Source organism: Ruegeria sp. BG3 (assembly GCF_056538485.1).
Window position 1 is genome coordinate 172,721 of record NZ_JBQFTE010000008.1, and the last position, 57,671, is coordinate 230,391.

The window sequence follows — 57,671 nt, forward strand, 5'->3', positions numbered from 1 at the left end:
TGCCTGCCGGTATTGCGAGGGCTACTGCTCAGTCTTTCCATCCCTGCATGCGGAACGCGCGTTTTCCGACGGAGACATAACGCAACTCGCCAACCTCTGCCACAACTGCCGAGGCTGCTACTATGCCTGTCAGTACACAGCTCCGCACGAGTTTGACCTGAACCTGCCGAAAGCTCTGGCCGAAGTGCGGCGGGACAGCTGGGAAAGCTTCGCCTGGCCGCAGCCTCTGGCGCGCCGGTTTCACACTCACGGCGGGGCTATTGCCTTGGCACTGGTAATTGGATTTGCCCTGTTGTTCTGGGCAATTCGCGCCATTGGATCAAGCGGAGGAGAGGGGTTCTATGCTGTCCTGTCCCACAATGCGATGGTCGCAATCTTTGCGCCGGCATTCTTGTTACCACTCTTTAGCGTGGCTATCAGCCTAAGGCGCTATTGGGCGGAAGTCGGGGGCAAACCCCTCCAATTGTCTGATTTGCAGGCCGCCTTCAAACGCGCTGGCAAGATGCAGGATCTGGCTGCCGGGCATGGTGAGGGATGTAACTTTGAAGATGAAGATCGGTTCAGCCAAGGGCGCCGTCACATTCACCACGCTATCATGTACGGCTTCCTGCTGTGTTTCGCGTCGACCTCGGTGGCGACGGTTATGCACTACGGGTTCGGGTTGCACGCGCCCTACGGGTTCTGGTCCCTGCCAAAACTCTTCGGCGTATCCGGAGGTATCCTGCTGACAGTGGGATGCGGAGCTATGGTTCTGCTCAAGCAAAAATCTGATCGAGAGCTTGGCGATCCGTCTGCTTGGGGTGGTGACATCGGTTTCATCCTGCTGCTCGGTTTTGTCGGCCTGAGCGGACTAGTCCTTTACGCCCTTGGTTCAACGTCTCTGATGCCTGCGCTGCTTGCCATCCACCTTGGATCGGTTCTGACTTTCTTCCTGCTAATGCCCTACACCAAGATGGCTCATGGCTTCTACCGGCTCGCGGCTTTGATCAGAGACGCGCAGCGGAAGAGAGAATTGTCATTTGTTTGCAAGTAAATAACCAGCGCCAAGTGAGCAGAAGAAATCGATCTTGAAGCGTACCTGATGTCAACTAGGCGCGTTTCTTCAATTGACAACATCGGCACAAATGGCAGCTTTGTCCGCGTTTCGATCATCCAGCAAAAATCAGATTGCGCAGGCGCAGCGAATGGCAGGTTCGACGGGCTGCGACGTAGCATCGCTTTTGGCGGCTGGATGTTCCCTTTGGGACGATTGCTTAGTCGTTATGCAATAACAATTCGGTTTTTCAAAACTTCTCTCGGACTGATGCCAAGCGTTTGTCGGAACATGTAGCTGAACGCGCTCGTCGACTCGTATCCCATGTCAAACGCCACGGAAATTACACTTGCACCCGATGCAAGCAGTGATACGGCATGAAGGACCCTTACGTGCCGCAACCATTTTGACGGTGGCATGCCCGTTTCTGCAATGAAAAGTCGTTCAATGGTCTTTCGACTTGCAGGCACATCCGACAACCAAGCCACCACCGAACGAACGCTGCCAGGGTCATCAAGGGCAGTTTGAGCAATTCCCTGTAGTCGCGCGTCTTTGGGCAAAGCCAGAGTGAGCGGTACGTCCTTTGCAGCGAGCAGCTCGTGTCTGAGAAGGGTGTGCAGCGCTGCGTTATGAGCGGTCGTGCGTGTATTTGTAGCTTCAGGCATCGCGGCAACAAACAGCGCATCAAGAACCGGCGTCATCGCGACGACCCGGCAGGCGGAACCAAGCCGCACCGCCTCATCACAATTGACATCCACGTAGTGCATGACGTTGTTCGAACCGTAGCGCATCCAGTGCTGTTGGTCGGGGGGGATCCAAATCGCCATGGCCGGGCTTAGGAGCAGAACTCGGTCAGGTGTGCCCACATACATCGAGCCCGAAGCTGCGGAGATGAGTTGGCCAAAATCGTGACTATGCCAGTCGTAGCTTTCGCCTGACACTGGCTTGATTGTCTCCCCGACATATCTGGGGCGATCAGCTTGTTTTGTTAAGCCTTCAGACAATGACGATTCCTCGATGGTAGTAGCCTAGTTTTCGACAGACAGGCATATCACCGCTAGCTAGGTATTACTAATTCTTTGGGCATTGGGTCCGATGTGCCGCTCTGAAAGAAAAAGCTACCATGACAAACCGAACCCTGTTGGCCTGGTTCGTCGTGGGCCACTTCGCGAACGACTGGCCAATCGCAGCCCTGTGGCTGATTGTGCCCGCTGCTGGCCTCTCAATGCACCTTTCGCCTGCCGAGGTCGGCTTGCTTTTCACGCTGTTCACCATTGGCGGTGCTCTGGCCTATGTGCCAGCAGGTCTAGTGGCGGACCATGTCTCCGACCGAGGTTGCCTTCTCGTCAGCACCTTCTTTTGGGTCGCTATCGGCTACGCGATTGCGTCACTGGCTTCGGGGTTTTGGAGCCTGGCCGTACTTTTGGCGATTGCTGGGATGGGAAATGCGGCCTGGCATCCGATTGCAACTGGTGTGTTGACGAGCACCAACAGGAATACTCGCGCCCGTGCCTTGGGTATACATGCGGTTGGCGGTTCGCTCGCTGAAGTCTTGGCTCCACTCTCCGCCGGTTTGGTTCTATCGACGGTCGATTGGCGTGGTGCTCTGGTCGTTTCGGTACTGCCGACTGTTTTCGTCGGTCTTTGTTTTCTTAGGGTGGCTGAAGCAGTCCCTGCCGTCAAAAATCCGCGTGTGAACCGACAAGACATTTCGGAGCTGATGCAGGCATGGCGGAGCCGAAGCGGGTTACGCCTCGTCGCGACAGTTTCACTCTACAACATGTTACTGATCGGATTGTTGAGCATGATACCGTTCTATCTGGCGACAGCTCACGGTTTTGCACCAGGAACCATCGGGATCGCCTTCGCGGCTATTGTCTTTAGTGGTGCACTGGCTCAGCCCTGGGTTGGATCAATTTCCGACAGGATTGGCCGCTTGCCAGTACTTGCAACCGGAAATGGGCTTGCGGCCTTGGCAATTGGCACACTGATTTTCGATCCTCCGTTCTGGATCATGATCGCCATGATGACGCTCGGGGTAGCGTCGTTGGACGCAGTTCGGCCGGTGATCCTTGCGGCGGCTGTTGATCATTCGGATCGAAGTGAAGGCACCACGCTGGGTTTTGCATTCGCGATATTGGATGGCGTAGGCGCGTTTGGAGCGGCGCTAGCTGGAGTAGCGGCAGGTTTTTCATGGGGTGTCATGTTTGGCCTCTGCGCCGCACTTGCAGTTGCTGTAACATTACTAAGCGTTGGGGGCCTGCGTAAGTCAAAGCGATTTAACGTATCCACTTCGGTGGCCCCGAGAGGTGGAAAACGTATGACGATCGAAGAAGCCAAAGCTGAGCATACGCGCCGATACTGGTTCCTCTAGGCAAAAGTTTGGTATCGCTAAGGGTATTTAGACAGATTTCGGTTAGCAAAATGACAACCTTTTAAGGAACCTAGACAATGATCGCATACATTACTGTTGGTGCCGACGACTTGCGGCTTGCGGAACGGTTTTATTCCGCATTCCTGCCGGATCTTGGTTATCAGCTGGAGTACTATCACGGTGATCTGAGCTACGCGCTACCTGCGAAACCAGGACAAACACCAAACCTACCTGAGTTCTATGTCAAATCCCCTTTCGATGGGTCTCAGGCTTCGGCTGGAAACGGGACAATGATTGCCTTTGAGGCACGCAGTCAACAACAGGTTCGCGACCTTCATTTCGCCGCTGTTGAGGCCGGTGGGTCCGACGAGGGCGCGCCGGGCTTCCGAGAGTATTACGGACCAAACTTCTTCGTCGGATACCTGCGCGACCCTCAGGGCAACAAGATCGCATTGTTCTCAAGCGATCCGAGCGAACCGGGGCGGGATGGATGACAGCAAAGGTAATGACGCAATGGCCATCAGAATGCAGCCTTGGCCAAAGTCGCAAAGATTGTTATGCCTCGTTCACGGTCGGCAGACACCGAGGCGTCGCTGCTCCTTTTGGAGAGCTAAACCTGCCAAAAAGAACAAACGGCATAGCACCCATTCACTCAAGATGAGAGCGCCGTTTCGTCAAGCCAGCGACCGACGACCCAGCACTGGCGCTCGAATTGGATGACCCATGCCTAAACTTCCTTTGCCGTTGTACACCGACGACCTGACTGGCTTTGTACGCTCCCTGTCCAAACAGTTGGGCGACGCAAGCCCGTCGCATTTGGTACTCATGAACATGGCTGCGCGTGCCGTGGGCTTTCAAAACCTACAACATATGCGATCGGTTCATGCGGCTGGGCAAAGACTTGTCCGCTCGACTAACGAGCCGCCTTTTGATGCCCGAGCCGTAGAGCGAGCCGTACATCAATTCGATGCTGTTGGTCGCCTCATTCAATGGCCGTCCAAGCGCAAAGTGCAGACGCTTGCGCTTTGGGCGCTTTGGGCGAGACTTCCTGCTACAAAGCCTATGCAAGAACGTGAGGTAAATGAACGCCTTGCCCTGGACCACCTCTTCGAAGATCCCGCAACACTTCGCCGAACAATGGTTTCCTGCGGTCTTCTCACCCGCCGCAACGATGGAACAGACTACCGACGCATCGAACAGGAACCGCCAGCGGAGGCAAAAGCTCTGATCAAAGCTCTAAGCCTGCGACGTCGGACAAACTCACAAACAGCGAAGGAGGTGGGCCATGCATGAGGGTTCATGTCTCTGCGGCGCCGTGCGGATCGAAGTGGACGGTCACCTAACGCGGCCAACTGCTTGCCACTGCCAGCAATGCCGTAAGCATTCTGGTCACTACGAAGCCTCAATCGACATTCCCCGGACGGCGCTTCGGGTAGAAGGAGAAGACGCAGAGCGATGGTACCATTCATCCGAGAAGGTCCGGCGGGGTTTCTGCGGCGCGTGAGGGTCAACATTGTTCTGGGATCCGATCCACCATGACTGGACGGCTGTTGTCATGGGCACATTCGACGGACCAACGAACACCTCGCTCTCGCTGCATGTCTTTGTGTCAGAGAAAGGCGACTACTACTAAATCGATGATGGACTGCCACAGAACGAACGGTAACGCTGTCTATCGTTTCATTTGGAGGACAGGAGCAGAAACGGTTCCCGTTTAAGTTTCCTCATTCGATCGGCCCCAAAATTCAGGGCCGTGTCAGCGCCCAGAACCGCAAGGGTAGGGCGACGGCTGCTACCACCAAACCCAGAGTATAGCCAATCCAGACACCAACCGCTCCGAGATCGAAAAGGAACCCCAGTGTATAGCTAGCCGGCAAGGCAAGTGGCCAATAGGCAGTCAGAGTGATGATCGTCGGCAGGTTCATGTCCGACATTCCCCTTAGCGCACCCAACGCGGTTCCCTGAACGCCATCCGCAACCTGCAGCAGTGCCACGATAAAAAACAACGTGACCGCGAGGTCAATGACGGCCGGGTCGTCCGACATGCTTTCCGCCATCAACCGCCCCGCAGCAATGAAGACGATGGCGGCAATCGCCTGCCAGAGCGTGACCATCGCAAAGGACGCCTTCAGGATCGGTCTGAGCCTTTCCTGACTACCTGCGCCGACTGCAAGACCCACACGGATCGAGGCCGCGCCCGCCATGCCCAGCGGGATCATATAGGCCAGCCCCGCAAGCGCGTTGACGATTTGGTGGGCGGCTAGCGCCTCGGCCCCCAACCAGCCCATCATCAGGCCCACTACGGCGTAGGCTCCGCCTTCACCCGCATAGCCAAGACAGAGCGGCAGGGCGTCTTTGGCCTGTGACCAGACGTCCGCCCATGCAACGGTCACCCGCTGACGAAAGGCGGCCAGCCCAGGCGCGCGTATCAACACATAGATCCCGGCAACCAGCGACGTACATTGCGAGAGTATGCTGGCCAGACCAGCGCCCAGAATTCCAAGATCAAGGATGTGAATGAAGGCATAGTTAGCGGGTACGTTGAAGAGGACGCCCAAATAAGACAGCGCCACGGCCGTCCAGGGCCGTCCAACGGCGTCGAACAGAGCCTTCAGGCCAAAGAACAGAGTGAAAGGCACGATCCAAATCGCCATCGACATCCAGTACGGGAACAAGATCGCCAGAACCTCCTTCGGTTGACCCAAAGGCCCCAGCAACGGATAGAGCGCGATCATCACCAATGCCGCGCCGCCGCCGCCCAGAAGGCACAGCAACAGCCCGCTGCGCAACGCCAGCGCAACCCGCGCGGCATCGCGTGCGCCCTCGGCTTGGCTGATCTGTACGGAAATAGCGGTGATCACGCCCCAAAGAGTGGAAATCAAGATAATCAGAACGGCCGTGGTCACGCCAGCCGCCGCTAGCGGAACCGTCCCGAGCGGAGAAATCATCGCCGTATCTACGACTCCGATCAATAGCGCTGCGGCCAGCCCGACCATCAGTGGGACGGCCAATCGGATCAGCGGTGTAAATTCGGCGCGGGTGGGCGCCTGCGAAATCAGGATTTGGTCTGTCATGGGTCACCTACCGGAGAAGATCCGGCGAAAACGTCGCGGTAAGGAGCTTTAGGCTCAGAATGAAAAAGGGCTGCTCAGCCCTGCGACGGGAACACCATGAAATTGGTCCTTTTAGGGACAAGTTAACAGGAAAGGTTCTAGGGGAAGAATTGTTCGGCGTCCAGATCGCTTTTGCAGGTTGTTTGTCGAACTCTGCCAAGGTCAGGAATGAGCAAGGTTCACTGGGACGTGGTGGGGCTCTGGTAAAACCATGATTTAATTGGCAGCCTCTTGGGCAAGGTCACGCAGAAATTTGGCACTTTGGTCGTCGGCCGGAAAAAACAGCTCAATCTTCAAATCGTCCAGCGTGACGTCCGCGACTGTGCTGAATTGCGCAATGGTTCCAAACATGGAAAGCCTCTGACCACCAAAGCGGTATATCGTAGAAATTGTCGGCCCGATCGCCGCATCACTGCGGGCGTGCCCTTGTTGTGACAGAGCGCGCGCCGCGGTGTCCAGTGCGGGTATGCCGCCTGCGTTGGCGCTTTCTGCGCGCAGCCGCAACATCGTGTGATGCGCGACCTCGGGCCAGTTTTCGACAAGCTCAGGCATCACCGGACTGGTCAGCAGGTCCAGCAGGCTTTGCCCCTCGCCGATCCCCAGCGGCTTGAAAAGCCTTTGTGCTCCGCTGTTGAGCATCACAACATTCCAGAGTCGGTCCAGAACCATTCCTGGGTAAGGGGCATGCCGCCGAAGTGTCCATTTGACTGCATCTCGGATGGGTGACATCGCCGCGCCATCAATCGGCGTTGTCGCAAAACGCGGCGCGAAACCTTCGGCGCGCATCATCTGATTTCGGGTTTCGACCGGAAGGTTCATGACCTCTGACAGGTGAAGGATCATGTCTAGGCTGGGCCGGGACCGCCCTGTTTCAAGAAAGGAGATATGGCGCGCGCTGACCTCAGCTTCGATCGCAAGGTCCAACTGGCTCATTCTGCGTCGTTTTCGCCACTCTTTCAGCATGCCGGGATAGGGTGTCATGACCTGATTTTAGCAAGGGTCCGAACAGAATTCACTTACCTCTGAGGTAATTGATTTGGACCCGCCGCAAGTCTCATGAAGAGCAAATACTGAAAGGAGAAAATCATGACCCAACAACAGTTAGCAATGCGTATTTCAGGCGGAGTTCTTGTTGCAACCGGGGTGCTCTTTGCTCTGGCCGCACTGCCGTTTCTGCACCCCGTCGCGCATATCTTTCTGCAAGTCGCGTATTGGCCAATTCACGCCGTTCCCTCGGAACTGACGGTTCCAGTGCCTTTACTGCTGGTTATCACCGGTGGCCTGACGGTCGGTCTGGGAGGAATGCAATGGGCGCTGGGCACATACGTTGCCCCGGTATCGGCGGTGGCTGCGACCAAGACTGCTCAGATTGCGGCATGGTCCTGGTTTTGCGTCGATAGCTCAGGCTCGATTTTGGTCGGGGCGCCCCTCAACGCCGTACTAAACATGTCCTTTCTGGTCCTGATCCTGTTGTCTTGCCGTGCCGGCTCGGCAAGCAAACACGTAACATCCTGACGTGAAGTGGAATTCACCGGGTTTGAAGAGAACGACTGGCTGTTCTGAAAGAGCTTCAATGGTCGAGACGAATTCTACGGCAGTTTCTACATTGGACATGCCGGTGTTCTCAAAGGCGTTGCTGTTTTCGACACTTGGTTTGAGCCGCTCGTATATGTCCGAAAAGTGCTAGTTCGACGACCAGCGGATTTGCCTTTGCAGAGAAGGGCAGAACAGCGAGCTGCGTACGCGGCAATATGATTGGTATCCGAAAATAATCTCTGGGCCTTGACCAACAGAACCACTCCACCTCAAGCAAAATCTGTAGGGCGCTCCAATAGAGGAGGTGAGAAGGCCTAAACGCAGGTAATTTGTTTGGCGTGATCGCAATGGTCGGTCTTCAGTTCATTCGAAGGCGCCGAAATCCGCCGCCTGAATGTCGCAAATTCTAACAAGATGTACGCTCTGACCGACAGTCTCACATCGCCAAACTTGGTTTCTTCCGCAGATCATCAAGGTTCTGGATCAATCTGAAGGAGGAGACCCATATGTCAGGGAATGAAGACAACATACGGCAGCCCGGCTTACTGCTGGCGCTCGCGCCAATAGTGCTGACCCTGTGTGTGCTCGGGTTGCAACTATTCTATTTCGGTGACTTTACCCCGCATATCCCGTTAGCATTCGGGATCGCGATCACCGGCATCGTTGGCCTCATGTTGGGTCACAAATGGCCCAGTATCGAAGAGGGTGTTTTCCACGTTATCAATATCTCACTGCCTTCCGTTTCGATTCTGATCACAGTGGGAATGATCATCGGCGTGTGGATCGCAAGCGGAACTGTGCCAACGCTGATCTACTATGGTCTAAAGATTTTGTCGCCTGAGCTTTTCCTTGCCGCAGGAATGGTCCTTTGCTCAATTGTCTCTGTTTCACTGGGCACTTCGTGGGGAACGACGGGCACTGTCGGTTTGGCTCTGATGGGGATCGGTGCGGGATTTGGTATTCCAATGTATTGGACAGCGGGGGCGGTCGTCTCCGGCGCATTCTTTGGAGACAAGATCTCACCTTTATCGGACACGACGAACTTGGCACCAGCCGTAACTGGAACCAATCTGTTCGATCACATTCGGAACATGCTTCCAACCACTGTTCCTTCGATGCTGATTGCACTTTTGATCTACTTTGTCGTTGGCTTCACTTTGATCGACACGTCCCAGGTATCGTTTGACCGCATTCATGCAATCACGACGGCACTGGATGACGCGTTCTGGATTTCGCCGATCATGCTGTTTCCAGCCGTTCTGGTCATTGCGCTGGCGGTCATGAAACAACCTCCGATCCCGTCACTGTTTGCAGGCGCCGTTGCGGGTGGAATCATGGCTATCTTCTGTCAGGGAGCTGGACTGCATGAGACGTTCACCTTCGCCAATAGCGGCTATTCGATCGATACTGGGATTCCGGAGATCGATCCCCTGCTGAACCGCGGAGGTATTCAGTCGATGATGTGGACGATTTCACTGGTGCTACTTGCCCTGGGCTTTGGTGGAGCGCTTGAACGCGTCGGTTGCCTTCAGGCCATCATCAAAGTTGTCATGTCGAAGGTGAAAACGTTTGCCGGAATTCAAACCTCGGCCATCTTGACGTCTGTCGCGACCAACACCGTTGCAGGTGACCCCTATCTGTCAATTGCACTGCCTGGACGGATGTATGCACCGGTCTATCGCGCGATGGGCTATTCCCCACTAAACCTGTCCCGGGCGGTCGAGGAAGGCGGAACCCTAGTGTCCCCTCTAATCCCGTGGAATGCAGGTGGTGCGTTTGTCATCATGGCGCTTGGTTTGGGTATCGCAGACGGCAATTTCGAAAACCTGCTGTATATTCCGCTTGCATTCGCTTGCTGGCTTTCACCGGTCATCGGTATCTTCTATGCCATGACAGGGCTTTTTTCGCCTAAAGCAAGCGAAAAAGAAGTCCGCTCCTGGGAGGAAAGCGGCGAACCTGTTGCACAGATGAGTGCGTAATCTTCCTGCACCAACACCAAAGGAGGTGTTGGTGCCCTTCATCCGCCTTGGTCGATACTGGGAGGAGAGAATATGGACCCGAGAAACTTTGTCCCAAAGGGCGCGGCCAGCTATCGCATAGACTACGATGGACCGGCCAAGGAAATCTATTTTCTGCTGCTGCCAAAGCTGACAATGCTGGCCTTTAGCGCCGCAGTGGAACCTCTGAGGATCGCTAATCAGGTTACAAACAAAGAACTGTATAAATGGTTTCTGATTACTGAAAATGGAAATCCAGTCTCTTGTTCGAATGGTGTTGGAATTACGCCGGATTTTGCGTTGCACAATCTACCGCGATCTTCGCGGCTGTTTGTTTGCTCGGGAATTGAACCGGCAGAAAGTACGAACCCAAAGGTCCTGTCGTGGATCCGCCGCCAAAGAACCTTTGGGTGTAATCTGGGTGGTATTTGCACAGGGGCTTTCGCCCTTGCCAAGGCAGGAGTTCTGTCAGGCAAAAGGTTCACATTGCATTGGGAAAACCACCCTGCTTTCATCGAACATTTTGATGACTTAGAGCCATCGTCAAACCTGTATGAGATCGACAATGAGCTTATGACATGTGGAGGCGGAAATGCCGCAACCGACATGATTTTGGACATGATCGAATCCGATTTCGGAAATGACCTGGCGGTCATCGTTTCGGACATGTGTATTCACTTTCGGTCCAACAATAGTAAAACGCTCCAGAAATCAGCCTTTTCGGTAGCTCTGGGTAGTCGCAACCAGTACCTGATCAACGCTATGCAGATCATGCAAGAAAACCTGGAAGAGCCTCTAGATATCTCTGAAATAGCAGAAGCTGTGCGGATATCTCGTCGCCAGTTAGAGCGTCTCTTCCAAAAGTATGTCGAAACTTCGCCTGTTCAGTTTTATATCGAACTGCGCGTTTCGAGGGCCTACGCATTGCTCAGCGAAACCGAGATGGCGGTCGCGGAAATCGCGGCAGCTACCGGCTTTAGCAGCGCGACGCAACTTACTGCACGATTCAAGAAACGCTACGGCGAAGCGCCGACTTCATTCAGAAGGGGGTGGTCTGAAAGACGTGAATAATTTGTGTCTGAGCAGTCATAATTTAGGATATCTGAATGTACCCAAATACTCTCTCCGCGGACAACCGAAGGCCGTTTTGGAAACGCCGCAACGCGGCACCGTCAGTATGGCATATGTCCGCAAACGGCCGAGCTCTTAGTTCGTTCACTGCTAAAAAATTGGTCACAATTCACTGAATGCGGTCCAGAAATGGAGCAGAATGATCACCAACATCAAATCAACTAGACCCTTTGTGCTAGAACACTCTAAAGTGGTCAATGGCAGATTTGACCTTAAGTCATCGTCTATCCCAGGGGCATGAGCATGATCATAAGGGTTTTTCCTACCGCCACCGTTTTTTTGATCGCCCTCTCCGGCGCTCTTGTGGCTCAGCAGGGTCCTCCACCCGTGACGGTGGCAAAACCGGTTGTGAAGTCCATAGTTGAAGATGATGAATTTGTCGGTCGCTTCGGCGCCGCGGCTGACGTGGACGTCAGAGCGCGGGTTTCCGGTTTTCTGGACCAGGTGCATTTCAAGGACGGAACTCTTGTCGAACAGGGCGATTTGCTCTTTACGATCGACCAGCGTCAGTTTCGCACTGCATTGAGACAAGCCCGGGCACAGATCAGCATTGCTGAAGCAACAAGTGCCTTTACGACTGATCAGCTTGAACGCGCCGAGGCTTTGATCAGAAATGGCAATATCGCGGAGAGCGTGGTGGACCAACGTCGCGAAGCTTTTCTTGCGGCGCAGGGTGCGTTGGAACAAGCGCGCGCTGCACTGGAATTGGCCGAGCTTGATCTGGAATACTCGGAAATCCGAGCGCCAATGTCAGGGCGTATCGATCAGGCCCGGGTTGATCCTGGAAACCTGATCATAGCCCAAGATACCCTTTTGACATCAATCGTCTCGACCGACCCGATTTATTTCTATTTCGACATAGATGAACGCTACTTTCTGGCATACGCGCGAGATGCGCGTGCCCGGGGATCCGTTCTGCAAGAAGGCGCAGACAATCTTCAAGTTCAGGTAACTGTGGCTGACCGTAGCATACCGCCTCAGAACGGAATTCTGGATTTCTCAGAAAACCGCATTGACGACGAAACCGGGACTATGCGTGTACGCGCAGTTCTGCGCAACCCGGATGAGCTTTTGACACCCGGTCTGTTCGGACGCGTCAACGTTCCCGGATCGCTTCCCTACGAGGGCATTCTGATCCCGGATGAGGCGATTGCATCCGATCAGAACCGAAGACTTGTCATGACAGTGGATGCTGAAGGCAATGTCATTCCAAAGGAAATCCGACCGGGCCCCAGAATAGACGGCTATAGGGTCGTGCGAGAAGGTTTGGATGGGTCGGAGACGCTGGTCATCGAAGGTCTTGTTCGCGCTCGTCCGGGCACGGTCGTTGCTGCGGAATTGATCGAGCTGCCGTTGGTCGCAGAAAACTGATATGGGGCGTTTTTTTGTCACTCGACCCATCTTTGCGATCGTTGTCGCGGTTGTGACAACCATCGTTGGGTTGCTCGCGTATTTCGAACTGCCCGTTGAGCAGTACCCGGAAATCGCGCCTCCATCGATTGTGGTCAGGGCGAGTTACCCCGGAGCAGACGCTGAAACAATTGCCGCCACGGTCGCGACCCCGTTGGAGCAAGAGATCAACGGTGTTGAGGGCATGCTCTACATGTCGTCATATTCGACGGCTGACGGTTCCATGTCGCTGACGATCACGTTTGAACTGGGCACCAATCTCGACGCTGCTCAGGTTCTTGTCCAAAACCGCGTTTCCATCGCTGAACCCCGCCTTCCACAAGAGGTAAGAGCGCTCGGCGTCACGACCAACAAGTCTTCACCCGACCTCATGATGGTCATCCATATGCTCTCACCCGATGAGACTTTTGACCAACTTTATGTATCTAACTACGCCCGTTCGCGTGTCAGAGATCGCCTTGTGCGTCTTGATGGTGTCGGCGATCTGATTATTTTCGGTGAACGAGAGTTTTCGGCGCGCGTGTGGTTGGACCCGGACCGGCTTGGCTCGCTAGGATTGACGTCCGGAGATGTCGTCGCGGCGCTGCGCGAACAAAACGTTCAGGTTTCGGGCGGTTCCTTGGGATCACCGCCCAATGCGACCGACAGCGCCTTTCAAGTGACGCTCACAACGCAAGGTCGATTGGAAGATCCACGCCAATTTGGTCGGGTTATCGTCAAGTCGACTGACGACGGGCGCGTCGTACGAGTTAGGGATGTGGCGCGGGTTGAAATCGGAGCACGCTCCTACGTGACAAACTCGTACCTTAACAACAAACCGGCTGTGGCCCTCGGCATTTTCCAACGACCAGGTTCGAACGCATTGGCGTCGGCGGATGAGATTTTGGCGGTTGTAGAAGAGTTGTCACAGGATTTCCCATCCGGGCTTGAGTATCAGGTGGTGTACAACCCTACAGAATTCATCGAAGCCTCGGTGAACGCGGTCTATCGAACTTTGTTCGAAGCCGTATTGCTGGTTGTTGTTGTGATCGTTGTTTTCCTTCAGAGCTGGCGAACGGCCATAATACCGTTGATCGCCATTCCCGTGTCACTTATCGGGACATTTGCCGTGATGTTGGCGCTTGGATACTCTCTGAATTTGCTAACGCTGTTCGGGCTTATTCTGGCGATCGGGATCGTCGTTGATGATGCCATCGTTGTGGTCGAAAACGTTGAACGAAACATCAAAAACGGCATGTCTCCGAAAGATGCGTCCGCCCGCACCATGGACGAGGTCCAAAATGCGATCATCGGGACAACACTGGTTCTGATTGCTGTCTTTGTGCCAGCCGCTCTGGTTCCCGGCATTACCGGCCAGTTCTATCGGCAATTTGCTGTCACGATTTCCGTCGCAACAGTTATTTCGACCATCAATTCACTTAGCCTTTCGCCAGCGTTGGCCGCCGTGATCTTGAAGCCAAACTCCAGTGCACCAACACGAAATCCGCTGGCCTTTGTCACAGACCCGCTCAGCAATGGCTTCAACCGGGGATTTGATGCAATGGCGTCCGCTTATGGTCGGACCGTGCGCGCATTGTCTGGTTCAACCGGGATCCGCAGCATCGTCCTTTTGGTTTTTGCCGGGTTGATGGGCGGAACATACTGGATCACGACAAAAGTACCGACCGGGTTCATCCCGGAAATGGACCAAGGATACGCCATCGTCGTGGTGCAACTGCCAGATGGTGCAGCACTGGACCGGACCGACGATATCATCAGGCAAGCGACTGAGATAGCATTGGAAACACCCGGGGTCACAAATGCTGTGGCATTTGCGGGTTTCTCGGGGGCGACGTTTACCAATGCAAGCAATCAAGGTGTTATTTTTACCACCTTCGAGAGCTTCGAAAGCCGTCAGGAAAACGGGCTGACTGCAGGTGCTATTGTGGGCCAGCTTTTTGGCCGGATGCAGGCCCTGCGCGAAGCCTTTATCATCGCCATTGCACCTCCTGCGGTCCGCGGGGTCGGCACTGGTGGCGGTTTCAAGCTTCAGCTTCAGGAACTTGAAAGTGCAGACATGTCACGCGTGTTGCAATCTGCCTATGCTGTCATGGGCAGTGCAAGCCAGTCGGACAAGGTTCAGGGCGTGTTCACAACCTTTTCGTCCGGCTCACCGCAGCTTTACCTTGAGATCAATCGCGTTCGGGCACAAATGCTCAACGTCCCGATCGGCGAAATATTCGAAGCACTCTCAATCAACCTCGGGTCTGCCTATGTGAACGACTTTAATGCTTTCGGGCGTCTTTTTCAGGTACGCGCGCAGGCGGATGAGCCTTTCCGTCTGAACCAGAGTGATATTCGAAGTCTGCGAGTCCGTTCCGCAACAGGAGCTTTGGTTCCATTGGGCACCTTGGTTACAGTCCGCGAAACCGCGGGGCCCGCCTTGGTTCAGCGCTATAATCAACAGGTGTCTGTGCCGGTTCAGGGCTCGCCAGCACCCGGTGTGTCAACGGGTCAGGCATTGCTGGAGATGGAAGCACTCGCAGAAGCAGTCATGCCGCCGGGGTTGGATTTTGAATGGACCGAGCTTGCTTTGCAGGAACGAAATCAGGGCAACACGGCAGCATACATCTTTGCATTTTCAGTGCTGTTTGCCTTTCTGTTTCTCGCGGCGCTCTACGAAAGCTGGACACTTCCGATGGTCATTATTTTGATCGTTCCTCTCGCCGTCTTAGGCGCGATGCTGGGGGTGATGTTTCGAGGTATGGACAACAATATTCTGACGCAGGTTGGATTGATTGTTCTTGTGGGGCTTGCCGCAAAGAATGCCATTCTGATCGTGGAGTTCGCCAAACAAGCGCAGGAAGAACGTGGGTTGTCGGCTATTGATGCCGCTGTCGAAGCCAGCCAATTGCGCTTGCGGCCAATACTGATGACCGCATTCGCGTTTATACTCGGCGTTGTGCCCTTGATGATTGCAGTCGGCCCCGGTTCAGAGATGCGACAGGCTCTTGGAACGGCAGTATTCTTTGGCATGTCGGGTGTAACTCTGCTTGGACTGTTTTTCACACCTGTTTTTTATGTGGCCATGCGCACGGTATTCCCGATGCGGCAAACCACGACGTAGGCCAATGGTGCAGTGACCGTTGCATTGCATGGCTCATTGCACGGGAAGCAGCATGCGAAACGTCGGCAGTTCTAAGGCGGAAGCCTTAGTGCCGAATGAAAGGGTGAAAATCTCGAAATAGCCGCTAGGTCTTGTAGCAGCGCTGATCGTCAGGAGAACAGCAAATGGAGAGCCTCGCTGCCAATCTTCGCGAAATGACGCGAACGCCTTTGCACCAGAGCCATGTCGAAACCTTGAAAGCGTTAGGCACCGAAGTGAGTTTTGAGGCAGGCCAAATGATCGCTGAGGTTGGCGATCCAATGGACCAGTTTGTCTACATTGTCACCGGTCGGGTTGAGGTAATTGATCCACAAACACGAGAGGCTTATTTACCGACGTCCCTTGGGCCAACGCAGTTTCTGGGGGAGATCGCGTTTCTCAGCGGCGGGGTCTACTCGCTGCCGATGCGTGCTAGAGAGAAGACGCACGCTATCTCTGTGCCGCGCGAAAAGATGCTGGATGCAATGTCTCGCATTCCAGAGATGTCAGACATCGTCATCACTGTCTTTTCCGCACGTCGCCGACGTCAAATCGAAGACAACGACAGCTCTCTTAAACTGATTGGCGCTGATCTGGATCGCAACATCCGTCAAATCGAAGAGTTCGCGATCCGAAACAAGATCCCATTCCAAACGATGGACCTGGGTTCTAAGACTGCATGTGAGGTCGCGCAGGCCTGTCACCTGACAGGCCATCAGCCGGCGGTAATCTTTGGCGACAGCTTGGTGGTTGACAACCCGACCCCAGCCACGGTCGCCCGATTGCTCGGGCTCGAACAGTCTTACGATTGTCGAGAGGTCATAGATGTATTGATTGTCGGAGGTGGCCCGGCCGGGGTCGCGGCTGCGGTCTACGCTGGAGCGGAAGGGCTGTCTGCGATTGTTGTGGAGGACCTCGCGGTTGGGGGGCAGGCTGGGACATCCAGTCGGATCGAGAATTACATGGGCTTTCCGACAGGCATCTCGGGTGCAGACCTTGTATGGCGAGGGGAAGTCCAAGCCATGAAGTTTGGCACTCGATTTGTTCGCCCAAAACGGGCCACTCAATTGCAACGTCAATCTGATGGCGTGTTTTGTGTAACGCTGGATAATGGGCAAAAGCTAAGGGCACGTTCGGTCGTAGTCGCCACGGGGGTCCAGTACCGGCGCCTGCCGTTGGACAGGCTGAAAGACTTTGAGGGTTTAGGCATCTACTATGCCGCGACTGAAATGGAAGCGCGCTATTGCAAGGGCGCAGAAGTCGTCGTCGTTGGGGGCGGAAACTCCGCGGGGCAGGCGGCGATGTACCTGTCGCGATCCGCAAAACATGTCCATGTACTGGTGCGAGGAGACAGCTTGGCTGCATCGATGTCCGATTACCTGCTGTCAAGGTTGGAGGCGGACCCGGCGGTCACCATCCACTACAAGTCCCAGCTAAAGACACTTCTTGGGGACAAATCCATGTCCAAGGTTATCATTGAGCGTGACGGATCAGACTGGCCACTCGATTGTAGCGCCGCTTTTGTTATGGTTGGGGCTGCACCCAATACCGAATGGCTGTCGCAGAGCTGCCAGCTGGACGCACGCGGCTTCGTGGTCACGGGCAACGAGGCCAATGCCGGATCATCTTTCGCAACGTCTTGTCCCGGGATATTTGCCGTGGGCGATGTGCGCGCAGGGTCGGTCAAGCGCGTTGCCTCTGCGGTGGGTGAAGGGTCAGTTGTCATATCCCAAGCTTGGGAATACCTGCAAAACTGAATGCTTTTATCCGCGTAAGAGCTACTTCGCTGTCGTGCCTAGGCTTGCCCAGCTACAACCAGACAGAGTTTTTCCTTTGCCAACGCGGTCTCCAGCTAGGCCTTAATTGATAGGTTGTTTTGAACCTCAGGGGAGTGTGGGTCAAAAATGGGTGCGCTTCATTCGCGTTTTTGGCTTGTTGGTCAGGAAGGTATAAATGTCGTCACGATACACTTTGATATTGTGCAAATTGGAAGCAGAAACGCTTGCAACCTGCGACGGCAGTATTTGACTTAATTCCCATTCGGCGGAGCCAGATTTGACAGAAATCGACGCGCAAAAATTCGCAATGGAGGCCGAAAGAAGACTCACAAAGGCCGAGCAGCGCGGACTACGCTTGGCGATTGCTTGTCGCACCTTCATTACCGCTGCAGCATTTTTCTGGTATTTGGGTTCAACATTGTTGTTTCCTGAGTTCAGTACGCGCCGGGTTACGACCTTCGCATTGTTCGCGTTCACTGCAATCGGCGTCGCCCATCTCGTTTTGATTGGCACCAGCTATGACAGGGCCTGGATCAAGTATGCCGTTTACGCACTGGATTCATTGGCCATCTGTTCACTTTTTGCGCTCGTCCCCATCAGCAGGGCCGACGACGTACCGCAGATCATCGCGTTCCGCGCTTACGGAATATACTACCTTTTTCCAATAGTCGCTTTGTCGTGCCTCAGCCTTTCCTGGCGTCTTGTGCTCTGGACTGGGGGCCTTTGCGTCGGTGGATGGTGGGCGGCATTCATTTGGGTCACGTGGCCGATGGAGCGGACGCTGTCATGGGCAGATATGTCTGCGATGGCCACCCGCGAAACCTATGAGGCTGTGTTTCTTTCCATTGATTTCATCGGTCGCGGCAATCGCATCGAAGAAACCGGGATGCTGCTGTTTGCGACGTGCATTTTAGCAATTGCTGTATTCAGAAGCCGAGCGGTCTTCTTTGCGCAAGTTGAAGCTGATCTGGAGCGCGGTCGAGAACGCGTAAAAAGACAACATGTTTCGGACCTTCTTGGCAAATACCTGCCGGAAGAAATCGCGAAGAAGCTCATTGACGACAATGCTCCGCTGAGACCTCAGAAATCATTTGGTACGGCGCTCGTGATGGATATTGCTAAGTTCACAAGATTTTCCTCACAGCATTCTCCGGATGAAGTGATCAAACGTCTGGATCTCTTTCTCACAAACGCGACTGAGGATGTTTCAGCCGAAAATGGGATTGTGATTTCCTATCTTGGCGATGGTTTTCTGGTCACATTCAACGCACCAGTCAAAGTCGAGGCGCCAGCGGATGCGGCGATAAGAACTGCAGAAGCCTTGCACGCGACCGCCGCCAGGCACGGGCTTTCAATTCGGATTGGCATCGCAAGCGGAGAGCTTGTCACAGGCACGATCGGGTCCGACATCCGCCAGTCGTTCACTGTGTACGGAGATCCCGTCAATCTTGCTTCTAGGCTGGAAGCCAAATGCAAATCGCTCGGCGCGGCGATGCTTTTGGATGCCGCAACCAATGACGCTCTATCGGGGATTGATTGGCTAGTGAGCTTTGGTTCGGTTGAGATCGATGGTCTGGCCGAACCTGTCGCCGTATTTGGTACTGACAAACCGTGATTGATGCCGAGAAATCTACCTGAAATGAATGGAAACAAGAAAATTATGCAATTGCGTTTCCTTGCGGAGTTCTTCGGCTAAACTCGGTTCAATTCAAGTTCTGCACGCTTAGCGGATGGCAGTATTGCGAGCTACATTGTCGGCAGCGCAGGTAAGCGTGAAACGTCGGCAATGGGCCGTACGCGAAAACTTGCAAAGTCAGCTTTCTGCGCTGCTAGGATAATCATACTTTGCGCAGCATCGGTCACTTAGGGCTGAAACAACCTATCTGAACTCACTGTAGAGAATGGCCGCTCTGACTCCGTATCGACTGACGCTGAGCAGTGCGTGAACGAGCGGTGTCCGAAACAAACACCACGTTCATCAGGATCTTATTGGGGCATAGCTTCCGTCTTCGCGGTGTACTTCGCACCCGCTAAGCGGTGGATTGAATACGCAGACCAGTCGCAGATCAGCCTCTGTTGCACGCACCAAGTGTCTGTCGTTTTGATCCAAGGCGTAGAGGGTAAATGGCTCAAGGGAATGCCAGATTTCATCTTCAGACGCTCTTATCTGACCCTTGCCCTCGATACAGTAGCACGCCTCCAAATGATGGGTATATTCCAACTCAAGCACTGCACCCATTTTTATGATCGTATCTGTAAGCGAAAAACCCATACCGTCTGACGCGAGCAACAACCTTCTACTGTTCCAACCCGACCCGGCAACGTCACGTTCAGTATCAAGGATATCTTTAAGTGCCCTAACAATCATACTCAACCGCCTATTTTCTATCTAACCGCGCGATTCATCCCACCGTCGGATAGTATACTCTGACCGTTGATATAACGAGCGCCTTCGCTGGCAAGAAACACGCAAGCCTGCCCAATTTCCTCAAATGTTGCGGGTCGTTGAGCAGGGATTTCCCGACGGGCCCGTTCGGACAGGTTCACGTTTTCACAAAACCCAGGAAGGAGATTGTTCATGCGAATGTTGTGGCGTGCATACCGATCCCCATAAAGCTTTGAGAAACTGTGCAGAGCACCGCGCAGCATACTCATGGGATACGGTGCACGTGGCTCGATTGTGTTCATTGACGAGATGTTTACGAAGGCGCCGCCGCCCTGTTCAATCAGGATCGGCGTGACGACACGGGCAATCTTGACAATGTTCAGGACGTACATGTCCAGACTTTCGTGCCATAAATCATCGCTAAGTTCCAAAAGCGGCCCGTCAAAGTCAGGATCGAAACCAACGGTCTTGATGGCCTCTGGCACCTTGCCACCGTGGCCCATATTGCTGACGATGGCGTCAATTCGTCCATACTTGCTCATTGTGTCGTCGACCATCGCTTGCAAGTCGTTGACGTCCAAGACAGAGCCCCGGCGGCCAATCCCCCCAAGCCCCTTCGCCAATTCGACTGAGCGATTGGACGGGGACATCAGCGACACCTTATAGCCTGCCTTTGCCATTTCAATAGCGCAGCCCCGGCCAATGCCTTGTCCTGTACCCGTCATCAGCGCGACTTTAGTTTCAAGCATGGTTTGTCGTCTCCTTAGACGTGTGGCGTGTGAGATTTATGAGCTTGAGGTCAGTGTAACTCCTCCGCTTGCTATTGCCCTATCGAGATTTTGGGACAATGCTGTTAGATTTTCTCACATGGCGGAAAACCTTAGACACCTTCGTGCCCTCCAGGCCTTTGATGAAACTGCAACCCACTCCAGCCTGTCGAAGGCGGCGGATTCTCTAAACGTCACCCACGGGGCGGTCAGTCGACAGATAAAGTTGTTGGAACAGCATCTTGGCATGACACTCTTTCATCGCCGCCCCAATGGCGTTGACCTGACGCAAGCCGGTGAACGCCTGTATCAATCTACACGTGGGGCATTTTCAGCATTGCAGCTGGGCGTATCGGAGGTGCGGCGATTGCATTACCGACAGTCGATTGCAGTGTCTCTTTCGACTTCGCTAGCGCTCAAATGGCTTGTGCCGCAGCTTAGTTCGTTTCAGCAACAGCATCCCGGTATCGCGTTGTCGCTGGACACAAACGATGCCTTTGCGGATTTTGATACGGCTGAAGTTGACGTCGCTCTGCGTTTTGGAAAGCCCGGTTGGGACGGGCTCTACTATGAGCTAGTCAAACAGGAGGAATTGATTGTCGTGGCCGCGCCGTCCCTTGTTAGCAAAACACGACGACCAATGCGTGCCGAGGACGTTGTTGAACTCCCATTGCTACACGATGCCTTCAACGTCGGATGGGAAAGCTGGGCTGCGCAGGTTGGCTTGAATCCTGATCGGATCAACGCGCAGAGTATCAAGTACGTGGACAGCGCTGTTCTACTAGAGGCGGCGATTGACGGGCAAGGTGTTGCGTTGGCAAGACATCTTTTGGCGGCAAAAGACTTAGTACTTGAGCGTTTGATCCGTCTGGATGCAAGTTGTGTTCCGCTAGAGCGTGGCCTCTACTTCGTCTGCCGCGCTGGCGATCAAGAGCGAGACACAGTGAGAGTTTTCAAGAAATGGCTCGTGTCAGTTTAGCCCTGTGTTCAAATCGAAACCCGAGGAAAACGGTCATTGGCTCTCGCACTGCATAGATCCGTTTTGTCCGCTCTGTCGACCTCCGAAAGTAACGCAACTTTGCACTTGCAGCGAATGGCTAGTTCGACGGGCCGTATAGCAGCATCTCGGTGTACTAACGAACGGCAGCAATGGGTCGCCCTTTGACCGCGCCCCAACTTCATTAGAATTCAATGGCTTCTGCGATGACCAAGGAACCATAAAGTTCAACGCCTAGGTACCTGACCGTACTGTCCATCTTTGTGTGGCCAAAAAAGAGCTAAAGGGCGCGAAGGTTTCCGGTCTCTTTGTAGATCTGAGTGACCTAGGTTCTATGCATCGAATGGATGCCTTAGGCGTTTATCGCCAGACCGATCGACGTGAACCAGTCCCTGACGATCCGCACGTTTTGTCAGGTGGAGATATGCAGACGCTCATGAAAGTGGCCAGGTCAAAAGTACTCGAACCCGACCGTGAGTTCATCTTCGATTCATTTCTCGACCGAAGCCAGCGAGCCCTCGGAAACGTCGAAGCGAACTGGTTTCTTAGTTTTGCTTTTTTACTATGAAGCCGGTTCCCGGGCTTGCCTAGAAAGTGCATCAAACATGCTCGCCATCGCAATTCTGCCGACTGAGCAGGGTAAAGGCTTTGGCGATGGAACAACTGAGCATCTGGAAGTCGAACTCGTCAAGAGTTGATAGCGCATCTCGATAGCTGACACTTCAGGCACACAGACAAGCGAGTTCTATCGCAAAATGTGGCACGACACATAAGGTGACACTTTTTGACGCCGAGTTGCCACTTTTCGGCGTCAAACATGCAATTCTCATCGTAGCCTTTTGCGTGCACCAACACTTACGTTGCAATATGGGAAAACCGGTTGTTCTCTGCGTTCGCAAATAGCCTAACACCCTGCCTGCAGAGCAGCCTTTAGCTAAATACTCAGAATGATGCTCTACCGTGTTGGAAGATGAGGATTGCATTGTGATAAACTTGTACGCATCAAATTCGGCTATTTTATTCTCTTCGGATCCTCAACCTCTTGCTGAAGAACTGTTTCGAGCTTTTCTAGAGCAAGTCGAAGATCAGATTTCGTCTCTCGAATTTCACCGTGCGGGGCGTTTAAATCGTCTCCCTTTTCCTTATCGTACACCACAACCTTCAAGACATTTAGAAAGCGTGTTTCTGCGTCTGGATCAGCAATGTCGGCAACCTCAGCAAGCTGGTCTTGGGCGAGATCTAGTTTTGCAACGACTTCCTTGAATGACAGCTCTGGGCCGTGGATGTATCTTGGAATACGGGGTGCGTACCGAACCCAATGGTAGCATCTTTCACGTTTTGCAAGAACGGACGGAGCATCTAATTCAGAGCATCGCCTGCGGCAGAAAAAATGGCATCCCGCCTGCAGGTACAGTGTTGATCGGGAAGTCGATACCGTAAACCTGCTGCATCGTCTCATTGTTGAGAATGTCTGAAACGGTACCTGATGACCAGACTTTCCCTTCGCTAAGAACGTATACACTGTCGGCGAACAAAGCTGTTAGGTTCAGATCGTGCATAACCACTACAACGCCTCCGCCTTGGGCAGCGAAGTCCCGCGCGATGCGCAAAACGATGAACTGATGGGCGATGTCCAGGCTTGCAACAGGCTCGTCCAGCAACAGCCAGCGCGGCTGATCCAGATCTTTGGTGTCCCAGACCTGCGTCAGAACACGCGCCATCTGGACGCGTTGCTGCTCACCGCCAGATAGGTTTTGGTAGGACCGCGTTTCGAAGCCGCCGAGGTCAACTTGCATCAATGCCCGAGACGGCAACGTGTCGTCTTCGGCAGCCAAGCCATTCGCCAGACCAAGCCTGACGACTTCGTGCACAGAGAAGGGGAAAGCCACGGTTGTTGACTGCGGAAGAACGCCTCGTATGGCAGCCAATTCCCAAGGCTTTAGTGCCGTGATCTCGTGGCCGTTTAATGAGATCCTGCCGGAGCTTTGGATTTCTCCTGAGAGTGCTTTCAGCAAAGTCGATTTACCGGATCCATTCGGGCCGATGATGGCCGTGACTTGCCCGGGTTCTGCTTTGAAGTCCACGCCTTTCAGGATCTCTTTGCTTCCGATGCGGACGCATATGTTTTCAGCTTTCATACTTACATTCCCATTGAGCCATGGCGTCGAAGCAGGATCCAGAAAAACACCGGCGCGCCAAGGATCGCAGTCACGATCCCAATCGGTAACTCCGCCGGAGCGACGATCACGCGGCTGATCATATCTGCGCACAACAGCAGCGTGGCCCCCAGCAGAGCTGAATTCATCAGCAAGCGATGGTGGTCTGGTCCAGTGCTGAGACGCAGCAGGTGCGGCACCACGATTCCGATAAAGCCTATGCCACCCGACACGGCAACGGCGGCACCAGTTGCCCCAGCAACCGTCAGGATCGCGAGGTTTTTGCTTCGCTGGACTGGAATACCCATGTGATGGGCAATGGCCTCACCCATCGCCAAACCGTTCAAAGCGCGGGCAAGAAACTGTGTGCAGATAATTGCAGCCAAAATAATCGGGGCAGCCGTTGCAACCTTGGTCCACGTCGCACCAGCCAGTGAGCCCATGCCCCAGAAGGTGAGGTCTCTGAGTTGCTGATCGTCAGCCATGTAGATCATCACACCAGATACCGCTCCCGCCAAAGCTGCCAGTGCAATGCCCGCAAGCAGCATTGTGGCGACCGATGTTTGCCCCTGGCGCGTTGACACGCGATGTAGGATCAGGACTGAGGCCCATCCCCCAAGAAAGGCGGCGACGGCAATCAGCCCATCGCCTACCCATGCGAGCATCGTGCCAGGCAGGAGACCACCAAAGACGATGGCTGTGATCGCGCCCAACCCAGCGCCTGCGCTGACACCGACGATGCCAGGATCGGCCAGCGGATTGCGGAACAGCCCTTGCATCACCACGCCCGAGACTGCCAGCGCCGCTCCAACAAGTATGCCCATCGCCAGACGGGGCAGGCGGATGTCCCACAGAATGATCCGGTTCAGGTCCGACAACTCGCGCCCCTGAAGTAAATCCAATACTGCAATCGCTAGCGAGGCGTCAGACGCTCCGACCGAGACGCTGAACACACTTGTTACGGTCAGGACGACAATTAGAGACAGCGTCACGCGCTTGGCCCTGATCCTTCGCGCGTCGGCGCTCACCGGCGGGCCATGGTCCAACGCCAGCGTCATGATCCGCTCGCGTTTTGCAGCGCCGCCGATAGGTCCAAAATTGCATCCGCTGTACGCGGGCCAAAGCCCAGAAGATACGCACCCGGCATACGGATCAGGGCTTTGTTCTGCCCTGCCGGGGTCAGTTGGATCGCGGGCATTGCAAAAAGGTCTTCGTCTTTAGTCGCATGATTGTCGCGCCGCTCCATCGTCAGGATCACGTCGGGCGCGGTGACTGCCAACGCTTCTGGCGTCATGGTTTTGAATCCATTGACGCCAGCCGCAGCATTCTCACCGCCTGCCATTCTGATAATGCTGTCGGCCTGTGTGTCGGCCCCGCCGACGGTGATTTCTCCATCCTGCGCCGAGAGGATGAACAACACATTCAAGGGGTCCGCATCCGCGGCGGCCGAAGCGTTCTCTTGCGCCTGATCCAGTTGTTGAGCTGCGCTTGCGGCCAACTTTTCAGCCTCAGTCTCAACGCCCAAAGCAGCGCCCACTGCGCGGATTTTTTCTACTATCCCATCTCGGGTAAACTCTTCGTCGATTGTGACAAATTCCACACCGGCTTCTTGAAGCACCGAAATGGCATCTGGCGGGCCGGAGCCTTCCAATGCCAGGATTAGGTCGGGTGCGACGGACAGCACGCCTTCGGGCGAAAGAGCGCGCCGATAGCCCACATCCGGCAAATCCATCGCATCGGCCGGGTAAGTTGAGGTCCGATCACGGCCCACCAGCCGGTCTTGTTGCCCGAGAGCATAGATGATCTCGGTGATTGAACTGCCGATCGCGATCACGCGTTGTTCTTCTGCTTGCAGAGTAGTGGCTGAGAGAAAAGCAGCTGTGCAGAGTGATAAGAACCGTCGCACTACACCACCTCTTTTTTGACTTCGTCGGGCAACCCTGCGACCAAAGCATCCCAGGCGGGGCGGTGGTCAGTATCGCCGGCGCGTCGACCGAAAATCTGAAAAATCAATCCGCCTTCAGCGTCAAACGCTTCAATTGAAACAGCGGGTCCTCGTTGGGTGGGTTTGGTTACGGCCCAGACCTCGGCAATATAATCGGTGCGCAGATGCAGGTTGAAATCCGGGTCCAGCACGTTCAACCAAGGCCCCATCTGTTTCAGGGTTTTAACTGGGCCACCATGGATTTCAATGCAGCCGCGATTGCCGACAAAGACCATGACCTCAAGCCTTTGGTCGCGCACCTGTTCGAACATTTGCGGAATTGTGTCTGGGTCAAGCGCCCGAACCAGAGGCGCACCGGCAATACGATATGCCCCCAACCGGTTCATCTTGAGCTTGGACGTCAAGCGCAGGAACTGATGCGTGTCCGTCATCTTGGCCCACTCATTGCGAAGGATTTCAGCCTTGCCCGGATTGGCCCTAGGTGCTTCGGTTGGTTTGCGCTGATCGACTGTCATCGTCTGCGATTGATCGTCCGCAGCCAGCGTCTGGACCAGATGTGCCCAGTGATCCAGATCCGAGCCGTCCCGCAGAAAAATCTTGTGAACCGCATCTCCGGCCGCATCAAATACTTGAATCGAGCGGCGTGTTCCGGAATTCGTTTTTCGCTCGACCGCAAAGGCATGAACCCAATGGCTGGGGAACATGCGCAGGTCAATCTCTTGGGTCAGGACCATCGCGGCATGGGCGCCGGGATGATAGTTGTCGTATTGCCCGACTTTCTCGATTACGCAGGAAGGGTTGCGAGTCAGCGCCATGACCTCTCCCAACCCATTCAACTGACCAAAAAGCACGTCCATGTCGGATGTCAGCCTTGTTGCGCCTTGCCCAGCGAAGGCCGCCACCAGCTGCCCTTCGGACAAACCAAGTGATTCCGCCAGATCGCGATCACGTTTGCCAGCCTTCTCTGCATAGGCAGCACGAATATCCTGAGGGGCCGTAAGCACCTGTTCCATAGTGGATTTCCCATCTTCGAGTGGTTCTGTGAGGCGCTGGCCCGGCCCATGATCCCGTCATTGGCCCGCTGGCAGTGACTGCAAACTCAGTCACGGAAATATGTTGACTCTTTTAGTAAGCTTTATTAGCGAGCACAAGTCATCGCTGAAAGGCGATTCCAAAAAACACCAAAAAAGACTGACCTTAGCCAGCGAACTGCAAGCATCTCCGGTCCTCAAACCACTCGAAGGGACAGAAATGCGTGCTTCAATTCGAAAGGCGGGCCTGCTTGGCACCGCCTCTTGCCTCAGTATGATCGCAGCGGCCGCTTGGGCGCAGGAACAGGATGATGGGTTCCTGGGCACACTTGAGCTGGGCGAAAGCAAACGTGAAATTCAGACCGAAACCGCAGTACCGATCACCAACATTGATCAGGAAGAGATCAATGACCGTCAGGCCAACACGGTTGCAGAACTGATCGACACGGTGCCTGGTGTGACTCTGGTGAATGGCTCAACACCGCAAGGGTCTGGTATCAACATTCGCGGCTTTGGTGCTACCAGTACTTTTGGTACCGACCAGAAGGTTTTGATCCTCGTTGATGGTGCCACCACTGGCGGGGAAGAGATCTATCGACTTGGCAACCAACTATTCACCGATCCTCAGCTCTACAAAAGTGTTTCCGTGATCCGGGGTACGGTCGGCTCCTTCGAGTACGGCTCGGGCGTTGTAGGCGGTGTGGTTCAGCTTGAGACCAAGGACGCCTCGGACTTCACCGGCGGCGAGCCGGGTTTCAAACTGCGTCAGACGCTTGAGGGATACTCGAACGGCAACGGTTTTTTGACGTCTTCCATTCTGGCCTGGCAACCGAATGAACAGACCGAGTTCCTTTTCAACTACGTCTATCGCGATCAGGACAATCAGGACGACGGCGATGGCAATGAAATCGGAAATAGCGAATTTTCTTTGCCCTCGCTTTTGGCAAAAGCCAAATACAGCTTTGGTGACAACCTCGAACACTCTCTGACTGCGTCGTGGAACCAGTCGGCATCTCAAGAGCGCGACGTGCCGCTGGATTCGTTCGGCACCACTGCGGATGCCTTCGGAAATGTCGACCGTGACATAGATACACGAATTGCGATTTTACGGTATCAATACCGCCCAGCCGGGAACGATCTGGTCGATCTGGACGTCAACCTCAGCTATTCTGATCAGGAGATCAACCAAACAGCGATCGGCGGACCAAGCGCCCTTGGAGACGCCGACCATCGGTTTGAAACAACAAAATTGACAGTCAAAAACACTGCCTATTTCCGAACCGGAATTGTCGATCATGACCTCCGAGCAGGTGTTGAATACAGCCACATTAAACGGCGTGATGCCGCGTCAGCGCCCGGTGGTACCAATGACGTTTTTGCAGTCTTCGTGGTCGACGACATGCAGATTGGTGACAACTGGACCATCACTCCGGCCATTCGCTATGAGACGCAACGCATCGATGGTGCTTCTGCACTACCTGCACCTGGAAACGGTACGTTTAGCGACGATGCGCTTATGGGCGGTCTGTCGGTCCGGTACGAATTTGACAGCGGCTTCGCCCTGTTTGGTGGCGCTGCCTACACAGAGAACCTGCCCATCATCGACGATCTGGACAACATAGACCGCATCAACCAATCCGAAAAATCCACAACCTACGAGGCTGGGTTTTCTTACAACAAGGCGGATGTGTTCAGCGCAGGTGATACGCTGCGGTTCAAGGTGAATCTCTACGATACCGAATTGCGAGACGTCACATCTTATGTGACGACAGAATTCATCCCACCTTTCACATTGGTCTTCACCCCTTTGGAACGGGTTGAGACACGCGGCGCTGAGATCGAAGCTTCATACGCGCATGCCAGCGGCTTCTACGCTGATTTCAATGCCAACATCGTCGATGGTGAAGAGACAGCGGATGACGGAACAGTCAGTCGCTGGAGAAGCGAGCCTGCGGATACCGCCCGCCTGACTCTGGGCAAGCGTTTTGGTGAAACGCTGGACGTCAGCTGGGAAATTCTGGGATCCCGGGCTGGCTTTACCCCGGACGGGGATGATCTGGGGGGGTTCGGCGTAAACACGCTGCGCACCAGCTATTTTCCGCAACAGGGCGCGCTGGCAGGTTTCGAGATCTATGCCGGGATCGAGAACATCTTTGACAAGGACTATCAGGGCAGCCTGTCGACCCGCCGCGCGCCGGGCCGGAACTTCAAGCTGACCGTGGCCAAAACCTTCTGATCAAGAAAGAAAAGGACCAGTTATGCGAATAGCGTCGAAAAGAAATGCTCGGTTGGTCCTGCTGGCCCTGCTCCCAATTCTGGGGGCGGGGCTTGCCTCCGCCGAAGAAACCGGTGGCGTTTCTATAGAGCTGAGTTCTGCTGAAGACCGAGACGAAAGCTGCCTGCTCAGCTTTTTGGTCGAAAATAGCTATGACGCTGATATCGAAGGCGCCGTCTACGAAATGGTCTTATTCGACGCCGAAGGTGGCGTTGCTCTGCTCACGCTTCTGGATTTCGAGGATCTGCCTGCAGGGCGTCCTAGGGTCCGCCAATTTCAGTTCGATGGAATGGCCTGCAACCACATCACTCGTATCCTGATCAACGACGCTCAGGAATGTGCGCATCAAGGCGGGATGGAGAATGCCTGCATGTCGAATCTGACACTCAAAAGCCGCCTTGAAACGGAAATAATTGGATAGGCCAATGGATATGATAATCCAGAAGTTAACAAACATCCTTGCGCTTGGCGGGCCGGTTGTTGCGATCCTGATCGCAACCTCGGTCGCAACCCTGTCGCTCGTTATTTACAAGCTTTGGCAATATGCGGCCGCCGGCGTCGGTCGCCATATCGAGCTGTCTTTGGCCATTGAAGAATGGGACCGGCAGGACCGGGCGGCTGCGATGGCGCATCTGGACAAGAGCCGAAGCTATCTGGCCCCAGTGATCGCCATGTCGTTCAGTGGTGATAGCAGCACGCTGTCCGAGCGTGCTGATGCCGAGGCCGAAGCGCGCTTTGCTGGGCTTGAACGGGGCCTCAACGTGCTGGACATGGTGTCTCAATTGGCACCGCTATTGGGTTTGTTCGGCACCGTTCTAGGCATGATCGAAGCCTTCCAAACCTTACAAGGTGCGGGTAATTCGGTAGACCCTGCACTGCTAGCAGGTGGTATTTGGGTTGCCCTGCTGACAACGGCTGCAGGGTTGGCCTTAGCCATGCCAACCTCGCTTGTGCTGACGTGGTTCGAGGCACGCATGACGCGTGAGCGTATTTTTACCAACCGTGCCCTACGCACCGTTTTCGCACCTGGTCACGCCGCAGAATGCGAAGCGACCGAGATGCCAAAGGCAGCCCTTGCCCATGGCACTTGAGACCCGCGCCAAGCGGCGTAGACGCCTGTCGATGACATCGTTGATCGACGTCATCTTTTTGCTGCTGCTGTTTTTCATGCTTACTTCAACCTTCTCGAAATACGGCGAGATTGAGTTTTCAACGGCTTCGGCAGGAGGGTCTAACCAAGACATCCCGATCCGCTTTGTGAAGCTTGAACAGGATCGTCTTCTGGTCGACGGGACCGTAACAACCCTGGATAGCGTTACAGAGCTTTTCGACGGGACCTCTGAACAAATGGCACTGATCAGTCTCGGACAGAGCGCAACCTCGCAACAACTGATTGACCTGCTGACGGCTTTGAAAGGTGTGGCGCAGTTGCGGACACAGGTGATCGGATGATGCAACTGAAGCCAAGGGCGAAGCGAACCCGAGAACCCACAATTGCATTGATCAACGTCGTCTTTCTGATGCTGGTTTTCTTCATGATTGCCGGTACGCTTGCCCCACCGCTTGGCAATTCGGTGCAACTGGTCGAAACGAAGGACCTTGAAAGGCGCGAGCCGCCAGACGCGCTGGTGATCCGTGCCGATGGTGTGCTCGAGTATCTCGGGGCCGAACTGACAGATGTTGAAGCCTATGTTGAACGGGCCTCGATTGACCTGCCGCTGGAAATAGTACGCTTGGTTCCAGACCGCGCGCTTCCAGCGGTGCGGCTGAAAGCGGTTAGTGATGCGCTTCGTGCCCTAGGCGCAAACAAGGTCTTTGTGATCACACAAAAAGCGCTGCAATGATTCCCAGTTCTCGCGCAATAGCCGCATCTGCGATCGTGTTGGCTGCTGCGACCCACGGTCTTTCTTTGCATGACTTGGGCACACAAACCACGACGCATATTGAAGGTGGTGGCTCGGTCGAAACTGCGGCGCTTGGGGCGTCCTTTAAGGATTTCACTGCTGGAACTATTGCATCTGCGCCGGCCTCGACCCGGAAAAAGACTGTAGAGCCTGATCAACCAATTAAACAAGCAAACCCCGAGGTGCAGACAGCGAAGAGTGCAAAACCTATCGCAAAACAGGTTGTGCCTTCGGCGAAAGGAGCATTGAAAGCGACGGTTCCTCAAAAGGCAAGCCGGCCCGAAGTGACCCAAGCCAAACAGTCTGAGTCTGAGCCCAAACGCAAACCTGCAACGCCTCCCGTGCCAACCCCAGAACTTGAGAAAAAGAAAGTCGCCCAGCCAGCTGCGAAAGCAGGCAATGGTGAACGCACTCGAAAAAAGGGCAGTACGACGGGCGAAACCGCCATGGGTGAAGCCGCCGCAGAAAAGACAGCCCATTCAACCTCGGCCCAGGGCAATGCCGATGCAAGCAACTACGCGGGGAAAGTCAAACGCAAGATCCTTCGCGCGAGACGCAAAAGCGTCAACATCCGCGGCACCGTTCTGGTGACGTTTCGCATCGCTGACAGCGGAGCTTTGGTATCGGCCAACATTGCCCTCAGTTCAGGTTCAAAACGTTTGGACCAGATCGCCTTGTCACAGGTGCGCGCGGCTGCACCTTTCCCAATTCCGCCTGCCGGGGCCCGTCGAGAATACACTATAGAAATTTTGAGTAAGTAGAGGTGAATGCACGAGGCCGGAACGTTTCTGAGTACCATGAGATCAGCACCAGATTGCGACACCGCGAGTGCGAACTGCAATTCAAAATGCCCCACAGCACACGTAAGCCAAGCGGCGCAACCGCCGTACTGATGCTTCCGGTGGGGAAGTTTTGCCAGCATAGTTTCGCGTCATTCTTGTTGCTTAGTCCTTTTGCAATTGCAGCGAAGAATCAGTTGCATTTCGACCGCTAGAAACACGATAGACAGAGCAATAGCAGTTTTGACCGGCGGAACAGGCGCGTGAAACACTCCCCAGTGAAGGCAAGGCCACAAGGGTACTGTGAGTGAGGGTGAACGCGTAGATTGCTCCGACCAGATGCCAGACGTCGCGGTTCAAGAAGAGTTGGGCAAAACGAACAGCGGGTGGTTTAAACCCTCAAGGATAAACTCTGTTCCCAACGCGTCATAAGTTAGCAAGACTGACAGGTGGGAACTGCTGCAAACTTTTGCTCATTGCCTCGCATGGATATAGCAATCAGCCGACCAGACTTGCCTTAGTCTCGCTAACTCAAATTGTCTTAACTTTGCAGCAAAGCTCTTCCGTGCTTTGTCTAAGTGTTTTGCTGCCATCCAAAAATCGTCCAAAAAATGGCCAGATTGCACTTTTTTTAACTTTTTTATTGCCGAAACCGGTTTCGGAACGAACAAATAGCTTCAATGACCGCGAATCTTTCATATACACCGCGTGACCAGTCAGGTAGCGCAACCGTCACGGGCCGGGTGAAACTGGACGAATTGGCAGCGCACCTGGGCTTGTCCAAAAGCACGGTTTCGCGCGCGCTTAACGGGTATCCAGATATATCGTTGGCGACGCGCGCACGGGTTGAAAAAGCGGCTCGGGTGTTGGGATATCGACCGCTCAGCCACGCGCAGGCGATCCGAACCGGACAAGTTCGTGCGATAGCTATGGTTATCAACAGCGAAGAACCGGATCAGCACAATCCTTTCTTGCAGGATTTTCTGGCCGGAGCCTGCGCAGCGGCAAGCAGCCTGGACTGGACCATGACCATTTCCACGGCGACCTCCGAAAAAGACACATTGAAGGTGCTGAGCCGCCTTTACGAAGAACGGAAGGCCGATGGATTCATTCTACCGCGGACTGCGGTGAAGGATGCGCGTATTGGCCTGCTGCGCAGTCTTGGGGTACCTCATATTCTGTATGGACGCACCGGCTATGGACAACCAAATAACTGGGACGAGACTTCGTGGTTCGACATTGCCGGTGAAAGCGCGATGCGTAACGCCGTTTTGCGACTGAGCAACTTGGGGCATACACGCATAGGCTTTGTCGGCAGCGATCCAAAGTTCAACTATGCGCATCTACGCCGTGACGGATATGCCGAAGGTTTGCACGCTGCTGGTCTGCCCTTGGATCCGGATCTGATCCAGGAAGGGGCGCGCACGCGTGAAGACGGCGCGGCTCAGGGACGGGTGCTGATGGCCTTGGATCAACCTCCAACGGCGATTGTCTTTGCGACTGATCTGGCCGCGTTGGGTTTCTGCGCAGATGCGCAGGATCAAGGGCTCGAAATCGGGCGCGACATCTCGGTGATTGGCTATGATGGTGTTCCTGAATGCCGCTACGCGCGCCCTGCACTGACGACATTTTCCGTCGATTCTCGCGCGGCCGGTGATCGGCTGGCGACCCTACTGATAAGGCAAATCCGTGGCGAAGCGGCTGCAGACTTGCGAGAACTGGCCGAGGCCACCCTAATCGAAGGTGACTCGGACGGGCCACCACATCTGACGTCACACGAATTGGCATGGAAACTAAACCATCTGACGTGAACATAACCGGGGAGGACACCGATGAAACTAACACCCAAAGCTGCGAAGCTGATGCTTGGCTCGTCACTTGCGCTGGTGCTGACAGCGCTATCCGTGCAGGCTGACACGATCCGTTTTTGGACCACCGAGGAGCAACCTGAACGTCTGGCAAAACAGCAAGAGATGGCGGACCAGTTCAAAGCCGAAACCGGTACAACGGTTGAGGTGATCCCGGTCACCGAGAGCGATTTGGGCACGCGCGCGACTGCCGCTTTTGCGGCGGGCGACCTGCCGGACGTCGTCTATCACACTCTGCAATACGCCTTGCCTTGGGCCGAGGCCGGTATTCTGGACACCGAAGCCGCGACCGAAGTGATTGAAGAGTTGGGCGCTGACACTTTCGCCCCCGGTGCTTTGGCTATGGCTGCGTTCAACGACGAAACCGCCTCGGTGCCAGTTGATGGCTGGACCCAGATGGTTGTGTACCGCAAAGACCTGTTCGAGGAGGCCGGTTTGGAAGCCCCCGACAGCTTTGCTGATATTCAGGCCGCGCTTAAGGCCCTGCACAACCCGCCGGAAATGTACGGATTTGTTTCGGCGACCAAAGTCGACGAAAACTTCATGAGCCAGGTGTTAGAGCATGTCTTCCTAGCCAATGGCGTCAGCCCTGTTGGTCCCGACGGGTTCCAACCGCTTGACGAAGCCAAGACCACCGAGGTTCTGGATTTCTACAAAGCGATCTCCAAGGCGTCGCCTCCGGGTGAACTTTTCTGGAAGCAATCGCGCGAGCTGTACTTTGACGGCAAGGCTGCAATGATCATCTGGTCTCCCTTTATTCTGGACGAACTGGCTGGCCTGCGTGACAGCGCCCCGCCAACCATCAATGACGACCCGACCTCGCGCGATCTGGCGAGCAAGACCGGGATCGTGACCAAATTGTCGGGTCCCTCGAACCCGGATGGCGCGGCGTGGGGTGACGTGCGGTACTTCGGTATCACCAACGACGCCGATACCGATGCGGCGATGGAGTTCGTGAAATTCGCCATGGACGACGGTTATACCCAGACGTTGGCAATCGCACCCGAGGGCAAGTTCCCGGTCCGTCGTGGCAATGCCGACAACCCGACCGCGTTCTCGGAGGCCTGGGCAGAGCTGCCTGTTGGTGTCGACCGCAAAGCGCCCCTGGGTGATCTGTACGAACAATCCATGATCGACGAAATCGTTGGCGGTCTGGATGTGGCGCAGCGCTGGGGCGTGGCCGAGGGCCAACTTGCGCTGGCGTCGAAGATGATCAACAGCCAGGCCATTAACCGCGTCGTGCGCCAGTATATTGACGACGAAATCGACGCGGCCGCAGCCATTGCGGCGATGAACGAAGAGTTGGCCAAGGTTCAGTAACCACCCGGCAACTGCAGCGGCGCGCGCGCCGCTGCCCCTAAACCCTTCGAGGTAACCCATGACTTCGGCCTCCCCACCGACAGGAACCGGGGCGTTAGCCAAACGCGAGGCGCGTCTGGCCTGGACGCTGCTGGCTCCGACCATCATCAGTGTGTCGCTGGTTGTGATCCTGCCTTTGCTGGCGATCTTCTGGATCAGCTTCAAGCCCTTCACCCTGTCTGACCTGCGCCCGCCTGCTCCGGTCGTGCGTGAAAGCCTGCGCGGATCGGGTGATGATCTGCGGATCGAATACCGCCTACGCAACTCTAGTCAGGATATTGCGATCGATGGCGTGACAGTCAGGGATGTCCTGCCCGATGGCGTCACGACACTCGGCGACGTTGCAGCCCCCTGTGTATTGAACGGGCAAGAGCTGTTCTGCGACTTTGGTACGCTGGAAGGCGGCGAGCGCGAGCGTATTCGCATTCCCGTTGCGGTCGATGGCGACCCGGACGCCTTTGAAGATCTCGTTGAAGGGTCTGAACCAACGGTCACCGGCAGCGGTCCCAGCGTTCTGACAAACTTTGAGTTCAGCCTGGAGAACTTCGCCCGTGTGTTTGACGGCGACGAGTTCTGGGGCGTGCTTTGGGTCACCCTGTTCTACACCGTCTTTGGCACCATCGGCGCCTTGATCATGGGCCTGTTCGCCGCCTTGCTGCTGAACAAAAGCTTCCAGGGGCAGGGCTTCATCCGGGGTCTTTATCTGTTCCCCTACGTGGCGCCCGTCATTGCTGTGGCCTTCACTTGGGTGACGCTGTTCGACCCCTTCTCGGGCTCGGCCAATGCCTTGCTGGTGCAGATGGGGCTGAGCAGCGAGCCGATCAACTTCTTCGGGGAACGCCCGTTGGCGCTAATCATGGTCACCGTCTTTGAAATCTGGCGCTACTTCCCGCTGTCCTTCCTGTTCATTCTGGCGCGGATGCAATCCATCGACTCCAGCATGTATGAAGCGGCGGATATGGATGGCGCGTCACCGTTCCAGAAGTTCTGGCTGCTGAGCATTCCGCAATTGCTGGGCATCCTGTCGGTCCTGTTCCTGCTGCGCTTCATTTGGACGTTCAACAAGTTCGACGACATCTTCCTGCTGACCGGAGGCAACGCGGGCACCCGCACGCTGACTGTGAATGTCTATGAACAGGCCTTTGCGGTGTCGAACATCGGGGCGGGCGCGGCAGTGGCCGTGGTGATCCTGATGTGCCTGATCGCCTTCAGCTTTGTCTTCTTCAAATTCATCAGCCGTGAGGAGGGTCTGTGATGCGCCAAGGGTATATCACTGGCCCGATCCTGGGCGCGCTGTGGCTGGTGGTGATTGCTACCACCATCGCGGTCACCATGTCCTTCGCCACGGGCGCGGCCTTCCGTCCGCAGGTTCTGCTGAGCCTGTTCTGGGGCGCGTTGGCTGGTCTGGCGTATGTCCGCTTTCCCGCTCGTCATGCCTCGGCGCGTCTGGGAGTGTCGGCCCTTTTGGGTCTGACCTGCCTGACAGGCTTTGGCCCGGTTCTGATCGGCTCGGACACAACGCTGCTCGCGCTATCGGTCACCGTGGTTTCGATCGCCGTGGTGATGCATCTTTCGATGGCTGAAATCCTGAAAGAGCTGCCCTTTGGCGAACTGACCCGTCACGAGTTCGAAGACGCCGTGATCCGGTTCTGTACCGGTTTCGGCTATATCTTCTTCACGGCCATCGTGGTCATCCCCTTCTACGTGATGGTGATGACCAGCTTGAAATCGCAGCAGGCGCTGTTGCAGAACCCGCTGGATTTCTCGCTGGATCTGGATCAGGGTTGGGCGCTATTCCGCAGCTATACGGAACTGTTCCGCGACTTCAATTTCGGCTCGTACCTGTGGACATCCTTCTACGTCTCGGTTCTGACGGTCTTCATCACACTGGCCTTCAGCATTCCGGGGGCCTATGCGGTCGCGCGGTTCCGGTTCAAAGGGCAAAAGGCGTTCTCGCGCTCGATCCTGCTGATCTACATGGTGCCGATGATCGTTCTGGCGCTGCCGATCTATATCGCGTTCTCGCTGACCGGCCTGCGCAACTCGATCCTGGGCATCGTCATGATCTACCCGGTCACCACGATCCCGGTCGCGCTGTACATGCTGCAGGGGTATTTCCGTGGACTCCCGACCGAGGTGGAAGAGGCTGGCTTGATGGATGGTCTCTCGCGCTTGGCGGTGATCTGGAAGATCACCCTGCCGCTCAGCCTGCCGGCGCTGGCTTCGGTGTCGCTCTATGTCTTCATGATCGCCTGGAACGAATTCCTACTGGCCTTCATGCTGCTGGACGATCCCTCGAAATTCACTCTAACCCGAGGCGTCACAATGCTGAACTCCTCGGAAATCCCTCGCCAACATCTCATGGCTGGCGCGGTGATTGCCACCGTTCCAATCATGGCCCTGTTCCTGGGGCTTGAACGTTTCATGACCAAAGGCCTGACAGCAGGCTCGGTCAAAGGATGACAGAAATGAACCACTTTACTTCGCCGACAGAGTCAGCACGCAATATCCTGGTCGCCAATGATCGGGGTGGCTATACGATCCCGACCAGCGGGCTCTATCCCTACCAATGGAACTGGGACAGCGCGATCGCCGCGCTTGGCTTTGCCGAGTTCGATATCGACCGCGCCTGGACCGAGCTTGAGACGCTGTTCTCGGGCCAGTGGGAGGACGGCATGGTCCCCCACATCCTGTTCCACAAAACGGATCCGGGCTATTTCCCAGGGCCGGATGTCTGGGGCGGCATCGGGCCGATTGCCTCCTCTGGCGTAACCCAGCCACCGCTGGCGGCTACCATGGCCCGGCGGGTATGGGAGAAAGACCGCGCGGCTGGTGAAGCCCGCCTCCGCGCCCTGTTCCCCGCTATGCTGGCCTGGCATCGGTGGTTCATGACATGGCGTCTCGATGACCACGACGCGGTTTGCACCACCCACCCTTGGGAGGCTGGGCGCGACAATGCACCGGACTGGGACGACGCAATGGCGAGCATTGATGCCTCAGACGTGGGCGAATACCAGCGTCGCGACACTAGCCACGTCAACAGCGCCGACAGGCCCACCAAATACGACTATGACCGCTACATCAAACTGGTTCAGATTGGGCGTGAAGCGGGCTGGGATCAGCAGCAATTGCTAGAGAAGAACCCGTTCCGCGTCGCCGATCCGACGATGAGTTTCACAACTCTACGCGCCGCCCGCGATCTGCTGGCGATCAGCGAGGAATTGGGGATCAGGGCCGAAGGCTTCGCTGATGACGTGGACCGGCTCGAGGCGGGCGCAAAGTCACTGTGGAACGAGGCTTTGGGCACCTTTGACTCCCGAAATGCGCATACGGGCAAATGGGCTGAAAGCGTCTCAAATGCAAGCTATCTGTGTTGGTATGCAGGCATCGAATCCCAGCAAATGCTGGACCGTTTGAAAACTGTTTTGACCACGGTCCCGCACCCAATCCCTAGCTATGATCACAAATCGCCCAAGTTTGACGAGCGCCGATATTGGCGAGGGCCAACATGGGCATTTATGAACATGCTGACGGGGTTCGGTCTGAAGGATATGGGCCACGGGGTTGAGGCCGAAGCACTACGCCTGAAAACCGGTCGTCTGATCGCTGGCCACGGCTTTGCCGAATATTACGACCCGATTACCGGCAGTCCTGCCGGGGGCAACTCGTTCACATGGACCGCTGCCGTCTGGCTGCATTGGGCAGGGAGGAACTGATGGGCAGCATAGAGCTCAATTCCGTCGAAAAATGGTTCGGCGAAGTGCAGGTGATCAAGGGCATCGATCTAAAGATCGAAGAGGGTGAGTTCGTCGTCTTCGTTGGCCCGTCGGGTTGTGGTAAATCAACCCTGTTGCGGATGATCGGTGGGCTGGAGGACATCTCGCGCGGGTCTCTTTTGATCAATGGGGATGACGTTACTGACAACCCGCCCTCGAAGCGCGGGCTGACCATGGTGTTCCAGTCCTATGCTCTGTATCCACACCTGACGGTGGCCGAAAATATGGGGTTCTCGCTGAAAGTGGCGGGCGTATCCAAGGGCGAGATTGCCGAACGAGTGGGCAAAGCCGCCGAGGTGCTCAAGCTGGAATCCTATTTGGAGCGCAAACCTAAAGACCTGTCCGGCGGTCAGCGTCAGCGCGTGGCGATCGGTCGGTCCATTGTGCGTGACCCCACCGCATTCCTGTTCGATGAACCGCTATCCAACCTGGACGCCGCTCTTAGGGTCGAGATGCGGTATGAGATTGCCAAGCTTCACCAGAGCCTGAACCGCACCATGATCTATGTGACTCATGATCAGGTCGAAGCGATGACACTGGCTGATCGTATCGTGGTGCTGGAATTCGGCAAGATTGCACAGGTCGGGACCCCACGCGAACTATACGAACGCCCCGCCAACTTGTTCGTGGCGCAGTTCATCGGCAGTCCGAAAATGAACGTCATTCCCTGCACTGTTTCCGGCGATCAGTTCCAGCTAGAGAACGGTGGAGGCGGCCCGTTTGATCGGACTGGTACAGCCACGATGCTGGGCATCCGTCCGGAACATATCAGTGTGGTCGAACCTGGCTCGGGTCACAGCGACGGCAAAGTTGAGGTGGTCGAGTATCTTGGCGCAGATATGTTCATCATCGTCGATTGCGGGTTTGATGAGAAGGTGACGGTTCGCCTTGGCGGGGACACGCAGATCAAAGCCGGAGCGCAAATCGGCTTGTATTTTGCACCCGAGAAACTGCAATTTTTCGACGCGGCAGGGCAGACAATCAGTCCCCGATGAACGGGTGTGACACCATTGAGAAGTTTTGTTCGGGTTGACGAAAATACTGCTCTGCCCGGTGGCCTTGTTGCACAAATGAGTCTCGAGTTAACTGTTTGAATCTAGGATGGTGGCTGTTGGCATGAGCAGTTTGGCCCCGACGAAGTTCAAGGCCAGAAACTGGCCTCCGTATAACACAGCATTGAAGCAGCGCGTATCGCCGTCCATTGATTTGTTCTCGAGATGGTATGGCTCCCGCCGCCGCGCGGTGCGCGATCATGACAAGGGTTGCTGTCACGACGAAGAGCATTGTGAGCAGTACTCGCTTGACCATTCGAATAAGAAGCATTGCGTAAACAAGTTCAGCGTCAATTGTGGAAGAGTCGACAATATCCGTAACAATATTCAGCACGACTAAATCAGTTTAGTTAATCGCAGCCCCGTATGGTTAGTCGCAACCCTTGGTCGATGCGAACCAGTTTAAAATGCAAGCTCCTCTTACAACTCAATTTTCTAGCCGATCAGTTTCCGATTTCGCATTTGGAGCGAGCGGCAGGGTTGCTGGCTGCGCCTGTAGAGTCGTGAAGATAGAAAGAAGGTCGGCAAAGGGCCACTGGTGTTATTGGCAGTGTGCGCCAAAAAATTGCCCAAAGAAACGGTTTTCACGCGAGAACTGTACGAAGTTCCACACGTTTCACCGTGCGAAAGTGGTGCAGTGTCAACGGCTCCAAATGCTACCCAGAGCGCCGCAGGGGGCGGCATTTGATTGACATTTTGGGGATTTTGGCGCAAAATAACAGCATATTTTATTAACATTAACCCTATTTGAAATTTGCATATCACACTTGGTCGCAATTAGTGCAAAGCGTCCTTTTTGGCGCAATTCCCAAGTGAAATCAGCAGAAGTTCATATTTAAATCGGAGGCTTGTTTCAGCTATGCCTAGTCACTTTCAATTTGTTTTCGGTCGTGTCACTCAGAAGGAAAACGGCCAACCCGTACACGGACTACTGGTCAAGATTCGCGCCGTTTTTGGCAACGCCTGGCACAAGCGAGATGACTGTAAGATCGACTTGGGGTGTGTATTGACGGCCGCTGATGGCCGATTTGTGCTCACAGTAGATCCGTCGAAAATCCCTGAGGATTGCCGATGTGAAGGCCCCATGGAACTTCGGATGAAGCTGCGCGATCGCGAAGGAAGGCGTATTCACAAGGCCCGGCACAAGGTGGACGACTGTTCCTGCAGCGAAGGCATCAATTTCGATGTTGCCGTTCCGGCAGAAGAGCTCATCTGCCACCTGAACCGCCCGTTAAGCTGGGTTGCACCCGACAAGCCGTTTTTGCCAGACAGTATCTTGGATGACATAGAGGAAGCACTCGAGCTCGTGGATGCCGGGCGGTTGCAGCGAAAGCGCGTGGACCTCTCTGAATGCGTTCGCCCAACGCTTGCGATCTTCGGCAATGCACTTGATGACGCATGGCATGTTCTGAAGGGAAATATTGCTGCCAAGGGGCGATTTGTGGATGTGCTCAATGCCCTTTGCGCCACGTCGCCAATGGGTTGCGGCTGCAATGGCGCGTCCGGCGAGGATGCTGGCAGCGTGTTGCAGGATATTTTTGACGAAGATTGCAATAACGACGACTGCAAACCGGTCAAATCCAAAAATGAGTCCGCCTGCTGTTCCGACCATGTCTGCCCGACGGGAAAATCCCTGATTGCCGACGAAGACATGAGCCTGATGGTTTTCGCTGCGATGCATGTGTCCTGCGGTCACCGACCAACAATGGTCAAATATGTCGGCGCGTTGTTGGAGCAACTATGTCGTTTCCAAGTGTTAACCGCGCTACACGAAGCAGCCGTCAACCTGATCTGCAAAAAGCCTCATTCAGAGCGGCACTTTGTTGATCTGTTGGCATACGTGCTGTGTATCTGCACCGATCAGGCCCACTGCGGTCAGGTGCCTAGCTGTCACCTTTGTGTCCGCCAGCCCATTTTGGATTGCATCACAGATGCCTATCGGAACTGGTGCAGTATCGACTGTTACACCGTGACCGAGATCAACCCCGAGCGTGCTTGCCCCGGTGATACTGTCGCTATTTGCGGATGCGGCTTCGGCGATATTGCTGGGAAAGTGCAGTTCACTCAGCATGGAACGATGAATCCCGGCCCGATCGTGGAGCCGACCTCGTGGTCGGACAAACGCATCTGCGTGGTCGTGCCCACCAGTGCGGGGTGCGGATTGACGATCATCCCGCCTGCTCAGACCATCAACGTCTGTGATCGTTTTCTGGACTACCGCATAAGCGGAAAGATGTTGGCTGAGTTCGAAGGCACAAGCGCTGATATCCTCAAGTTCATCGTCAAAGGGCATCAAGATGACGACTGTCTGTTGCCTGGCGAGGTCCTCAAAATCCGCTGGAAAGTTTGTGCCGCAGACACTGTGACAGTTCGCATCGTGAACACCGAGACCGGTGCTGTTATTGCACAGATTGCACCGGCCCCTGATCTGGGGCGTTGGGACTTTGATCAAACCGATTTCAATCAGACGACAAAGGTACGTGTCGAAATCGTCGCGACCGGGCTATGCAAACCAGCTACCGTCAGTCAGGGTCTGGACCTCGTTTTCCAGAACCCGCCGGACCTGTCCATCGACGGGATAGAAGTAACGCAGGCGATTCAGTATTACCGTGCCGCCCAGCATCTGACGGATCCCGCCGATCGGGGCCCAGACAACTCGTTGCAACTGGTGGCCAATAAATCGGCTTGGGTTCGGACATATTTGCGTAGCGGACAGGATCCGAGTTTCGACAACGGGCAGCTCGGCAATGTCGGCGGTACCCTTCAAGTGGAACGCCGGGTCGGCGGAGCTTGGTCCACGGTGGCCAATATCCCTCCGTTCAATGCCCCAATGACGGCCCAGGATAGTTTTTCCAGCTATGACGCAGAGCGGCGCGATATCGATGCGACTCTGAACTTCATCATCCCGGCCAATGTTATGACAGGGCTATTGCGTCTTTCGATCACCGTCTCTTCGCCGGATGATTGCTATGGCGGTAGTGACACAGCCCAACAGCTTGTCGATGTCGACCTTGAGCAAGAGTTGCGCGTTGCAGCCGTAACGATCGGCTATCAAGGCCCGCCAATGGGCGGCGGAGCAAATATTACGTTGCCAGCACCTAACGCAGCACAGGTGGCCGCGGACACCAGTTTTGCGCTTCGGGTCTTCCCTGTGGGCAGTACACCCAACGTGCGGATCATCGACAGTCAGACCACAACGCAGGGGCTGACAAACAATATGTTCCCGGCAGGCGGATGCGATCCCAACTGGACACCAATCCTGAATTTCGTGGCCAATGCGCGCACGAATGACGGCAATCAGGGCGACTGGCTTTACTATGGTTTGGTGAATGCGGCGATCCCGCGTTCGCATGGCAATACAGGATGTGCTAGCGGCGGCAACGGTGCTGGCCTGTCCAACAATCCGGTCACGCTCGCGCATGAATTGGGCCATCAGGCGGGCTTGCCGCATGCCCCATGCGGTGCGGTTGGCACACCAAACGCGAGCTATCCGCTGTACGAGCCCTACGATACCGGTATGACAACAACCAATTCCAGCGGCAATACAGTCTATTCAGATGCGAGCATTGGTGAATACGGTCTCGACACAAATGACGGGACCATACACCGACCGGCAAACAGCGAGGATCTGATGGGCTATTGCGGCCCGCGTTGGGTTTCGATCTTTACTCATAACTACATGCTGAACCGCGCCGAATTTGACCCGGTTGCACTGGCAACGGGCGTCTCTGGCGGCAATGCGACAGGGGCAGGTGACATGGAAGTCGACCGACAAGACCAAATACGTCCATTCGTGACGATTGTCGGGGCGGTTGACAAAGACATGCAAGCATCGGTCGCAAGCCTCGTGCGAGTCCCAACGCGACCCCTGAGGATGTCTGGCGCGCGCACTGATCTTGTCATCCAATTGCTCGCAGACAATGACGAGGTGATCTCATCTGCGCCCGTCTTCACTATGGATACGCACGACGCCAATGGTGATGGCTGCGGTTGCGGCGGAGGCGGCAAAAAGGATCCGGCTGAACCGCCCTACAACTTTATTGCGGCAATGGGTGATGTCGACCTCGGAACTGCAATTCGAATTTGCCAGGGCGATACGACCCTATGGGAACGCAAACGCCCGGCGCGGCCCATTCAACTAGCATCGGCCGAAGCCAGTATTGGCAAATCTGGTCTCAAGGTCTCCTGGAAAACGAATGGAGCCAAACGAGGCTATGCCCCTGATATCTGGCTGCAATGGTCCGCTGATGGCGAACGTTGGAACGGCCTGACAGTTGGCGTGACGGGCAACTCTGGCGAGATCGACCCAGCCATTATCCCTGCCGACAAAGTTAGGATCAGGGTTCTGGCGCATGACGGCTATTCCACCGCGACGGCCGACACCAATCCAGTTAAACTGCCCGCGGTCCCGCCAGAGCTTGCCATCATTCATCCCTTGGAGGGTCAGGTGGTGCGTGCAGACCGACCGCTACACCTCTGGGGCACATTCACAGGGCGAACCGCAGTAAAATCTGTTGAATGGTATCTGGACGGTAAAAAGGTCGCGAAAGATCTGGATGCCTGGGTCGACGCACTCAAACCGGGTGAGCATGTGGCGGAATTGCGCGCAAAAGGTGCGAACCCGGTAGCCGTCAAGTTTTCTACAGGTGCCCGCTAGTGGACCACTTTTGATGTGCTGCAAAACGTAATGCTCCAATGATCGCATACAGAGCTGACGCCTGAAGCTTTGCAAGCGTTGGCCCTCTATGGATTCCGTCGCGCGGATCAGAACGCCGGCGGGTTGGCCCGATCCTTTTACGTCTAAAACGCGCTCGTCCGTTTTCTGTTTTCAGAAAGCAGCGGCGCTGCGTCTGTGCCGGCATCAAAGCTCTGGAATTGGGCGTTATTACTCAAGGAGGCCGTAGCGAGAAGCGATTTGCTGCAGTTGAGCCAAAGTCTCCAGCCGTGTCAAAAGCTAACTTTGGCGTTGTTGTTTGAGGGAGAGGTACCCGAAGACGCCCCTCAGTTCGAGCTCAAATTCGCTACGGTTTCAGATGTTCTCTGATTGCCGCAATACCTGCTTCGGCACAGATGTCGTCGAATTCCTTGCCATTTGCATCCTCGCCCGGAGACCCCGCAATTCCGATGCCGCCGATGACGGCGCCTTCGTAGACGATCGGGATGCCTCCCGAAAGGGTAATCAGGCCGATTTCATTGAAGACCGCACCCAACGTGGGCTCATGCTCATTTTCGGCCTCAATCACCGAGGTCGCTTCGCGGCGTGACGCAGCCGTGATTGCCTTGCGGCTGCTGGTGTGGATGGTGTGTGGAAACGCGCCTTCGCGCATCAGTTGGACACGCGGCTGCGCGCGTTGGTCCACAACGGTGACCGTTGTGGCAAACCCCATATCTGCGCAGGTCTGGGACGCAACCGTGGCGGCAGTCTGCGCCCATTCGAGTGGGATGCTCATTTCCACATAAGGATCGGCGTACACAGCGCTGGTCAGCAAAGCAGAAGACGCGCAGAGGGCTTGGGTAAACACATTCATTTTGGTGTCCTTTTCAGGGAGGTTGCAAGGATTGCAGTTGTTTCGTGCTGGGATCAGGCCGCTGCGGACCAGCTTCACACGATACGCGGTCAACGACTTCGTTGACTGAGAAGGCCTTTGAAGACGTCCGGACCTTGACCGTCGGGATCTTCGTCGTCTGTTTCACCGGGGTCATCGCTGGGGTCATTGTCGGTCCAGGAGGAGAGGATCTCACCAGTCTCTGGATCAAGGTGGAATTCGATTTCGTCTCCGGTGTCGTTGATGACTTCGATGTCGATCACAACGTCACCATTGGAGCGCTCCAGCGCGATTTCTGCGATTGTGCCGGGCTGCTCTTCAAGTGCGATCGCAATGGCCTCGTTAAATGTCAGCGAAGACGCCAGAGGTGCCTGGTCGGCCGCCAATTGGGCGCTGCTTGCCGTGCATAGCAGACCAAACGCCACCGCGCTTGCCGTTAAAACCGCTCCATTTTTCATGCGTGATTTTCCTTGTTTCCTGCAAAGCGTTGCATTCCGCTTGCAACACCAATTTAGGGAGCCGTGCTGTCTGCGACTTTGCCTGAAGATGACAGTTTGGTTAGGTTCAAGAGTTCCTGAGGGCTGTATTTGACCACAGGTGAAAACGAAGGAAGGTCTCGTGTTCAGGTCGCCTCAGGTACCTCCGGCCTTTCTCTTTTCAGAGCTGACGCGCTTTTGGCATGCTTCACTGAATCCGTTGCCGTGTTTTCAGGCGGCAGGTAATCATCGCGGCAGATGCGAAGTGACCTGCGCTGTCCAAATGCCAAACCAGGTACCACAAGCGGGAGTTCTTCAACCGAAAGTGCGAGCCGTTTTAGCTTGGCGGCAATCCAAGACGTGTTACGAAAAATCTTGGTTGTTCGGTGTTGTTTATCTTGCTTACCAAAGCTTGCATGTGGATCGAAAACGTCAAGCTGCACAGCCTGACAGGGTTCAATCTGCAATTGACGCATCCAGCGTCTAGTCCACAGAAAGGCTTCTAGCATGCGATAGCCGTTTGCTTCGCGAAGCAACCTCTGAGCGGCCTTTTGTCCCAGAACATAGGCCGCGGCGCCGCGTTTGTTTTTGAAGATGCGATGCGCTGCAACCTTCAGACCGGCGTTTCGCCAAACCGGAGATCGGCTGAGGTTGTGCTTATAGTTCGCAAATTCAAGATCATAGACACAGCTCCAATCATCTCGACGCCTCTCGATATAGTCGAGAACGCCTTTGAAACGTTCAGAGAGCAATACATCGTCTTCAAGGACGCAAACCTGTTCCGTCTGCTCTGAAACGATTTCCCATGCGCGCCAGTGCGAGAAGGTGCACGCCACATCTTGCGCCCGGATCCCTCTGGTCCAATCGTTGGCTGCGTTCTGCAAGACACGTGCTGGCAAATCGTCGACAGACACAGCGTTGATAAATTCCAGCTCCAAGCCCAGCCGCTTGGCTTGCGCCTGTTGAAACGCCCGCCGCGAGGCTTTGTTCGGCGTATTGATCACGAGTATTCGCATATTGGGCTTTCCCAGCGGAATCTAACAACGAATGAGTGGTTTTCGGCAGACCTACCGCTGGATTGGGAAAAGACGATGAAAGACAAGCCGAACACATTCTTTTTGATGTCGATGCTAGCCAACAGTGAACTGCCCCATCATCCCGCAATCCTCGTGTTCCAGAATGTGGCAATGGTACATGTATGGCGCGTTATCCGTTGCTGGATGGTCGAACCGGACCAGCACCTCGGACCACTCGTTTTCGACATGCACCATGTCCTTCCAACCCTGTGCGTAGGAGGGTGGTTCCGCACCATTCTGCGTCAGGATGCGGAAAGAACATCCGTGGATGTGGAAGGGATGCAGTTGGTCATCTGAGGCGATACGCCAGATCTCGGTGTCTCCCTTGCGAACCCGCTCATCAATACGATCCATGTTCATGGGTTGACCGTTGATCCCCATGCCGCCATCGCCACATACGTTGCCCCAAAGGGCGGCTAGGGTTGCCAGTTCCTCGCTCCCGCCCATATTTAGGTGAAAGGATCTGGTGACTGCCGCAGCCCTTGGATCCGCCGGGAGCAAGTTGGCGAGCCTGTCGGGCAACGACCCAGTGAACCCCACTTCCGCGCGCCGGTTCAGAATCAAAGCAGGGATTGAGGTGCCACCGCCGCCAAAAACCGAACCAAGTATCCCTAGCAGCCCCTCGTCCTCACCGAAACTCACTATTAGTGCATTGGTGTCGGCAGCTCTCGTATCGATCAGAACTTCATAGCGTTCACCTGGTGACATTAGGATGCTGTCCGTCTGGACCGCCGAGGCCAGAAAGCCGCCATCTGACGCGATCACGGTCAGCGGCCCGGTTTGAAGGGACAAGGTCAGAAACCGCGCATTGCAGGCGTTCAGAATGCGTAGACGTACCAAACCCTGCGGTACGGTGTGAGCCACCGGCGCGATTGCTCCGTTCACAACCAAAGTGTTGCCGGTGAAGCCTTCTTCGAACACTTCACCGGTCAGGACATAATCCATTTGGCCAGAGCCGTTGAACATCTTGTCTTGCAGGATCAGCGTAAAATCATCCACGCCGTATGTGCTGGGAAGATCGGCGGACAGGCTGGCGTCATCCTCGATCAAGAGAACGCCAGCCAAACCTGTATAGGTCTGACGCGCGGTTTTGCCATGCATGTGGGAATGGAACCAATTCATCGAGGCGGCTTGTGTGATTAGCACATCCGGAGACCAGGCTTGTTCGGGTTCGATTTCCTGATGCGGTCCGCCATCCACGTCGCCCGGTATGTGCAACCCGTGCCAATGCAAGGTCGTGACCTCATGAATCCGGTTCGTGATCTCGAAAGGGAGCGTTTGCCCCTGTTTCGCCCGCAGCACCGGGCCAAGGTAATGATGGTTGATCCCGAACGTGGAACTGCCGGCACCCGTGCCAAAGTCATGCATCCCATACAGCAGATCCAATTTGATCCTGTCGTCGATCCCACCTGTCACATCGGTAATCGGGATGATCGGCAAAGGACGAGGCGTGGCCTGCGCCTTCGCTGCGCCCGACAAAGGAAGCAATGCGGCGGAGCTTGCCGCTGCCAAGAAATTACGTCTGTTCACCTTCTTCTCCGTTGAGTGCCTAGGGACCGCCTTGGCCCCAGCATGCGCATGGAGGAATGAGGTAAGCCTACCTGCGCCGCTTGTGACACAAACAGAATCTCGGCTGCCCGGAAGATTTCTGGAACATTACCGTTTGGTAATGTTGACATAGGGCTTGATCCGAGTTTTGCGCAGAAGGATGGTGCTAAGCAGCTTTGAGGCTGCGGAATTCGATACTAACTTCCAGGCCCGGTTCGTTATTGCTCAGCGTAACATCGGCTTCGTGCAGGGTTGCAATGGCCTTTGCCGTTGCAAGCCCTAAACCGTGGCCCGCGCTGCTGCGGCTTTTGTCGCCTCTGAAAAAGCGTCTGAAAACACGCTCGTGGTCCTCGACAGGGATACCTGGACCGTCATCCGAAACGGATAGCGTCGCATTTCCATCGCTTGCATCGACGGCAACATCTATCGTAGTGCCCGCCGGACAATGGCGCAGGGCGTTTTCAAGCAAGTTCGACGCAAGCTGCAATAACAACGCCCGGTCCCCGAGCACCAGCGCTGTAGATGTTGAATGTGTTAGGCGCAGTGTCTGGTTCTGGTTTTCTGCCGAAGGCTCAAAGACTTCGAACACCGTCTCAGCAATCGCGTCGAGGTCCACTTTTTCAAACTTTGCACGCAAGTCTCCGGCCTCGACTTGCGCGATCCTAAGCAAGGCATTGAACGTCGCGATGATGTCTTCTACCTCTGCCAGAGCCGCCCCGGCTTCGGATGGGGCAGGCTGTGACTGGCCCTGCAGCCGCTCCAGCCGCTGGCGCAATCGCTGCAGGGGTGTGCGCAGATCGTGGGCGATGTCATTGGAAATTTGCTGTTGAGTTTCCAACAGGGTTTCCAGCCGACCGAGCGTAGCATTGACACTTTCCGAGACCCGACTCAAATCATCTCTGGCACCGTCCGAGATCGGGATACGTGCGTGTAGGTCACCGGTTGAAACGCGGTCCAGTGTGTTTGAGATACCGACAATGCGCTTTTCGGTTATTTTGCCGACCCAGACTCCGGCCAGCAAGCCGGCGGCAATCGCTAGTATAGACCCAATGAGCAGTGCGGAGCCCAACGCCTCGACCACCTCGCTGCCGACATGATCGCCAGTCCCTTGAATGAATTCAAACGGGCCAATACGGGTCTGGGTGAGCCAGTAGCCAGTGACCTCATCTTCATGCGCGCCGTCGATTTTAATGTCATCAACTGGGACGAACTGCACTTCGTTTCCGTTCACCGCAGCTAGGTCCATTTCCGAGATGTTTCCGGAGACAGTTCGACCGTTCTCATCTAGCAGCAGAAATATCCGTGAGTTTTCGAAGTTCACTGTTTGCAGTGCCTTGACGTGCTCGGTCAATCGGTCTGCACCGTGGTCGGCATAAACACCCTTCAAAGTTTCGGCATCTGCATGTATCTGATGAAATGTACGATCCCGGATTTCGTAGATCGACAGACGATAGGCCCCGAAAAACATCAACGCCACTAGCACCGAATAGAGCAATGCAAACTGCAGGGACAGTTTCGTCGATGTGCTGCGAAGGCCGGACCAGGGTTTTTTCATTTCAGGCGTGCAGGCTGTAGCCAAAGCCACGGACCGTGTGGATCAGATCTTTGACGAATGGTTTGTCGATCTTCTGTCGCAGGCGGCTGATATGAGTCTCGACCACGTTGGTCTTTGGGTCGAAATGGAAATCCCAAACTGCTTCCAGCAACATCGTGCGCGTCACAACCCGACCTTCGTTACGCATCAGGTGAACGAGCAGACGGTATTCCCGGGGTTGTATTGCGATCTCTTGTCCCGCGCGTGTGACCGTATGTGCGATCAGATTCACCTCAAGATCGGCGACCCTGAGTGTGGTCGGCTCGGATTGCATCGGCGGGCGCCGCGTCAGCGCCATCAGCCGCGCCGACAGTTCCGAGAACGCAAAAGGTTTGACCAGATAGTCGTCTGCACCGGCTTCCAACCCATCGATACGGTCATGAAGGTCGTTCATGGCACTAAGGAAGATGATGGGCGTTTTGACATCTGCATTGCGAATGGACTTGACCAGCGCCAGCCCGTCTAGCTTGGGAAGCATTCGGTCAACGATCATCACATCGAAATCGCTGTCCAGAGCCTGCAAGAAAGCCTGTTTACCATCAGACGCGACTTCGTAGGTGTGCCCCAGCGCACTCAAGCTAGAGCTGATGTATTCCGCCGTCTCGGCATCATCTTCGACAATAAGTACGCGCATAGCTAGGGCCCGCAAATTGGTTTTGACCACTCTATTGGATTCCCACCCTCGCCTGCCAGCACATTACCAAATTGTATAGTTGCGCCCATGATCCGAGGATTTCGAGAACCTTAGTCGGTCCCTGCACTCACAGGATGGACCCATGGTTACAATCGACCCCAGCTTTCAGGCTAACAGCGTTCGGCCTGCGCTCCTTCATACATTCAGACTCAAAACGTCTCATCGAAACGTGTTGTTCAGTTGCTTGGCTGGTTTTCTGGTCATCCGCGTTTTGCTGATCTTCTGGCTTCCTATCACGGACACCACCGAAGCCAGATACGCCGAGATCGCCCGTAAGATGTTGGAGACCGGGAACTGGATAACGCCTCAATTTGACTATGGCGTTCCGTTCTGGGCGAAGCCTCCCTTGCATACATGGGTGTCGGCGCTTGGGATGAAAATTCTTGGAGTTGGTCATTTCGGTGCGCGATTTCCGATCCTGTTGCTGAGCATGGCTACTTTGGCTGTGACTTATTTGCTGATGAGATTTCGACACGGCGCCGATCAGGCTCTGATCGCGGTTACCGTTCTAGCTTCATCGCTTTTGTTTTTCGGGGCGTCTGCCTTTGTGATGACGGATATGGCGCTTGTTCTGGGAACCACGCTCTGTATGGCCGGTTTTTTTGTCTTTGTGACTACGCCCGACCGCATTGGCTGGGGATATTTGTTTTTCTTCGGTCTGGCTGTGGGGCTGCTGGCGAAGGGACCTGTTGCGATTGTTTTGACAGGTGTCCCAATCTTCCTTTGGCTGCTGATTGGCAACCGTTGGTCCATTCTGAAACGATTGCCGTGGCGCATCGGTCTTTTGCTGACGATTGTGCTGTCTCTGCCTTGGTATCTGGCTGCCGAGGCCGCGACGCCGGGATACCTGCGATATTTCCTGATCGGAGAGCATTTTGAGCGCTTTCTGGTCTCGGGATGGCAGGGTGACCTTTACGGCAATGGACATGCCGAACCTAAAGGGATGATCTGGGTCTTCGCGTTGGGGGCGTTCTTGCCGTGGAGCTTTTTTGCAGCCGCGCTTCTAATTCGGCCACAACAAACGTCGCGACAGTTTCGAAAGGATGACAGAGGCTGGCAAAGTTATCTTCTGATTTGGTGTCTTTCACCGTTGATCCTGTTCACACCGGCGGCCAACATTCTACCCGCCTATACGCTGCCCGCGTTTCCAGCTGCTGCTTTGCTCTTGGTTTCGCTTTGGACGAAAGACGGGGCATGGGAAAATGGAGCTATGTGCACCGCCTTTATGGGTGCGTTGGTTATCAGCGGTGTCGTCTATCTGTGCCTTTCGCTTGCAATTCTTGCAATTCCTGAGCGCTTGAATTTGCGGTCAGAAAAAGAACTGATCGAACAGGCCGTCGCAATGTCACCTAAGATGCAAATGACCTATTGGGGCAGCCGCAGCTATTCCGCTGAGTTCTATTCCGCAGGAGCAGTGCGCACGACAGAGGACCCGGTTGCAATTGAGCACATGCTGTCCAACGCGATACCTGATGCTTTGGCCGTGGATCCTTATGACCTACCCGAGATCAAGCATCTATTCGGAAGCCGGTTTCAAAACCTCGGGCGCATCGGTCGCAGGCATCTGTTTGTCGAGTTTCCCAATGTGGGGGGTCGAACATGAAACAAGAGCGTATTGCGTCGTCTTATCGCTTGGCCGAAGATTTCAATCTGTGGAAAGCGCCGAGACCGGCTCTGACTATCGTTATTCCGGCACATAACGAAGAGGGAAACATCGACGAAGCAATTGTTCAGGTGCACGCCCACGTCATACGCTTGGTCGAAAGCTATGAGGTAATCCTTGTCGATGACGGCAGCACGGACTCTACACTGTCACGCGCCAAGGCTTTGGCTGTCGACTATCCACTGCGCGTTTTGCGGCTTTCACGGAACTTCGGGAAGGAACAGGCCATCATGGCGGGCCTGAGGGCCAGCCGCGGAAAGGTTGTTGTGATCGTAGACGCCGACCTGAAAGAGCCCTTATCTTGTTTGAACGACATGTGGAAGGCTCATGAAGATGGCTTTGAGATGGTCTATGCGAGTCGCGCCCATCGCGCGGATGAGCCCAGATCCAAACGGCTTTTCATACGGCTTTTCTACAAATTGTTGAACTTTGGTGCCGATATAACCATCCCTCCGGACTCGCGAGATTTTCGATTGATGGACCGACGGGTAGTCGATGCGCTTTGCGATCTATCCGAAAGCAACTGTTTCATGAAAGGACTGTATGGGTGGGTTGGATTTCACACCAAAGAAATCCGGATCGAGCTTGAGCCCCGTATGCATGGAACATCGAAGTTCCGTTTCGTTGGACTGATGCGTCTCGCCCTGACGGGACTAACGTCCTTCACAACTTGGCCGCTGAGAATGTGGACCCTAGTCGGATTTTCTATTGCGGCATTGTCCCTTCTCTATTGTGCATGGATCGCAGTCCGCACCCTTGTGTTCGGTATCGACGTCCCAGGATGGTCGACACTCGCTGCCGCGATATTCCTTCTCGGAGGCGTACAACTGGTTTCTGTAGGCATTCTCGGCGAATACGTATCAAGGGTCTTCGGTGAAGTGAAAGGCCGACCGGGTTTTATCGTTGCGGAAGATTTCAGCCCCAATCTGGACGGATCGCCATGATAACTCAAGTCTGCCGGTTTGGAGTGGTTGGAGTCATGGCCACACTGGTGCATATAGCGCTCGCCCTTTTCCTTTTCCGCCGCGGCGTTACACTTCACGTTGCGAATACTCTGGCGTTTTGCGGCGCCTTTTTGTTCGGGTTCACTGCGCACTTCTTGTTCACCTTTGCTGAGAAGTCTGCCTCAATCCTGATGGCACTGTCGCGATATTTTGTAGTCGCGGTGACGGGTTACACGCTAAATGGCGGGATACTGATCGCCGCAGAGTCGATCGGGAAAACTTCAGCTGAACCTGCCCTCTTTTTGGCTATTGTTCTTGCTGGTACACTGTCCTTCTTTCTAAGCCGAAATTGGGCATTTTGATCGTGGGATGATAGGTCGATTTTCGATCGAGACAAGGTCGCAGACTGATTTAGTGGGCTGCCGTGACGCTGTTGACAACCAAATTGGTTTAGCACGGATGGAGGCGGCGTCGTTTCTTTGTGCTTTGGTTTGAAGTCTGTATTCAGAATGCTGCCGCGAAGCATAGAAAGGGTGAGCGAACGACAGCTTTGGATCGTTCGCCTCTTTCGCCGACCTTGAAAGTTGGCGGAAAGCGAAACAACCCCTGAAATTTGGAGTACAGAGTTACGCTGAATCCGAGTGCATTTTTTGGGGGGGGAGTAACGTGGAGTTTTCCCTAAATCGTGTACGCTGCAGTACAAAGTTATGCCCGAACCTACAGATGTTTAGCGAGAGCGCCGGGCGGGTCCGGTATCCCTACTAGCCTACGAAACTAGTGTCGTTGGTTGCAATCCGGACTGATTAATCCAGAATCCTCGACGGGTCCCTTGAATTTCTGGACCGACCATTCCAAATCTAAGCCATGAGCGAAGATACTCTGATAGTTGGCGACAACAATTCGCCTGTTGGCCCGGGTCGGCCTCGTGGCTTTGATGAAGCCGAGGCTTTGGAAAAAGCCCTGTGCGTTTTTTGGCACAAGGGATATGAGACCGCATCTTTGGACGATTTGACCAAGGCCATGGGTTTGAGCAGGTCCAGCTTCTATGGAACTTTCGGCAACAAACGAGCTTTGTTTCACAAAGCCCTCAGCCACTATTCCAGGCGTGGTTTGAAAACTCTGCGTGAGGTCGCGGACACGGGCGGAGATGACCCCGTTGGTGCAATAATGGAAGCTTTGGCGAACCCGCAAGGCGGTCGTGACGGCTGCATGCTGATCAACTGCCTTACGGAGCTTGCTCCTCATGATGAGGAAGTCTCGGCTCTCGGGCGACATCATTTGGAGAGTATTGACGAGATTATTGCGAGAGCGATTGAGCCTGCGGATCCGGAACAGGCCCTCGACAAGGCGCGAGCCTTTGCCTCCCTTGCAATCGGTACATTAGCTTTACGCAAGGCGGGTGTTCCCGCGGAGCAGATATCGCAAACTCTGAAACAAGCTCGGTTGGTGATATCACCTTAGTTTCACCTAACTTAATGGTTTGAAAGTAAAAAAACTTGGCAGAAAACCGCAAACCTAATTTTGGACCAAATAGTACAAAATAATCTTATAAAAGCAAACCAAAGAAGGAAGCAGCAATGGCTGATGAAAAACTGTTCTCCGGCATCAAAGCTGGCGCAATTGAACTGAAAAACCGCGTTGTCATGGCGCCATTGACCCGCAACCGGGCAAGAGCCGAGGATGACAGCGTCCATGAATTGCAGGCCAAGTACTACGCGCAACGGGCGGGTGCTGGTCTGATCATCACGGAAGCTTCGCAAATCTCGCCCCAAGGCAAAGGCTACGCATGGACGCCCGGCATTTATTCCAAAGCACAGATCGACGGCTGGAAAAAAGTGACTGAAGCCGTCCATGCTGAGGGCGGAAAGATTGTGATCCAGCTTTGGCATGTGGGCCGAATTTCGCACAACAGCTTGCAGCAGGATGGCGGTGCCCCTGTTGCGCCATCCGCGATTGGCGCTAAGGCCAAGACCTTTGATGGTGAGCAGTTTGTTGAAACATCTGAGCCGCGTGCTCTGGCCATCGGAGAAATTGCTGGCATTGTGGACGACTATCGGAGGGCCGCAGAAAATGCCAAGGAGGCTGGTTTTGACGGTGTCGAAGTCCATGCAGCCAACGGATATCTTATTGATCAGTTTCTGCGGGACGATTCCAACAAGCGTGAAGACGAATATGGTGGTCCTGTCGAGAACAGAGCACGGTTCCTGAAAGAGGTCATGGACGCTGTTGTCGATGTGTGGGGCGCCAACCATGTCGGTGTCCGCCTCAGCCCCTTCTCGAACGCCAACAACATTTCCGACGGTGACCCACAGGCGACGTTCTCGCATGCGATCAAATTGTTGAACAGCTATGGGTTGGCCTACCTCCATCTCGTAGAGGGACAGACCGGCGGCCCGCGTGGTATTCCCGAAGGTGGCGATCTAAAGGCGCTCTATGATTTGTTCGACGGTGCGAAAATGGGTAACAACGCCTATGACCGCGAAATGGCTATTGAAGCGATTGAGATCGGAGCCGTCGACCTGGTGGCCTTTGGCCGACCGTTCATTTCCAACCCGGATCTTGTCAGTCGGTTGGAGAAAGACGCCGCGCTGAATGAGTTGGATGAATCCACCCTCTACGGCGGGAATGAAAAAGGATACACCGACTACCCGGCACTGGGAGAGGAAGCGGTTGCCGCAGAGTGATGCGTCACTCTTAGCTCCTTGGTGACAGGCAATAGCAAATAGAATTAGCGCGCCGGTTTGGGCGCGCTCTTTTCGCGGTTACGGCAATAACTTTTCTGGAAGCTGGGATTTATCACACGTCCGCGAATGGACTGGTTCCCTCCGATTGCGGTGACTAAGAGACGCTTTTGAGTTTATCATCAGGGTCTCTTTGAGTTGGCGAGTTCCATGTTTCAGCAGATACCATGTCCAAAAAAACGAGCTTCTTGAACCGGCCTGATAGATTTTGGCCTTACTTTCGGCGCATGGTTGGTCCTTCGCATTTGCTTCTATTCAGGTAACGTTAGGTTGGGAGTGCGATATGGAATTACCAACACTGACGTACGAAATGATAGCCGTACTGAGTCTATTGTCTTTCACGGTCTTACTTTTTGTTACCGAGATTATACGGATCGATGTCGCAGCAATTCTTGTGATGGTGCTGCTTGGCGCGCTGAGCTACCTACCGGGGCTAGGTAATCTTGCCGATGTCTCCAGGCTCTTTGAAGGTTTTTCCTCGAACGCTGTGATGTCCATCATCGCAGTTATGATAATAGGGGCGGGGCTTGATAAGACCGGACTTATGTCAAAGGTTGCGGCCTTGATCCTCAAGAATGGTGGCACGACAGAAGCCCGTATCATCCCAATCATATCAACAACGGTTGGTGTCATAAGCTCCTTCATGCAGAACGTCGGAGCAGCTGCGCTTTTTTTACCTGTTGTGAGCCGCATCTCAGCACGTACGGAAATCCCGATGAGTAGGTTGCTGATGCCCATGGGGTTTTGCGCGATCCTGGGTGGTACGATTACATTGGTCGGGTCGTCGCCCCTCATCCTGTTGAATGACCTGATTGTTTCGGCAAACTCATCCCTTCCAGCTGACCAGCAAATGGAGACGTTTGGGTTGTTTTCAGTCACGCCCATCGGTGTGATGCTGGTGCTGACAGGGGTGCTTTACTTTGTGCTCTTTGGTCGTTGGGTCCTGCCAGCGCAGCGGGAGCGTGGAGAAGATGCAAGCTCGGCTCGGTCCATGCAGGCCTATGTCGAAAACACATACGGGCTTAGGGCCGATATGTTTGAGATACGTGTCCCTGAAGGTTCGATCATCATCGGGCAAACGCTTTCGGATCTAATGGTCGCCCATAACATGTACATTCTTGGTACATCCTATCGCGGCCACAAGGTCATCGCGCCGATGGCTGATACCAAGATCGAAGCCCCGGCGCGGCTCGCCGTGCTTGGCCTGCGTCGGGTGGTTGAGCATCAGTTTGCTGAGCCTTACGGCTTGGAAATCCTGCCCCAACTAGATGTTTTTGCGGATGATTTCGCCGCGACGCAATCAGGGGTGGCCGAGGTTGTTATTCCTCCAGGTTCTTCAGTGATCGGCCAGACTCCGATCGATTTACGACTTCGTCAAACGCATGGTTTATCTTTGTTGGCCATTCAGCGTGGCGAAGAAACACTCAGCCACGTTGAGACCGAGGATCATTCAGCCACGCATATCGGGCAAGTTCCTTTGCAAGCTGGCGACACATGTGTGGTGCATGTGCAGTGGGACCGTCTGACACGAGTGAAGTCAGACAGGGATTTCGTCGTTGTAACCTCGGACTTTCCTCAGGAAGAGTTGCGGCCACACA

Annotated in this window: 49 protein-coding genes and 1 pseudogene (2 of these 50 running past the window's edge); 33 read left to right on the forward strand and 17 right to left on the reverse strand. The window is 54.9% G+C overall.

Translation table 11 applies throughout. The annotated features are described in order from the left end of the window. Positions 1–1,033 carry the 3' portion of a tricarballylate utilization 4Fe-4S protein TcuB gene (tcuB, locus tag ACR0AI_RS14130; protein WP_480674909.1) on the forward strand. 50 nt of this gene lie to the left of the window's left edge, so 1,033 of the gene's 1,083 nt are visible here — the last part of the coding sequence; its start codon lies off the left edge, out of view; the stop codon is at positions 1,031–1,033. 227 nt (positions 1,034–1,260) lie between these two features. Here the strand turns inward: tcuB and ACR0AI_RS14135 are convergent, their stop codons facing one another. Beyond that, positions 1,261–2,037 (reverse strand): AraC family transcriptional regulator, encoded by a 777-nt coding sequence (locus tag ACR0AI_RS14135; protein ID WP_480674911.1) that lies wholly within the window; start codon positions 2,035–2,037, stop codon positions 1,261–1,263. A 119-nt stretch (positions 2,038–2,156) separates the two neighbouring features. Between ACR0AI_RS14135 and ACR0AI_RS14140 the strand changes: the two genes are divergently transcribed. From ACR0AI_RS14140 to ACR0AI_RS14155, 4 genes are all read left to right on the forward strand, one after another. After that, the gene (locus tag ACR0AI_RS14140; protein ID WP_480674912.1) at positions 2,157–3,407 is read left to right on the forward strand and encodes an MFS transporter; all 1,251 of its coding nucleotides are present in this window, start codon (positions 2,157–2,159) and stop codon (positions 3,405–3,407) included. Positions 3,408–3,484: 77 nt separating this feature from the next. Continuing rightward, positions 3,485–3,901, forward strand: coding sequence for a VOC family protein (locus ACR0AI_RS14145; protein WP_480674914.1), 417 nt, complete (start codon positions 3,485–3,487; stop codon positions 3,899–3,901). A gap of 229 nt (positions 3,902–4,130) precedes the next feature. Next, positions 4,131–4,700 (forward strand): DUF2087 domain-containing protein, encoded by a 570-nt coding sequence (locus ACR0AI_RS14150; protein WP_480674916.1) that lies wholly within the window; start codon positions 4,131–4,133, stop codon positions 4,698–4,700. Beyond that, on the forward strand, positions 4,693–4,911 hold the full coding sequence (locus tag ACR0AI_RS14155) for a GFA family protein (RefSeq protein ID WP_480674918.1): 219 nt from the start codon (positions 4,693–4,695) through the stop codon (positions 4,909–4,911). The genes ACR0AI_RS14150 and ACR0AI_RS14155 overlap by 8 nt, the downstream gene beginning before the upstream one ends. A 241-nt stretch (positions 4,912–5,152) precedes the next feature. On the opposite strand, the gene ACR0AI_RS14160 is transcribed toward ACR0AI_RS14155, so the two are convergent. Together ACR0AI_RS14160 and ACR0AI_RS14165 are read right to left on the reverse strand one after the other, a co-directional pair. Beyond that, positions 5,153–6,481, reverse strand: a complete 1,329-nt coding sequence (locus tag ACR0AI_RS14160) for an MATE family efflux transporter (protein WP_480674920.1) — start codon at positions 6,479–6,481, stop codon at positions 5,153–5,155. A 255-nt stretch (positions 6,482–6,736) separates the two neighbouring features. Then, positions 6,737–7,501 carry an MmyB family transcriptional regulator gene (locus ACR0AI_RS14165; RefSeq protein WP_480674922.1) on the reverse strand — a complete coding sequence of 255 codons (765 nt, stop codon included), beginning with the start codon at positions 7,499–7,501 and terminating at the stop codon, positions 6,737–6,739. Between the two features lie 105 nt (positions 7,502–7,606). Between ACR0AI_RS14165 and ACR0AI_RS14170 the strand changes: the two genes are divergently transcribed. The 7 genes from ACR0AI_RS14170 to ACR0AI_RS14200 all read left to right on the forward strand — a co-directional run bounded on the left by ACR0AI_RS14170 (position 7,607) and on the right by ACR0AI_RS14200 (position 19,111). Beyond that, complete coding sequence (locus ACR0AI_RS14170) at positions 7,607–8,035, forward strand: hypothetical protein (protein ID WP_480674924.1); 429 nt, start codon at positions 7,607–7,609, stop codon at positions 8,033–8,035. A gap of 527 nt (positions 8,036–8,562) precedes the next feature. Next, complete coding sequence (gene nhaC / locus ACR0AI_RS14175) at positions 8,563–10,035, forward strand: Na+/H+ antiporter NhaC (RefSeq protein ID WP_480674926.1); 1,473 nt, start codon at positions 8,563–8,565, stop codon at positions 10,033–10,035. Between the two features lie 72 nt (positions 10,036–10,107). After that, positions 10,108–11,124 (forward strand): GlxA family transcriptional regulator, encoded by a 1,017-nt coding sequence (locus ACR0AI_RS14180; RefSeq protein WP_480674928.1) that lies wholly within the window; start codon positions 10,108–10,110, stop codon positions 11,122–11,124. Positions 11,125–11,511: 387 nt separating this feature from the next. Beyond that, positions 11,512–12,555, forward strand: a complete 1,044-nt coding sequence (locus ACR0AI_RS14185) for an efflux RND transporter periplasmic adaptor subunit (protein WP_480674930.1) — start codon at positions 11,512–11,514, stop codon at positions 12,553–12,555. Between the two features lies 1 nt (position 12,556). After that, positions 12,557–15,700, forward strand: a complete 3,144-nt coding sequence (locus ACR0AI_RS14190) for an efflux RND transporter permease subunit (protein ID WP_480674932.1) — start codon at positions 12,557–12,559, stop codon at positions 15,698–15,700. Between the two features lie 164 nt (positions 15,701–15,864). Beyond that, positions 15,865–17,475, forward strand: coding sequence for an FAD-dependent oxidoreductase (locus tag ACR0AI_RS14195; RefSeq protein WP_480674934.1), 1,611 nt, complete (start codon positions 15,865–15,867; stop codon positions 17,473–17,475). 298 nt (positions 17,476–17,773) lie between these two features. Next, a complete protein-coding gene (locus ACR0AI_RS14200) occupies positions 17,774–19,111 on the forward strand; it encodes an adenylate/guanylate cyclase domain-containing protein (RefSeq protein ID WP_480674935.1) in 1,338 nt (445 codons plus the stop codon). A 363-nt stretch (positions 19,112–19,474) separates the two neighbouring features. Here the strand turns inward: ACR0AI_RS14200 and ACR0AI_RS14205 are convergent, their stop codons facing one another. Both ACR0AI_RS14205 and ACR0AI_RS14210 read right to left on the reverse strand, forming a co-directional pair. Then, the gene (locus ACR0AI_RS14205; RefSeq protein ID WP_480674937.1) at positions 19,475–19,864 is read right to left on the reverse strand and encodes an ectoine synthase; all 390 of its coding nucleotides are present in this window, start codon (positions 19,862–19,864) and stop codon (positions 19,475–19,477) included. 17 nt (positions 19,865–19,881) lie between these two features. Continuing rightward, positions 19,882–20,631 carry an SDR family oxidoreductase gene (locus ACR0AI_RS14210; RefSeq protein WP_480674939.1) on the reverse strand — a complete coding sequence of 250 codons (750 nt, stop codon included), beginning with the start codon at positions 20,629–20,631 and terminating at the stop codon, positions 19,882–19,884. Between the two features lie 118 nt (positions 20,632–20,749). Here ACR0AI_RS14210 and ACR0AI_RS14215 point away from each other — a divergent pair, with 118 nt between their 5' ends. Next, positions 20,750–21,628, forward strand: coding sequence for a LysR substrate-binding domain-containing protein (locus ACR0AI_RS14215; RefSeq protein ID WP_480674941.1), 879 nt, complete (start codon positions 20,750–20,752; stop codon positions 21,626–21,628). Between the two features lie 1,382 nt (positions 21,629–23,010). On the opposite strand, the gene ACR0AI_RS14220 is transcribed toward ACR0AI_RS14215, so the two are convergent. The 4 genes from ACR0AI_RS14220 to ACR0AI_RS14235 form a co-directional block, all read right to left on the reverse strand. Beyond that, entirely contained in the window at positions 23,011–23,784 is a 774-nt protein-coding gene (locus ACR0AI_RS14220; protein WP_480674945.1) for a heme ABC transporter ATP-binding protein, read from the reverse strand. A gap of 2 nt (positions 23,785–23,786) precedes the next feature. Continuing rightward, positions 23,787–24,860 (reverse strand): FecCD family ABC transporter permease, encoded by a 1,074-nt coding sequence (locus ACR0AI_RS14225; RefSeq protein ID WP_480674947.1) that lies wholly within the window; start codon positions 24,858–24,860, stop codon positions 23,787–23,789. After that, positions 24,857–25,636, reverse strand: coding sequence for a heme/hemin ABC transporter substrate-binding protein (locus ACR0AI_RS14230; RefSeq protein ID WP_480674949.1), 780 nt, complete (start codon positions 25,634–25,636; stop codon positions 24,857–24,859). The genes ACR0AI_RS14225 and ACR0AI_RS14230 overlap by 4 nt, the downstream gene beginning before the upstream one ends. A gap of 71 nt (positions 25,637–25,707) precedes the next feature. Then, on the reverse strand, positions 25,708–26,760 hold the full coding sequence (locus tag ACR0AI_RS14235) for a hemin-degrading factor (RefSeq protein WP_480674951.1): 1,053 nt from the start codon (positions 26,758–26,760) through the stop codon (positions 25,708–25,710). 238 nt (positions 26,761–26,998) lie between these two features. Here ACR0AI_RS14235 and ACR0AI_RS14240 point away from each other — a divergent pair, with 238 nt between their 5' ends. The 13 genes and pseudogenes from ACR0AI_RS14240 to ACR0AI_RS14300 form a co-directional block, all read left to right on the forward strand. Then, positions 26,999–29,014, forward strand: coding sequence for a TonB-dependent receptor plug domain-containing protein (locus ACR0AI_RS14240; RefSeq protein ID WP_480701364.1), 2,016 nt, complete (start codon positions 26,999–27,001; stop codon positions 29,012–29,014). 22 nt (positions 29,015–29,036) lie between these two features. Beyond that, positions 29,037–29,474, forward strand: a complete 438-nt coding sequence (locus ACR0AI_RS14245) for a hypothetical protein (RefSeq protein ID WP_480701366.1) — start codon at positions 29,037–29,039, stop codon at positions 29,472–29,474. Between the two features lie 4 nt (positions 29,475–29,478). Continuing rightward, on the forward strand, positions 29,479–30,144 hold the full coding sequence (locus ACR0AI_RS14250; RefSeq protein ID WP_480674957.1) for a MotA/TolQ/ExbB proton channel family protein: 666 nt from the start codon (positions 29,479–29,481) through the stop codon (positions 30,142–30,144). After that, positions 30,134–30,505, forward strand: coding sequence for a biopolymer transporter ExbD (locus ACR0AI_RS14255; RefSeq protein WP_480674959.1), 372 nt, complete (start codon positions 30,134–30,136; stop codon positions 30,503–30,505). The genes ACR0AI_RS14250 and ACR0AI_RS14255 overlap by 11 nt, the downstream gene beginning before the upstream one ends. Further along, a complete protein-coding gene (locus tag ACR0AI_RS14260; protein ID WP_480701368.1) occupies positions 30,502–30,897 on the forward strand; it encodes an ExbD/TolR family protein in 396 nt (131 codons plus the stop codon). Before ACR0AI_RS14255 ends, ACR0AI_RS14260 begins: the two co-directional genes overlap by 4 nt. Beyond that, positions 30,894–31,718, forward strand: coding sequence for an energy transducer TonB (locus tag ACR0AI_RS14265; RefSeq protein ID WP_480674963.1), 825 nt, complete (start codon positions 30,894–30,896; stop codon positions 31,716–31,718). Before ACR0AI_RS14260 ends, ACR0AI_RS14265 begins: the two co-directional genes overlap by 4 nt. Before the next feature lie 698 nt (positions 31,719–32,416). Then, positions 32,417–33,547 (forward strand): LacI family DNA-binding transcriptional regulator, encoded by a 1,131-nt coding sequence (locus ACR0AI_RS14270; RefSeq protein ID WP_480674965.1) that lies wholly within the window; start codon positions 32,417–32,419, stop codon positions 33,545–33,547. 21 nt (positions 33,548–33,568) lie between these two features. Then, on the forward strand, positions 33,569–34,924 hold the full coding sequence (locus ACR0AI_RS14275; RefSeq protein WP_480674967.1) for an ABC transporter substrate-binding protein: 1,356 nt from the start codon (positions 33,569–33,571) through the stop codon (positions 34,922–34,924). A gap of 58 nt (positions 34,925–34,982) precedes the next feature. Next, a complete protein-coding gene (locus ACR0AI_RS14280) occupies positions 34,983–36,218 on the forward strand; it encodes a carbohydrate ABC transporter permease (protein WP_480674969.1) in 1,236 nt (411 codons plus the stop codon). Continuing rightward, positions 36,218–37,426: a carbohydrate ABC transporter permease gene (locus ACR0AI_RS14285; protein WP_425085508.1), complete on the forward strand. Its 1,209-nt coding sequence runs from the start codon at positions 36,218–36,220 to the stop codon at positions 37,424–37,426. The genes ACR0AI_RS14280 and ACR0AI_RS14285 overlap by 1 nt, the downstream gene beginning before the upstream one ends. Before the next feature lie 5 nt (positions 37,427–37,431). Then, positions 37,432–38,679 (forward strand): MGH1-like glycoside hydrolase domain-containing protein, encoded by a 1,248-nt coding sequence (locus ACR0AI_RS14290; RefSeq protein WP_480674971.1) that lies wholly within the window; start codon positions 37,432–37,434, stop codon positions 38,677–38,679. Next, the gene (locus ACR0AI_RS14295; protein ID WP_480674973.1) at positions 38,679–39,734 is read left to right on the forward strand and encodes an ABC transporter ATP-binding protein; all 1,056 of its coding nucleotides are present in this window, start codon (positions 38,679–38,681) and stop codon (positions 39,732–39,734) included. Before ACR0AI_RS14290 ends, ACR0AI_RS14295 begins: the two co-directional genes overlap by 1 nt. Positions 39,735–39,855: 121 nt before the next feature. Then, positions 39,856–39,989: pseudogene (locus ACR0AI_RS14300) on the forward strand (IS5/IS1182 family transposase); the annotation flags it as partial. A 730-nt stretch (positions 39,990–40,719) separates the two neighbouring features. Here the strand turns inward: ACR0AI_RS14300 and ACR0AI_RS14305 are convergent. Both ACR0AI_RS14305 and ACR0AI_RS14310 read right to left on the reverse strand, forming a co-directional pair. After that, a complete protein-coding gene (locus ACR0AI_RS14305; protein WP_480674975.1) occupies positions 40,720–41,010 on the reverse strand; it encodes a hypothetical protein in 291 nt (96 codons plus the stop codon). Positions 41,011–41,022: 12 nt separating this feature from the next. After that, on the reverse strand, positions 41,023–41,472 hold the full coding sequence (locus tag ACR0AI_RS14310; protein WP_480674977.1) for a hypothetical protein: 450 nt from the start codon (positions 41,470–41,472) through the stop codon (positions 41,023–41,025). On the opposite strand from ACR0AI_RS14310, the gene ACR0AI_RS14315 reads away from it, so the two are divergent. Continuing rightward, complete coding sequence (locus ACR0AI_RS14315) at positions 41,443–44,448, forward strand: hypothetical protein (protein ID WP_480674979.1); 3,006 nt, start codon at positions 41,443–41,445, stop codon at positions 44,446–44,448. The two genes, ACR0AI_RS14310 and ACR0AI_RS14315, sit on opposite strands and share 30 nt — an antisense overlap. A 364-nt stretch (positions 44,449–44,812) precedes the next feature. On the opposite strand, the gene ACR0AI_RS14320 is transcribed toward ACR0AI_RS14315, so the two are convergent. The 6 genes from ACR0AI_RS14320 to ACR0AI_RS14345 all read right to left on the reverse strand — a co-directional run bounded on the left by ACR0AI_RS14320 (position 44,813) and on the right by ACR0AI_RS14345 (position 50,665). Further along, complete coding sequence (locus tag ACR0AI_RS14320) at positions 44,813–45,319, reverse strand: GlcG/HbpS family heme-binding protein (protein WP_480674981.1); 507 nt, start codon at positions 45,317–45,319, stop codon at positions 44,813–44,815. A gap of 89 nt (positions 45,320–45,408) precedes the next feature. Continuing rightward, positions 45,409–45,795 carry a PepSY domain-containing protein gene (locus ACR0AI_RS14325; protein WP_480674983.1) on the reverse strand — a complete coding sequence of 129 codons (387 nt, stop codon included), beginning with the start codon at positions 45,793–45,795 and terminating at the stop codon, positions 45,409–45,411. Positions 45,796–45,959: 164 nt separating this feature from the next. Then, entirely contained in the window at positions 45,960–46,829 is an 870-nt protein-coding gene (locus tag ACR0AI_RS14330; protein WP_480701370.1) for a glycosyltransferase family 25 protein, read from the reverse strand. 114 nt (positions 46,830–46,943) lie between these two features. Further along, positions 46,944–48,419, reverse strand: coding sequence for a multicopper oxidase domain-containing protein (locus tag ACR0AI_RS14335; RefSeq protein WP_480674987.1), 1,476 nt, complete (start codon positions 48,417–48,419; stop codon positions 46,944–46,946). A gap of 184 nt (positions 48,420–48,603) precedes the next feature. Further along, a complete protein-coding gene (locus ACR0AI_RS14340; protein WP_480674989.1) occupies positions 48,604–49,992 on the reverse strand; it encodes a sensor histidine kinase in 1,389 nt (462 codons plus the stop codon). A gap of 1 nt (position 49,993) precedes the next feature. After that, the gene (locus tag ACR0AI_RS14345; protein WP_480674991.1) at positions 49,994–50,665 is read right to left on the reverse strand and encodes a response regulator transcription factor; all 672 of its coding nucleotides are present in this window, start codon (positions 50,663–50,665) and stop codon (positions 49,994–49,996) included. Between the two features lie 244 nt (positions 50,666–50,909). Here ACR0AI_RS14345 and ACR0AI_RS14350 point away from each other — a divergent pair, with 244 nt between their 5' ends. The 6 genes from ACR0AI_RS14350 to ACR0AI_RS14375 all read left to right on the forward strand — a co-directional run. Then, entirely contained in the window at positions 50,910–52,328 is a 1,419-nt protein-coding gene (locus ACR0AI_RS14350; RefSeq protein ID WP_480674993.1) for an ArnT family glycosyltransferase, read from the forward strand. Continuing rightward, a complete protein-coding gene (locus ACR0AI_RS14355; protein ID WP_480674995.1) occupies positions 52,325–53,332 on the forward strand; it encodes a glycosyltransferase family 2 protein in 1,008 nt (335 codons plus the stop codon). The genes ACR0AI_RS14350 and ACR0AI_RS14355 overlap by 4 nt, the downstream gene beginning before the upstream one ends. Next, complete coding sequence (locus tag ACR0AI_RS14360) at positions 53,329–53,694, forward strand: GtrA family protein (RefSeq protein ID WP_480674997.1); 366 nt, start codon at positions 53,329–53,331, stop codon at positions 53,692–53,694. Before ACR0AI_RS14355 ends, ACR0AI_RS14360 begins: the two co-directional genes overlap by 4 nt. A 502-nt stretch (positions 53,695–54,196) precedes the next feature. Next, positions 54,197–54,793 carry a TetR/AcrR family transcriptional regulator gene (locus ACR0AI_RS14365; protein ID WP_480674999.1) on the forward strand — a complete coding sequence of 199 codons (597 nt, stop codon included), beginning with the start codon at positions 54,197–54,199 and terminating at the stop codon, positions 54,791–54,793. A gap of 116 nt (positions 54,794–54,909) precedes the next feature. Next, positions 54,910–56,016: an alkene reductase gene (locus ACR0AI_RS14370; protein WP_480675001.1), complete on the forward strand. Its 1,107-nt coding sequence runs from the start codon at positions 54,910–54,912 to the stop codon at positions 56,014–56,016. A 340-nt stretch (positions 56,017–56,356) separates the two neighbouring features. Further along, a protein-coding gene (locus ACR0AI_RS14375) for an SLC13 family permease (protein ID WP_480675003.1) crosses the window boundary here: on the forward strand, positions 56,357–57,671 show its 5' portion. It continues 575 nt past the right edge of the window; only the first 1,315 of its 1,890 coding nucleotides appear in the window; it begins with the start codon at positions 56,357–56,359; its stop codon lies off the right edge, out of view.

Coding starts and splice junctions, on each gene's coding strand:
- ACR0AI_RS14250 (WP_480674957.1), top strand. CDS start 29,479: ATGGATATGATAATCCAGAAGTTAACAAACATCCTTGCGCTTGGCGGG.
- ACR0AI_RS14195 (WP_480674934.1), top strand. CDS start 15,865: ATGGAGAGCCTCGCTGCCAATCTTCGCGAAATGACGCGAACGCCTTTG.
- ACR0AI_RS14285 (WP_425085508.1), top strand. CDS start 36,218: ATGCGCCAAGGGTATATCACTGGCCCGATCCTGGGCGCGCTGTGGCTG.
- ACR0AI_RS14155 (WP_480674918.1), top strand. CDS start 4,693: ATGCATGAGGGTTCATGTCTCTGCGGCGCCGTGCGGATCGAAGTGGAC.
- ACR0AI_RS14360 (WP_480674997.1), top strand. CDS start 53,329: ATGATAACTCAAGTCTGCCGGTTTGGAGTGGTTGGAGTCATGGCCACA.
- ACR0AI_RS14240 (WP_480701364.1), top strand. CDS start 26,999: ATGCGTGCTTCAATTCGAAAGGCGGGCCTGCTTGGCACCGCCTCTTGC.
- ACR0AI_RS14210 (WP_480674939.1), bottom strand. CDS start 20,631: ATGCTTGAAACTAAAGTCGCGCTGATGACGGGTACAGGACAAGGCATT.
- ACR0AI_RS14180 (WP_480674928.1), top strand. CDS start 10,108: ATGGACCCGAGAAACTTTGTCCCAAAGGGCGCGGCCAGCTATCGCATA.
- ACR0AI_RS14245 (WP_480701366.1), top strand. CDS start 29,037: ATGCGAATAGCGTCGAAAAGAAATGCTCGGTTGGTCCTGCTGGCCCTG.
- ACR0AI_RS14370 (WP_480675001.1), top strand. CDS start 54,910: ATGGCTGATGAAAAACTGTTCTCCGGCATCAAAGCTGGCGCAATTGAA.
- ACR0AI_RS14325 (WP_480674983.1), bottom strand. CDS start 45,795: ATGAAAAATGGAGCGGTTTTAACGGCAAGCGCGGTGGCGTTTGGTCTG.
- ACR0AI_RS14265 (WP_480674963.1), top strand. CDS start 30,894: ATGATTCCCAGTTCTCGCGCAATAGCCGCATCTGCGATCGTGTTGGCT.
- ACR0AI_RS14140 (WP_480674912.1), top strand. CDS start 2,157: ATGACAAACCGAACCCTGTTGGCCTGGTTCGTCGTGGGCCACTTCGCG.
- ACR0AI_RS14365 (WP_480674999.1), top strand. CDS start 54,197: ATGAGCGAAGATACTCTGATAGTTGGCGACAACAATTCGCCTGTTGGC.
- ACR0AI_RS14165 (WP_480674922.1), bottom strand. CDS start 7,501: ATGACACCCTATCCCGGCATGCTGAAAGAGTGGCGAAAACGACGCAGA.
- ACR0AI_RS14190 (WP_480674932.1), top strand. CDS start 12,557: ATGGGGCGTTTTTTTGTCACTCGACCCATCTTTGCGATCGTTGTCGCG.
- ACR0AI_RS14150 (WP_480674916.1), top strand. CDS start 4,131: ATGCCTAAACTTCCTTTGCCGTTGTACACCGACGACCTGACTGGCTTT.
- ACR0AI_RS14235 (WP_480674951.1), bottom strand. CDS start 26,760: ATGGAACAGGTGCTTACGGCCCCTCAGGATATTCGTGCTGCCTATGCA.
- ACR0AI_RS14330 (WP_480701370.1), bottom strand. CDS start 46,829: ATGCGAATACTCGTGATCAATACGCCGAACAAAGCCTCGCGGCGGGCG.
- ACR0AI_RS14290 (WP_480674971.1), top strand. CDS start 37,432: ATGAACCACTTTACTTCGCCGACAGAGTCAGCACGCAATATCCTGGTC.
- ACR0AI_RS14145 (WP_480674914.1), top strand. CDS start 3,485: ATGATCGCATACATTACTGTTGGTGCCGACGACTTGCGGCTTGCGGAA.
- ACR0AI_RS14255 (WP_480674959.1), top strand. CDS start 30,134: ATGGCACTTGAGACCCGCGCCAAGCGGCGTAGACGCCTGTCGATGACA.
- ACR0AI_RS14225 (WP_480674947.1), bottom strand. CDS start 24,860: ATGACGCTGGCGTTGGACCATGGCCCGCCGGTGAGCGCCGACGCGCGA.
- ACR0AI_RS14315 (WP_480674979.1), top strand. CDS start 41,443: ATGAGCCTGATGGTTTTCGCTGCGATGCATGTGTCCTGCGGTCACCGA.
- ACR0AI_RS14270 (WP_480674965.1), top strand. CDS start 32,417: ATGACCGCGAATCTTTCATATACACCGCGTGACCAGTCAGGTAGCGCA.
- ACR0AI_RS14340 (WP_480674989.1), bottom strand. CDS start 49,992: ATGAAAAAACCCTGGTCCGGCCTTCGCAGCACATCGACGAAACTGTCC.
- ACR0AI_RS14345 (WP_480674991.1), bottom strand. CDS start 50,665: ATGCGCGTACTTATTGTCGAAGATGATGCCGAGACGGCGGAATACATC.
- ACR0AI_RS14160 (WP_480674920.1), bottom strand. CDS start 6,481: ATGACAGACCAAATCCTGATTTCGCAGGCGCCCACCCGCGCCGAATTT.
- ACR0AI_RS14280 (WP_480674969.1), top strand. CDS start 34,983: ATGACTTCGGCCTCCCCACCGACAGGAACCGGGGCGTTAGCCAAACGC.
- ACR0AI_RS14220 (WP_480674945.1), bottom strand. CDS start 23,784: ATGAAAGCTGAAAACATATGCGTCCGCATCGGAAGCAAAGAGATCCTG.
- ACR0AI_RS14215 (WP_480674941.1), top strand. CDS start 20,750: ATGGCGGAAAACCTTAGACACCTTCGTGCCCTCCAGGCCTTTGATGAA.
- ACR0AI_RS14170 (WP_480674924.1), top strand. CDS start 7,607: ATGACCCAACAACAGTTAGCAATGCGTATTTCAGGCGGAGTTCTTGTT.
- ACR0AI_RS14320 (WP_480674981.1), bottom strand. CDS start 45,319: ATGAATGTGTTTACCCAAGCCCTCTGCGCGTCTTCTGCTTTGCTGACC.
- ACR0AI_RS14310 (WP_480674977.1), bottom strand. CDS start 41,472: ATGCATCGCAGCGAAAACCATCAGGCTCATGTCTTCGTCGGCAATCAG.
- ACR0AI_RS14295 (WP_480674973.1), top strand. CDS start 38,679: ATGGGCAGCATAGAGCTCAATTCCGTCGAAAAATGGTTCGGCGAAGTG.
- nhaC (WP_480674926.1), top strand. CDS start 8,563: ATGTCAGGGAATGAAGACAACATACGGCAGCCCGGCTTACTGCTGGCG.
- ACR0AI_RS14205 (WP_480674937.1), bottom strand. CDS start 19,864: ATGATTGTTAGGGCACTTAAAGATATCCTTGATACTGAACGTGACGTT.
- ACR0AI_RS14275 (WP_480674967.1), top strand. CDS start 33,569: ATGAAACTAACACCCAAAGCTGCGAAGCTGATGCTTGGCTCGTCACTT.
- ACR0AI_RS14355 (WP_480674995.1), top strand. CDS start 52,325: ATGAAACAAGAGCGTATTGCGTCGTCTTATCGCTTGGCCGAAGATTTC.
- ACR0AI_RS14260 (WP_480701368.1), top strand. CDS start 30,502: ATGATGCAACTGAAGCCAAGGGCGAAGCGAACCCGAGAACCCACAATT.